The organism is Roseibium sp. AWQ4_290, assembly GCF_056160985.1.
On sequence record NZ_JBSWYG010000002.1, the window covers coordinates 167,762 to 225,432 of the forward strand.

The 57,671-nt window shown below is 58.8% G+C and carries 44 protein-coding genes (2 of these 44 running past the window's edge); 23 read left to right on the forward strand and 21 right to left on the reverse strand.

What is annotated here, in order from left to right:
• The 4 genes in view from ACXAH0_RS03040 to ACXAH0_RS03055 are tightly spaced (each overlapping or abutting the next) and all read left to right on the forward strand, a layout consistent with a single transcriptional unit that may run on beyond the window.
• On the forward strand, window positions 1-264 hold the final stretch of the coding sequence (locus ACXAH0_RS03040; protein ID WP_475188974.1) for a hydantoinase/oxoprolinase family protein. Its footprint begins 1,800 nt before the window's first position; 264 of the gene's 2,064 nt are visible here — the last part of the coding sequence; its start codon lies beyond the left edge, outside the window; it ends in the stop codon at window positions 262-264.
• A complete protein-coding gene (locus ACXAH0_RS03045) occupies window positions 264-884 on the forward strand; it encodes an isochorismatase family protein (RefSeq protein ID WP_475188976.1) in 621 nt (206 codons plus the stop codon). The genes ACXAH0_RS03040 and ACXAH0_RS03045 overlap by 1 nt, the downstream gene beginning before the upstream one ends.
• A complete protein-coding gene (locus tag ACXAH0_RS03050; RefSeq protein WP_475188979.1) occupies window positions 881-1,747 on the forward strand; it encodes an isocitrate lyase/PEP mutase family protein in 867 nt (288 codons plus the stop codon). Before ACXAH0_RS03045 ends, ACXAH0_RS03050 begins: the two co-directional genes overlap by 4 nt.
• Window positions 1,740-3,131 (forward strand): FAD-dependent oxidoreductase, encoded by a 1,392-nt coding sequence (locus ACXAH0_RS03055; RefSeq protein WP_475188984.1) that lies wholly within the window; start codon window positions 1,740-1,742, stop codon window positions 3,129-3,131. Before ACXAH0_RS03050 ends, ACXAH0_RS03055 begins: the two co-directional genes overlap by 8 nt.
• Before the next feature lie 31 nt (window positions 3,132-3,162).
• Here ACXAH0_RS03055 and ACXAH0_RS03060 read toward each other — a convergent pair whose 3' ends face one another.
• A complete protein-coding gene (locus ACXAH0_RS03060; RefSeq protein ID WP_475188988.1) occupies window positions 3,163-3,549 on the reverse strand; it encodes a hypothetical protein in 387 nt (128 codons plus the stop codon).
• Between the two features lie 179 nt (window positions 3,550-3,728).
• Here ACXAH0_RS03060 and ACXAH0_RS03065 point away from each other — a divergent pair, with 179 nt between their 5' ends.
• The 5 genes from ACXAH0_RS03065 to ACXAH0_RS03085 all read left to right on the forward strand — a co-directional run bounded on the left by ACXAH0_RS03065 (window position 3,729) and on the right by ACXAH0_RS03085 (window position 11,387).
• Window positions 3,729-4,217, forward strand: coding sequence for a TetR/AcrR family transcriptional regulator (locus tag ACXAH0_RS03065; RefSeq protein WP_475188993.1), 489 nt, complete (start codon window positions 3,729-3,731; stop codon window positions 4,215-4,217).
• Window positions 4,218-4,666: 449 nt separating this feature from the next.
• Complete coding sequence (locus ACXAH0_RS03070) at window positions 4,667-5,224, forward strand: helix-turn-helix domain-containing protein (protein ID WP_475188998.1); 558 nt, start codon at window positions 4,667-4,669, stop codon at window positions 5,222-5,224.
• A gap of 9 nt (window positions 5,225-5,233) precedes the next feature.
• Window positions 5,234-7,675: a GcvT family protein gene (locus tag ACXAH0_RS03075; protein WP_475189004.1), complete on the forward strand. Its 2,442-nt coding sequence runs from the start codon at window positions 5,234-5,236 to the stop codon at window positions 7,673-7,675.
• A gap of 20 nt (window positions 7,676-7,695) precedes the next feature.
• Window positions 7,696-10,140: a GcvT family protein gene (locus tag ACXAH0_RS03080; protein ID WP_475189009.1), complete on the forward strand. Its 2,445-nt coding sequence runs from the start codon at window positions 7,696-7,698 to the stop codon at window positions 10,138-10,140.
• A 956-nt stretch (window positions 10,141-11,096) separates the two neighbouring features.
• Window positions 11,097-11,387 (forward strand): hypothetical protein, encoded by a 291-nt coding sequence (locus ACXAH0_RS03085; RefSeq protein WP_475177883.1) that lies wholly within the window; start codon window positions 11,097-11,099, stop codon window positions 11,385-11,387.
• A gap of 262 nt (window positions 11,388-11,649) precedes the next feature.
• Here ACXAH0_RS03085 and ACXAH0_RS03090 read toward each other — a convergent pair whose 3' ends face one another.
• The 6 genes from ACXAH0_RS03090 to ACXAH0_RS03115 form a co-directional block, all read right to left on the reverse strand.
• Window positions 11,650-13,311 carry a permease gene (locus ACXAH0_RS03090; protein WP_475189014.1) on the reverse strand — a complete coding sequence of 554 codons (1,662 nt, stop codon included), beginning with the start codon at window positions 13,309-13,311 and terminating at the stop codon, window positions 11,650-11,652.
• Entirely contained in the window at window positions 13,308-14,177 is an 870-nt protein-coding gene (locus ACXAH0_RS03095; protein WP_475189017.1) for an ABC transporter ATP-binding protein, read from the reverse strand. The genes ACXAH0_RS03090 and ACXAH0_RS03095 overlap by 4 nt, the downstream gene beginning before the upstream one ends.
• A gap of 235 nt (window positions 14,178-14,412) precedes the next feature.
• Complete coding sequence (locus ACXAH0_RS03100) at window positions 14,413-15,867, reverse strand: hypothetical protein (protein ID WP_475189024.1); 1,455 nt, start codon at window positions 15,865-15,867, stop codon at window positions 14,413-14,415.
• Between the two features lie 6 nt (window positions 15,868-15,873).
• Window positions 15,874-18,024, reverse strand: a complete 2,151-nt coding sequence (locus ACXAH0_RS03105) for an ATP-binding protein (RefSeq protein WP_475189027.1) — start codon at window positions 18,022-18,024, stop codon at window positions 15,874-15,876.
• A 3-nt stretch (window positions 18,025-18,027) separates the two neighbouring features.
• Window positions 18,028-19,059 carry a DNA adenine methylase gene (locus ACXAH0_RS03110; protein ID WP_475189032.1) on the reverse strand — a complete coding sequence of 344 codons (1,032 nt, stop codon included), beginning with the start codon at window positions 19,057-19,059 and terminating at the stop codon, window positions 18,028-18,030.
• A 355-nt stretch (window positions 19,060-19,414) separates the two neighbouring features.
• Window positions 19,415-23,095 (reverse strand): vitamin B12-dependent ribonucleotide reductase, encoded by a 3,681-nt coding sequence (locus ACXAH0_RS03115; protein ID WP_475189038.1) that lies wholly within the window; start codon window positions 23,093-23,095, stop codon window positions 19,415-19,417.
• A 669-nt stretch (window positions 23,096-23,764) separates the two neighbouring features.
• Here ACXAH0_RS03115 and ACXAH0_RS03120 point away from each other — a divergent pair.
• On the forward strand, window positions 23,765-24,442 hold the full coding sequence (locus tag ACXAH0_RS03120) for a response regulator (RefSeq protein WP_475177859.1): 678 nt from the start codon (window positions 23,765-23,767) through the stop codon (window positions 24,440-24,442).
• Between the two features lie 137 nt (window positions 24,443-24,579).
• Complete coding sequence (locus ACXAH0_RS03125; RefSeq protein WP_475189043.1) at window positions 24,580-24,966, forward strand: NADH:ubiquinone oxidoreductase subunit NDUFA12; 387 nt, start codon at window positions 24,580-24,582, stop codon at window positions 24,964-24,966.
• Window positions 24,967-25,049: 83 nt separating this feature from the next.
• On the opposite strand, the gene ACXAH0_RS03130 is transcribed toward ACXAH0_RS03125, so the two are convergent.
• Window positions 25,050-25,640, reverse strand: a complete 591-nt coding sequence (locus tag ACXAH0_RS03130) for a TetR/AcrR family transcriptional regulator (protein ID WP_475177851.1) — start codon at window positions 25,638-25,640, stop codon at window positions 25,050-25,052.
• A gap of 106 nt (window positions 25,641-25,746) precedes the next feature.
• On the opposite strand from ACXAH0_RS03130, the gene ACXAH0_RS03135 reads away from it, so the two are divergent.
• Both ACXAH0_RS03135 and ACXAH0_RS03140 read left to right on the forward strand, forming a co-directional pair.
• Entirely contained in the window at window positions 25,747-26,064 is a 318-nt protein-coding gene (locus ACXAH0_RS03135) for a YciI family protein (RefSeq protein ID WP_475177845.1), read from the forward strand.
• Between the two features lie 77 nt (window positions 26,065-26,141).
• Window positions 26,142-26,588, forward strand: coding sequence for an MAPEG family protein (locus ACXAH0_RS03140; RefSeq protein WP_475189045.1), 447 nt, complete (start codon window positions 26,142-26,144; stop codon window positions 26,586-26,588).
• Between the two features lie 73 nt (window positions 26,589-26,661).
• Here ACXAH0_RS03140 and ACXAH0_RS03145 read toward each other — a convergent pair whose 3' ends face one another.
• From ACXAH0_RS03145 to ACXAH0_RS03175, 7 genes are all read right to left on the reverse strand, one after another.
• On the reverse strand, window positions 26,662-27,579 hold the full coding sequence (locus tag ACXAH0_RS03145; RefSeq protein ID WP_475189049.1) for a hypothetical protein: 918 nt from the start codon (window positions 27,577-27,579) through the stop codon (window positions 26,662-26,664).
• 310 nt (window positions 27,580-27,889) lie between these two features.
• Window positions 27,890-28,570, reverse strand: coding sequence for a leucyl/phenylalanyl-tRNA--protein transferase (gene aat, locus ACXAH0_RS03150; protein ID WP_475189051.1), 681 nt, complete (start codon window positions 28,568-28,570; stop codon window positions 27,890-27,892).
• A 52-nt stretch (window positions 28,571-28,622) separates the two neighbouring features.
• Window positions 28,623-29,969 (reverse strand): acetyl-CoA carboxylase biotin carboxylase subunit, encoded by a 1,347-nt coding sequence (gene accC, locus ACXAH0_RS03155; RefSeq protein ID WP_475177829.1) that lies wholly within the window; start codon window positions 29,967-29,969, stop codon window positions 28,623-28,625.
• A 14-nt stretch (window positions 29,970-29,983) separates the two neighbouring features.
• Window positions 29,984-30,454, reverse strand: coding sequence for an acetyl-CoA carboxylase biotin carboxyl carrier protein (accB, locus tag ACXAH0_RS03160; RefSeq protein ID WP_475177824.1), 471 nt, complete (start codon window positions 30,452-30,454; stop codon window positions 29,984-29,986).
• Window positions 30,455-30,840: 386 nt separating this feature from the next.
• Complete coding sequence (locus ACXAH0_RS03165) at window positions 30,841-31,350, reverse strand: hypothetical protein (protein WP_475177820.1); 510 nt, start codon at window positions 31,348-31,350, stop codon at window positions 30,841-30,843.
• 315 nt (window positions 31,351-31,665) lie between these two features.
• The gene (locus tag ACXAH0_RS03170; protein ID WP_475189054.1) at window positions 31,666-32,454 is read right to left on the reverse strand and encodes a DsbA family protein; all 789 of its coding nucleotides are present in this window, start codon (window positions 32,452-32,454) and stop codon (window positions 31,666-31,668) included.
• Window positions 32,455-32,527: 73 nt separating this feature from the next.
• A complete protein-coding gene (locus ACXAH0_RS03175) occupies window positions 32,528-33,949 on the reverse strand; it encodes a M48 family metalloprotease (RefSeq protein ID WP_475177812.1) in 1,422 nt (473 codons plus the stop codon).
• A 282-nt stretch (window positions 33,950-34,231) separates the two neighbouring features.
• Here ACXAH0_RS03175 and ACXAH0_RS03180 point away from each other — a divergent pair, with 282 nt between their 5' ends.
• Window positions 34,232-35,395 (forward strand): pyridoxal phosphate-dependent aminotransferase, encoded by a 1,164-nt coding sequence (locus tag ACXAH0_RS03180; RefSeq protein ID WP_475189057.1) that lies wholly within the window; start codon window positions 34,232-34,234, stop codon window positions 35,393-35,395.
• 120 nt (window positions 35,396-35,515) lie between these two features.
• Here the strand turns inward: ACXAH0_RS03180 and ACXAH0_RS03185 are convergent, their stop codons facing one another.
• On the reverse strand, window positions 35,516-38,386 hold the full coding sequence (locus ACXAH0_RS03185) for an Rne/Rng family ribonuclease (protein ID WP_475189061.1): 2,871 nt from the start codon (window positions 38,384-38,386) through the stop codon (window positions 35,516-35,518).
• Window positions 38,387-39,059: 673 nt separating this feature from the next.
• Here ACXAH0_RS03185 and ACXAH0_RS03190 point away from each other — a divergent pair.
• The 3 genes from ACXAH0_RS03190 (at window position 39,060) to prfB (ending at window position 44,303) form a co-directional block, all read left to right on the forward strand.
• The gene (locus ACXAH0_RS03190) at window positions 39,060-40,361 is read left to right on the forward strand and encodes an N-acetylmuramoyl-L-alanine amidase (RefSeq protein WP_475177802.1); all 1,302 of its coding nucleotides are present in this window, start codon (window positions 39,060-39,062) and stop codon (window positions 40,359-40,361) included.
• A gap of 187 nt (window positions 40,362-40,548) precedes the next feature.
• Window positions 40,549-42,993: a penicillin-binding protein 1A gene (locus ACXAH0_RS03195; protein WP_475189206.1), complete on the forward strand. Its 2,445-nt coding sequence runs from the start codon at window positions 40,549-40,551 to the stop codon at window positions 42,991-42,993.
• Window positions 42,994-43,171: 178 nt separating this feature from the next.
• Window positions 43,172-44,303 (forward strand): peptide chain release factor 2 gene (gene prfB / locus ACXAH0_RS03200; protein WP_475178300.1). Its coding sequence is split into 2 segments (ribosomal slippage): window positions 43,172-43,240 and window positions 43,242-44,303, totalling 1,131 coding nucleotides; the frame shifts between segments, so codons are not numbered across the junction.
• An 81-nt stretch (window positions 44,304-44,384) separates the two neighbouring features.
• Here the strand turns inward: prfB and ACXAH0_RS03205 are convergent.
• From ACXAH0_RS03205 to bcp, 3 genes are all read right to left on the reverse strand, one after another.
• A complete protein-coding gene (locus ACXAH0_RS03205) occupies window positions 44,385-45,737 on the reverse strand; it encodes a M23 family metallopeptidase (RefSeq protein ID WP_475189064.1) in 1,353 nt (450 codons plus the stop codon).
• 91 nt (window positions 45,738-45,828) lie between these two features.
• On the reverse strand, window positions 45,829-46,665 hold the full coding sequence (locus tag ACXAH0_RS03210; protein WP_475189066.1) for a ferritin-like domain-containing protein: 837 nt from the start codon (window positions 46,663-46,665) through the stop codon (window positions 45,829-45,831).
• A 31-nt stretch (window positions 46,666-46,696) separates the two neighbouring features.
• Window positions 46,697-47,164: a thioredoxin-dependent thiol peroxidase gene (gene bcp, locus ACXAH0_RS03215; protein ID WP_475177793.1), complete on the reverse strand. Its 468-nt coding sequence runs from the start codon at window positions 47,162-47,164 to the stop codon at window positions 46,697-46,699.
• A gap of 229 nt (window positions 47,165-47,393) precedes the next feature.
• On the opposite strand from bcp, the gene ACXAH0_RS03220 reads away from it, so the two are divergent.
• Window positions 47,394-50,669 carry an AsmA-like C-terminal domain-containing protein gene (locus ACXAH0_RS03220; RefSeq protein WP_475189069.1) on the forward strand — a complete coding sequence of 1,092 codons (3,276 nt, stop codon included), beginning with the start codon at window positions 47,394-47,396 and terminating at the stop codon, window positions 50,667-50,669.
• A 221-nt stretch (window positions 50,670-50,890) separates the two neighbouring features.
• Here the strand turns inward: ACXAH0_RS03220 and ACXAH0_RS03225 are convergent, their stop codons facing one another.
• Window positions 50,891-51,622 carry a LysE family translocator gene (locus ACXAH0_RS03225; RefSeq protein ID WP_475189071.1) on the reverse strand — a complete coding sequence of 244 codons (732 nt, stop codon included), beginning with the start codon at window positions 51,620-51,622 and terminating at the stop codon, window positions 50,891-50,893.
• Window positions 51,623-51,824: 202 nt separating this feature from the next.
• Window positions 51,825-53,078: a tyrosine--tRNA ligase gene (gene tyrS / locus ACXAH0_RS03230; protein ID WP_475189074.1), complete on the reverse strand. Its 1,254-nt coding sequence runs from the start codon at window positions 53,076-53,078 to the stop codon at window positions 51,825-51,827.
• A gap of 354 nt (window positions 53,079-53,432) precedes the next feature.
• On the opposite strand from tyrS, the gene ACXAH0_RS03235 reads away from it, so the two are divergent.
• The 5 genes from ACXAH0_RS03235 to ACXAH0_RS03255 all read left to right on the forward strand — a co-directional run.
• Window positions 53,433-53,705, forward strand: coding sequence for a tyrosyl-tRNA synthetase (locus ACXAH0_RS03235; RefSeq protein WP_475177772.1), 273 nt, complete (start codon window positions 53,433-53,435; stop codon window positions 53,703-53,705).
• Window positions 53,706-53,914: 209 nt separating this feature from the next.
• Window positions 53,915-54,739, forward strand: coding sequence for a phosphonate ABC transporter ATP-binding protein (phnC, locus tag ACXAH0_RS03240; RefSeq protein WP_475177767.1), 825 nt, complete (start codon window positions 53,915-53,917; stop codon window positions 54,737-54,739).
• A 22-nt stretch (window positions 54,740-54,761) separates the two neighbouring features.
• The gene (phnD, locus tag ACXAH0_RS03245; RefSeq protein WP_475189076.1) at window positions 54,762-55,769 is read left to right on the forward strand and encodes a phosphonate ABC transporter substrate-binding protein; all 1,008 of its coding nucleotides are present in this window, start codon (window positions 54,762-54,764) and stop codon (window positions 55,767-55,769) included.
• 72 nt (window positions 55,770-55,841) lie between these two features.
• Window positions 55,842-56,750 carry a phosphonate ABC transporter, permease protein PhnE gene (gene phnE, locus ACXAH0_RS03250; RefSeq protein WP_475189079.1) on the forward strand — a complete coding sequence of 303 codons (909 nt, stop codon included), beginning with the start codon at window positions 55,842-55,844 and terminating at the stop codon, window positions 56,748-56,750.
• 115 nt (window positions 56,751-56,865) lie between these two features.
• Window positions 56,866-57,671, forward strand: the 5' portion of a protein-coding gene (locus ACXAH0_RS03255) for a DmpA family aminopeptidase (RefSeq protein WP_475189082.1). Its footprint extends 232 nt past the window's final position; 806 of the gene's 1,038 nt are visible here — the first part of the coding sequence; the start codon lies at window positions 56,866-56,868; the stop codon falls past the right edge of the window.

The window sequence follows — 57,671 nt, forward strand, 5'->3', positions numbered from 1 at the left end:
GGGCGGCGGCCGAAATTCAGCCTGGAAACGCTTGCGCCTGACCAGCATGGGAGGGCAGAGCCCAAATCCCGCCGGAAGGTCCATTTTGACGGTGCCTGGCATGAGACGGCCATTTATGACCGGCTGAGCCTTCCCATTGGTACGGTCATAGACGGACCGGCCATTCTGGAACAGGCCGATACGACCGTTCTGATCGAACCGGAGCTGACCGCCCGTGTCGACCGGTTCGGAAATACGATCATTGAACGAAAGGGGCGCCCGTGATGACCGATCTGTCCTTTGTCGATCCGTCCCGGACGGCGCTTTTGACCATCGATCTGCAAAACGATTTTCTCCATGAAAAGGGGGCCTATGGCCGCGCGGGGCAGAGCTCTGGGGCGATAGCGGCTCTGCCGGAGCGGATCCGGCCGCTGCGCGATACGCTGAAGGCGCTTGGCGGGGTCTATATATCCGCCCAGTTCACTCTGGTGCCGGGGCCGGAAGGCGAGCCACTGATTGCCCCCCATTTGCAGAAGCTGCGGCCCTTTCTCGGAAAGGGGGATTTTGCGCCCGGCGCTGTCGGGCACGCTGTGGTCGACACCCTGGCACCTGCCGATTATGTGGTTGAAAAAGTGGCCTATTCCGCTTTCTACCAGACCCGGCTGGAATACATCATGCGTGCCATAGGCATTGACACATTGATTGTCGGCGGGATCGTCACCAATGGCGGCGTGGCCTCGACCTTGCGCGATGCTCACTTGCGCAACTTGGAAACCGTCATGCTGAGCGACGGCTGTGCGGCTTTCAAGCCTGACGTGCATGAGGCCACGCTTTTGTCGTTGGGAACGGTGACCCATCAGGCGACCTGCGCCGAGGTGCTGGCTTATCTGGAGGGCGCGGTATGACCCTTTTGCAACGGTTGAATCAGGACAAGATTCTTGTTGCCCCGGGCGTCTATGACGGCTTGACCGCGACTCTCGCCCAGGCGGCGGGATTTGAATCGCTCTATCTTTCCGGCGCGGCTGTTGCCTATACCAAGCTTGGACGCCCCGATATCGGCCTGACCAGCATCAGCGAAATGGTCCAGATCATGGAATTGATTTCCGACCGGGTCGATCTTCCGGTGATCATGGATGCTGACACCGGCTTCGGCAATGCCCTGAATGCCCAAAGGACCATGCGCCTTTATGAAAAAGCGGGGGCGTCTGCGCTTCAGGTGGAAGACCAGACCTTTCCCAAGCGCTGCGGCCATCTGAAGGACAAGACGCTGATCGCGCCGAAGGAAATGGCCGGGAAAATCGCGGCCATGGCCGATGCCCGCCGCTCTGAAGACACGCTGATCATCGCCCGCACCGATGCCATTGCGGTGGAAGGTTTTGACCAGGCGGCCGAACGGGCCGAGCTCTATCTGGAGGCGGGCGCCGATGTGCTGTTCATCGAAGCGCCGCGCTCGCGCGAGGAACTCTCTGCCGTTGCGCAGCGCTTTGCCGGGCGGGTGCCGCTTCTGGCCAATATGGTGGAAGGCGGTGAGACACCGATCAGTGGCGCGCAGGATCTGGAACAGCTCGGGTTTTCCGTGGTGATCTTTCCTGGCGGCATTGTGCGCGCGCTCGCCTGGGCGGCCAAGCACTATTATGCCAGCCTGCATCTTGCGGGCAGCAACCGGCCCTTTGCGGACCGGATGCTGGATTTCAACGGCCTGAATGCGGAGCTGGGCACGGACCAGCTGCTGGCTGAGGGCAAAACTTATGAGGACTGGGATGGCTGAGATCCGGTCCGCGGAGGGCGTTTCCTTTGACCTTGAGGTGGAAACCCTGATCATCGGGGCGGGGGCCTGCGGGCTGGTGGCCGCTCTTGCGGCGGACGAAGCCGGACAGGAGGTTCTGGTTCTGGAGGCAGATCCGGTGCCCCGCGGCTCCACCGCGCTGTCGGCCGGGCTGATCCCGGCGGCCGGAACCCGCCTGCAGCAGGCCGCCGGTATCAACGATTGTGCGGCGCTGTTCGCCGACGATATCCGCCGCAAATCGAAAGGGGAAAACCTGCCAGACCTGGAGACAGCGCTGGCGGGCGGGGCCGCTGGTGTGGTCGACTGGTTGGCCGAGCGCCATGATCTGCCCCTGTCCGTGGTGGATGACTTCGACTATCCCGGCCATTCCCGCCGCCGCATGCACGGCCTGCCGTCCAGATCCGGAGTCGAGCTGATCGATGCGCTGCGCGCGGCCTGCGAACAGCTGCAGCTCGACATTATTTGCGAGCGCCGGGTGAAAACGCTTTTCCTTGGCAAGGATGCCGGGCCGGAGCAATCGGGCCGTATCGCCGGGGTCGCAGCCGTTCGTCCGGATGGGGAAGAAGAGAAAATTGCCTGCCGCAAACTGATCCTGGCCTGCAACGGCTTTGGCGGCAACCGGCAGATGGTCCGCGCGCATATGCCGTCCATCAGCGAGGGGCTCTGGTTCGGCCATGACGGCAACCGGGGCGAGGCAGTCGGCTGGGGCCGTCTGCTGGGAGCCGGGCTGAAGCATCTCGGTGCCTATCAGGGCCACGGCAATGTTGCCCATCCCCATGGCATCCTGATCACCTGGGCGGTGATCACCGAGGGCGGCATTCAGGTTAATCTCAACGGGGAGCGGTTCTGGAACGAGGCCGAAGGCTATTCGGAAGCTGCCCGAAAGGTACTGGCTCAGCCGGAAGGGATTGCCTTTTCCGTCTTTGACAGCCGCATCGCGGCGGTTGCCCGCCAGTTCGAGGACTTCAAGGAGGCGGAAGCCGAAGGCGCGGTGCTGAGCGCAGACAGTCTGGACGAGCTGGCCTGCCTGATGGGCGTCCCGGCTGGCGCCCTTGAAACCACGCTGTCCGGTCTGCCGGAGGAGGGGCCTGACCGTTTTGGCCGCTGCTTTGCCGGTGCGCCCCTGTCACCGCCCTATTGCGTGGTGAAAGTCACCGGGGCGCTGTTCCACACTCAGGGCGGTCTGGTGACGGATGGCACCGGGCGCGTGAAACGGGCTGATGGCAGCCCCTTTGCCAATCTCTATGCCGGGGGTGGTGCCGCCTGCGGCGTCTCAGGCGCAGGCGACAGTGGGTATCTGTCCGGCAACGGCCTGCTCAGTGCGGTGGTTCTGGGCTTCCGGGCAGGTCAGGCGCCGGTGCCGTAAGATACAGGCGTGCCGCGCTTGCCCGCACGGCCTATCCCTGCGCCGGATCCCGGGGCATTTCGTAGCGCTCCTTGCCCAGTTCAAAAATGGCCAGTTTGGCAGCCATCACCAGGCAAAAACAATAGAACACCGTGCCTCCACCGGTGAGCCAGTAGATCACCGGCAGTTCCATAAGGTGAAAGGGCAGAAAGGCGCGGCTGAGGCCGGGCCGCGTGCGCCACCAGCCACGCACGGGCGGGGCCGCGTTGGCAACCAGACCACCGCACCAGTCAAAGGCAAGCGCTGCAAGCAGTGCGGTTTTCCAGGTGAAGTCCAGCTGCGTGAGTACGAGCGCTGCGGCTCCGAGGCCAATCCCGTAGGAGGTGAAAAGCTGGAGCAGGCTGGGGGATTTGCCCTGGATCGGATCCAGAAATGTCATGGGTTGGCTCCTTTGAATGTTGGCATGCCGGTCCAGCGGGCAGGAGCTGGGCCGTTCTTTGGGCTGGCCTGTCCGGCAGTCTTTTGTGCCAGGGTCGCGTCATTGTAGGAAAATGTAGCAACTGCTACAATCCTGTTATGACACCAAGAGAGGCAAAGCAAGCGGCGCTTGTGGCCAGGATGGCAGCTCATCTGGCCGAACAGGGTCTGGCTGCGTCCGGGCTGCGCGCGCTGGCGGTGGCGGCCGGGACAAGTGACCGGATGCTGCTCTATTATTTCAAGAACAAGGACGCCCTTCTGGAGGCGGTGTTTGACCATATCGCCGGTCAGATTGAGACAGCTCTTGGGCGCGCGTTTCCCGCAGTTGGCAGCTTGCCGCCGGAGGTTTTGCTGGAGCGCCTTTGGCACGAAAGCCGGGCCCCGCATTTGCGCCAGCCCCTGATCCTGCTTCTGGAACTGGCCGCTGCCGGGGCGAGATCCGGCGGCCCCCAGGCCCGTGCGGCGCTGAAAATGTCCGAGGATTTTCAAAGCTGGATTGCAGCGCGTCTTCTGCTGCAGCCGGGTCAGGACAGGCGGCAGATCGCCGGCAGGCTGCTGGCAACCCTGGACGGTATGGCGCTGCAAGACGCGCTGCGCCGGGCGGCTGAAGTCCCAGGATCAAAAGCCTGAAGCGCCCCGCATTGCATCAGATGTGCCTTTCGCGGCCTTAAATCAAAGAGTTCAACGGACAGAGACAAAACGGTTTGAAGCCATTGGATGGTAGCGTGCGCCAAAGGGCGGCGTTCTTCTTCTGAGGCCACCAGCTGTTGTTTTTGCGCCGTCTTTTATTTTGCGGGTCTTTCGACACTTGGAGTGTTCCCGGTCTTTTGCAAGCGATCAATCACATCATTTTGCCGCTCGGCAGAACTGTTGGAGTGTGAGGCTCTTCCCTCAGCCGAAATGAGCACCTGAAAACCGTGCTGCGTATGTTGGAGATATTTCTCGAAACAAGACAGGTTTTGGTACGTGAAAATTGCAGACAAATTTTCATTTGCGGCTGTGAAAATTTCTTGTTATTTTTCATTTGTCCGGCGTGCAGACAATCTCAGGTGCAGGTCACGAGGCTGAAAGGGGAGGGAATGTCTGGAAAACATCAAGTCGGACAAGATATTCGCGCCTTGCGCGTTTCCCGCAAGATGACCTTGGAGAATCTGGCGCGTGCGCTTGGGAAATCCGTCGGATGGGCCTCGCAGGTCGAACGCAACAAATCAAAGCCGTCAGTGGATGATCTTCACAAAATCGCTCGCGTACTGAAGGCGCCGGTTTCAATTTTCTTCGGTATTGCTGACGCTCCAGAGGAAGAACGGGGTGTGGTGGTTCGTGCAGCAGCACGCCGGGAAATTGGTGAACGCGACAACGGCTTGTTCGAAACGCTTATTTCTCCCGATCTCACGGATGACTTCGAAGTCATTCACTCCAGCTTTTTGCCTGGATCCTCACTCTCCAAGGCCAGGAAACGCGCGACAACGGAAGTCGTCTACCTCGTTTCCGGTAAACTGGATATCTGGATCGCGGAGAAAAAATTCACGGTCGATGCCGGCGACAGTTTCCGTATCAAAGGCTCGGAATACCGCTGGGCAAACCCTTATCACGACCCTGCGCTCGCAATCTGGGTCATCTCTCCCCCCGTTTATTGAGGTTTGACCATGGCACTTCCTTCCACAGCACGTGTTGTCATCATTGGCGGCGGTATCGTTGGAACCTCGGTGTTATATCATCTGGCAAAGTCGGGCTGGTCTGACTGTGTCCTGCTGGAGAAAAATGAACTGACTGCAGGATCGACATGGCACGCCGCAGGCAACACACCTAATTATGCGACCAACTACGGTGTGTTGAATATGCAGCGCTACAGTCTTGCGCTCTATCGCAATCTGGCGAGGGAAGTGGACTACCCGATCAACTACCATGTGACCGGTTCGGTTCGTCTCGCCCACTCAGAAGAACGTATGATGGAATTCGAGCGGGTGCGCGACATGGCAGGTCATTTGGATCTCACCATGGAAATGTGTACGCCGGAGCAGCTAAAGCAGCATTTCCCGTTCATGGAAACACACGACCTTGAAGGTGGTCTATGGGATCCTCTGGACGGCGACATCGATCCCTCACAGGTGACGCAGGCGATGGCCAAGGGGGCGCGCACCCATGGGGCGCAAATTGTCCGTTTCAACCCGGCGACGGGTGTGTCCCAGGACAATGGCGAATGGATTGTTCACACTGAAAATGGGGATATCCGCTGCGAATATGTGGTGAATGCTGCGGGATATTATGCGGACCGTGTCGCGAAGTGGTTTCTGCCCTTTGGTGGGCGCCAATTGCCTTTGACCGTGATGAGCCACCAATACTTCCTGACTGAGGCGGTTCCCGAGATCGAAGCCTGGACCAAGGAGAATGGCCGCAAGCTGCCATTGTTGCGCGACGTAGATACATCCTACTATCTTCGTCAGGATACCTACTCGCTGAATCTCGGGCCTTACGAGCGCAATTGTCAGGCCGCTTGGGTCAACGACGACGACCCCATGCCTGACGATTTCAGCTTCCAGCTGTATCCCGACGATCTTGACAGGCTGGAACTGTACATCCTGGATGCTATGGAACGGGTTCCGCTTCTGGGGTCGCGCGGGGTTCAACGCAATATCAATGGTCCCATTCCCTACGCACCGGACGGACTGCCAATGCTGGGTCCCATGGCGGGTGTTCCCAACGCTTTTGACGCCCATAGCTTTACCTTCGGTATTGCCCAAGGCGGTGGAGCTGGCAAAATCCTGTCCGAGTGGATAATGCATGGTTATACCGAATGGGATATGTGGTCCGTCGATCCGCGCCGCTATACGGGTTTTGCCGATGCTGACTACAGCCGGGCAAAGGCGAGCGAAACGTATGGCCACGAATACGCTATGCATTTCCCGCATAATGAATGGTCAGCCGGACGCAACAAGAAGCTCTCCCCAAACCATGAACGTTTGATCCGTGACGGTGCGCAAATGGGCGCCTATGGCGGCTGGGAACGTGCAAACTGGTTTGCAAGAGAAGGAGACGATACTTCTGAACGTGCGACGCAGACCTGGGATCGCAAGGGTCCCTGGGAGCCTCGGATCCGGGAAGAGGTTGAGGCGGTTCGGGACGGTGTCGGCGTCATCGATATTTGCGGTTTTTCGCGCTTTTCCGTGAGCGGTGCGGGAGCTGCGGACTGGTTGGCCGACAAGACCGCCGGCGCCTTGCCCAAGATCGGACGAATGGCCCTTCTATACTTCCCTGATGCGCGCGGCCGTGTGCTGAGCGAAATGTCATGCCTGCGCCATGGGGAAGACGCCTTTACCCTTGTCACTGCGGCTGCGGCACTTTGGCATGATCAGGAACTCCTGGCCAAAGATCTGCCGGACACGGTGACCTTGAAAGATGTTTCCGGGGAGACTGTTGCCCTCTTGGTCACAGGGCCAAAATCACGGGATCTCTTGGCGCAATTAAGCGATGCAGATTTGTCCCTCGGCTGGTTGACCCATCAAACTGCAACCCTTGCAGACAAACCCGTCATGCTGGCACGTGTGTCCTTTGCCGGTGAGCTCGGCTGGGAAGTTCACGTGGCGACCTCCGAGACCCGGGAAGTCTATGCGGCTATACGTGAGGCGGGAGCCAGACCCTTTGGCATGTACGCTCTCAATTCCATGCGGATCGAGAAAGGATACCTGACCTGGAAGGGGGACCTGTCATCTGGCTACAGCCTTTTGGAGACCGGTCTGGCGCGGTTTGTACGTTTGGACAAGCCAGAAGATTTCCCGGGCAAAGCAGAACTTGCAGCCGAAGCGGAAAACGGCCCGGCAAGACGTCTTGTGACCCTGATCGTGGAAACGGGGTCACAGGACGCACCCTATATGGCGGCTGTTTTCTCAAACGGCAGGAGAGCTGGCGAAATCACCTCGGCTGCCTATGGGTATAGGGTGAATGCCGCCATTGCCCTTGCCATGCTGGACGCGGAGGTGGCGGAAGCCGGCGGCTTTGTTGAGATCGACGTCTACGGGAAGCGCCTCAGCGCCAAAATTCAGGCAACATCTTCCCTCTGGGATCCAGAAAATGCGCGTATTCGCGCCTGAGGCTCAAGAAGGACATGGAAATGGCAATTCCACCAAAGAGTGCCCGCGTCGTCATTGTTGGCGGCGGCGTGATCGGATGTTCGGTCGCGTATCATCTGACGAAACTGGGCTGGAAAGATGTTGTTCTTTTGGAGCGCAAGCAGCTTTGCTGCGGCACCACCTGGCATGCGGCGGGCCTGATCGCTCAGCTGCGCGCAACCCAGAACATGACCCGGCTGGCCAGATACAGCCAGGAGCTCTACGGCAATCTTGAAGCGGAAACCGGTCTGTCCACCGGCTTTAAACGCGTAGGCTCCATCACGGCCGCCCTGACGAACGAGCGTCAGGAAGAACTGATGCGTCAGGCCTCAATGGCGCGTGCTTTCGGGGTTGACGTTGAGGCGGTTTCCCCAGGTGAAATCAAAGCCAAATATGAGCATCTCAACTGTGAGGATGTTGTCGGCGGCGTCTATCTTCCTCTCGATGGCCAAGGTGACCCGTCCAATATCGCGCTTGCATTGGCAAAAGGGGCAAAGCTGCGCGGCGCCAGAGTGCTGGAGCGCACAAAGGTCACGGGCTTTGTCAAAGACGGCCGCCGGATTGTCGGCGTTGAATGGGAAAACCAGGAGGGTGAAGGTACCCTTACGTGTGAGCACGTGGTGAATTGCGCTGGCATGTGGGCGCATGACGTCGGCAGGCAGATGGGCACCAATGTCCCGCTTCACGCCTGTGAACACTTCTATATCGTGTCCGAAAAAATTCCGGGTCTGACACAATTACCGGTGCTGCGCGTGCCGGATGAATGTGCCTATTACAAGGAAGATGCGGGCAGCATCATGCTCGGTGCATTCGAACCGGAAGCAAAGCCCTGGGCGATGAAGGGAATTCCGGAGGATTTCGAATTCGATCAGTTGCCTGAAGACTTTGACCATTTCGAGCCAATCCTGGAAAAGGCGGTGAACCGGCTTCCGCTATTGGCAGAAACGGGTATCCAGACGTTCTTCAACGGACCGGAAAGCTTTACGCCGGATGACGCTTACCATCTGGGACTTGCACCTGAGATGGACAATGTCTGGGTGGCCGCCGGTTTCAATTCCGTCGGCATCCAGTCTGCGGGTGGCGCTGGCATGGCCCTTGCGCATTGGATGGACAGCGGCGAGAAACCGTTCGACCTGGGTGATGTCGACATCATGCGCATGCAACCGTTTCAGGGCAACAAGACCTACCTTTTCGAAAGATCAAAGGAAACCCTGGGCCTGCTCTATGCAGACCACTTCCCCTATCGCCAGAAAGCGACGGCACGCGGCATCCGCCGGTCTCCCTTGCATGAGGCGCTCAAGGCTGAAGGCGCCGTCATGGGGGAAGTTGCAGGTTGGGAGCGTGCGAACTGGTTTGCAAATGCAGGTCAGTCGCCGGAATATGCATATTCCTGGAAGCGGCAGAACTGGTTTGAAAACTCCGCTTTGGAACACAGGGCGGTCCGGGAAAACATCGGGATCTACGATATGTCTTCCTTCGGCAAGATCCGTGTCGAAGGGCCCGATGCTGAAGCATTTTTGAACCGTGTTGCAGCCAGCAATTTGTCCGTACCGGTCGGCAAGATCGTTTACAGCCAGTTTTTGAACGCCGGTGGTGGTATTGAGGCGGATGTCACGGTCACTCGGCTGTCTGAAACCGCCTATATCGTGGTGACACCCGCGGCGACACGCCTTGCCGATCAGACCTGGATGCTGCGCCAGATCAAGGACGACCGGGTGGTCCTGACCGACATAACCGCAGCAGAAGCTGTGATATGCGTCATGGGCCCCAATTCCCGGCAATTGCTGCAAACAGTCTCGCCAAACAACTTCACCAATGATGTGAACCCCTTTGGAACCTGTCAGGAGATTGAAATCGGCATGGGGCTCGCCAGGGCTCATCGTGTGACGTATGTCGGAGAACTTGGGTGGGAGATCTACGTATCGTCAGACATGGCCGCCCATGTTTTTGAAGTTCTGTGGAATGCCGGCCGGGATTTGGAGGCCAAGCTGTGCGGGCTGCACATGATGGACAGCTGCCGGATTGAGAAGGGCTTTCGTCATTTCGGCCACGATATTTCAAGCGAAGACCATATTTTGGAGGCTGGTCTCGGGTTTGCCGTCAAGAAATCAGATATCCACTATATCGGCCGGGACGCGGTCTTGCGCAAACGCGAGCAAGGTTTGCAAAAACGAATGGTGCAGTTCCTGTTGAGCGATCCAGAACCACTCTTGTATCACGCCGAACCCATCATCCGGGACGGCTCAATCGTGGGTTATTTGAGCTCAGGGAACTATGGCCATACGCTCGGCGCTGCTGTCGGAATGGGCTATGTGCCGTGTGTGGGCGAAACGGCAGACGATCTTCTGGCTTCGCGTTTTGACATCGAGATCGCCGGCCAGCGGGTATCGGCCAAGCCGTCTCTCGCTCCCCTGTATGACCCGAATTCGGCACGGGTGAAGATCTGAAGCGAAGTTTGCCATCCTGTTAAATGGACGCACACTTTCTGGCTGCTCTGTGGCGGTACTCAAAAGATCGGATTGAGACTGATTTTTCAGATGGCTTCGTGTGGAAGTGGCCGCGTTGGCTTTCAAGCTGCGGACAGGGTCGTTTGCACAGTTGAAGTCGTCGAGATTGGCTTCGGCCTCCCGGCTCAGCATTGACATCGTGCGTTTGACCGATGCCGTGACACTGCAAGCATTGGTGCTGCGAGGAATTGGGCAGATGGCGGATTTTGAATAGAGGGAGAAAGGTCATCGCCTGGAGGCGGGAGCGTGTGGCGGCGGAATGCAATGTCCATCGTCAGCGGATCGCTTCTTTCGTTCTGGCACTGCCTTGCCGCACCCTGTTCCATCCTGAAACCTTCCATTCGGGAAAAGAGATCGCTTCATCCGCAAAATGAACACTTTGCGAAAGTTGATTGCAGTCCTTGAACCGTTTTTGAACGCTGCCGGCACCGGCAGAGCGCGTCTATATACCAAGCGCGGTTGAACTTGGGCTAATTGATGCCCCAATTCCGTTCAACGGCTAGGGGCATCGCGCGACCCGGTCTGGTTGACCGGGTAAGTGGAGCATCTTGCCGCCGCCTGTCCCGGACACGGAAAAGTGGACAGGCACTGCCAGAGAAACCGCCTTCAACGGTCTATCTTTCAGAACAGATAACCTGGCTGATCATAAAACAAATGATCAGTCCGCCAACTGCAGACAGGCCAGAGACTGAAAAACCTAACAGGATGTCCACAAACTTAAAGGTCTGCCGCAGAATGGGCTTGAATCTGGGTCAGTAATTTTGACGTGGCCGTTTTCAACTTGTGTTGGTGTTTCAAGCCAACTCCAAAACACGCGATTTGACATGTTTCGTACCGAGTTTCAGTTTGTTAAATTTGCTCCCGTCCGTTTGGCTGTCCGCTCTGTGGCCTCCTGCATGTATGCTCTGTTACGCCCAGACCGTCTTGATTGGCAGGGCCCGTGGCAGATACGGGCCGACAATGACCGCCTTGCGCTGCGTATGGAGCGGCCTGACAGCCGCACCACTCCGGTTCACCTGACCACCTGCACCTTCAACGGGTATCAGGTTGTTGCCATGGGGCTGCCGGTGGACGGCGCAAGGGCGGGATTGGCCAGCTACGTCTATGGTTTTGTTCCCGATCCCATGGGCGCCGATCAGCTGAGTGAGGTCAGTGCAAGTGTCCAGCATACCAAATTCAATGGATAGAGACCCATCTGAGCGGTTTTGGAGGTTTTGCGGCTCGGCAAAGATCGCAGCGCGACAGGATCGCGGGCAAGATCTGCAACAAGACCGGCAGGTCCTCATCCGCGAGTGGCACAGCAGCGGAAACCGGATCGCTTTTTCAACAGGGGCGTTTTGGGGCGGTTTAAAACCGAACAATGCTCATGCTGAAAGGGCTCCAAAAGCGATCAGATCGGTTTCTTCTAAACGAGAATGGGGTGAGCTGCCCGCAAAGGCTGCGGTTCCGTCACAGGCTGGCCCCGCTGTGTGTTCTGGACTGCGCTCCGCCTAGATCTGCGCTTTGCTCTGGGCCGGCAGGCTGCCCTCTTGCATCCTTGGGACTGGCACGAGAAGGCAGGGAGACTGGTGGCGTCTGGCGTTTGGGGCGGAGGCTCCAGGCGATCCCGAGCACGCTGAACAGCAGCAGGGCGGGCAGAAGCGCAAGCGGGTTGCCCGCCGCAATCAGGGCGGTGCCGGCCGCGCAGGCCAGGGAGGCGGCGGCCTCCGCGAGGGTCGAGGCCTTGGAGGCGACCTGCCGTCGCCGGAAGGTGGTGCGTTTGGCCTGCGCCCGGAACCAGAGCTGAACCAGGATCGCGCTTGCGGCCGCCATCATGGCGCCGGTGAAGGTGACGCCTGCGCCCCAGAGCGAGAGGAATGCCAGAGCGAGGGTGATCGGCAGCAACAGCGCGGCGACAAGCAACAAGACCGCTGCGACCTTCGCCCAGAGGCGGATAAAGGCCGTGACCGGTGCGGTTGCAATCAGATCGGGGGCATCCTCGCCGGAAATGGTCAACCAGGCCAGCCCGCCGGCAAGCTGGCCGACGGCCATGACGATCACCGGGGCGATGATCACGGAAACCTCCGTGTTTTTGCCAAAACTGACCCAGAGCATAAGGGCGGGCGGGATGAGATAAAGAACCTGCATCAAGGTCTGGGACACCAGCCAGGGATCGCGGGCGATGAGAGTCAGCTCTTTGTGAACCAGGGCGCCGAGCGGCGTATAGCCGCGAAAGGCCCGCCTGGAGCGGCGCCTGCGCGCGGCCTGTTCCGTGACCCCGAGGGCCTTCACGACAATGCAGCGGAACTGGACCGCACCGCGCCAGGCGGCCAGCGCGAAAAAGGCCGCAGAGACCACAAAGACCAGAGCCACGGCAGGCAGCTGCCCGGCCACCGCGTGGGCGGGGAACCACCAGAGCGAGGCCGCATCTGGCGCATGGGCGGCCAGAAAGGCGGGATCAAAAAGCGTGAACCGGGACAGGGAGCCGAAGGACAGGACCGCAACCACCTGCATCCCGATCAGGAAGGCGGCCCCGACGATGGCGGCCAGAATTTGCGCGCACAGGCGCGTGCGCTGCGGGCCAACCGTGCGGAACAGCGCAAGCGTGATCAGCACCCCGGCACCGGTCGCTGTCAGCGCGGCGGCCAGCAGCACCACATATCCCGCAAGCCAGTGCGCCCCGTGAAGCCCCACCGCTATGTTGAGAAAGGGCGAAATGACCAGTGCCGACATGCCCCAGCTTGTCAGCGCCATCAGGACGATGCGTACCAGAAACAAATCGCGGGACGGGGCGGGGGAGGACAGGATCAGGTCAAGGTCATCGCGGGCATAAAAGGCGCGCGTGACCGACTCCATTGCCTGGGACAGCATCATGGTGAGGCTGAGCAGGACGGTGACGGAGAGCATGGCCAGTTCGGTCTGGGTCAGCGTGAAGGCGGCAGTCAGCCGGGGGGCAAGCACCGCATAGGCGATGAGATGCATCACCGCATAAAACACCCCCATGCCCAGAAGCGCGCGCCGAAGGCTCGTGTTGCGCCAGCCGGAAAACATCCAGGCCCAGTCGCGCCAGGCGAGCCGGACTTCATGGTTTGCAAACCGTCTGAGGGCGGACGGGGCCGTGCTTGCGCTCATGCGACTTTCCCGCAGGCGGAGGCGTCCGTGTCCCGCCCGGGAGCTTTTGGATGGGGAATGCCAGAATCGAGAATGCCAGAATCGGGAGCGCCTGAATCGGGAGAGCCTGGTTCGGCGCCACCGACAATCTCCAGGAAAATGTCCTCAAGCGACTGGCCGCCGGCTTTTGCCTGGCCGCGCAGCTCCTCAAGCGTGCCTTCGGCGACCAGCTGTCCGCGCGCGATAATGCCGATCCGATCCGCCATGCGCTCCGCGACCTCCAGAATATGGGTGGTCATGATGATGGACACCCCCTGGTCCACAATGCCGGTCAGCACTGTCTTGACCTGCCGGGCGGACCCGGCATCCAGCCCGGTGAGCGGCTCATCCAAAATGATCAGGCGCGGCTCATGGATCAGGGCTCCGGCCAGCGCCACTTTCTGGCGCATGCCTTTGGAAAAGCCGCCGCAGCGCTCATGGGCATGGGGAGCAAGGCCGAAGGAGTCCAGCAGCGCGTCGGCCTTGAACCGTGCAAGGTCCGGCTCCATGCTCCAAAGACCGGCCACGAATTCCAGATATTCAAGCGGCGTCAGCTTGTCATAGACCATGGGGTCGTCCGGAACCCAGGCGAGCACCTGCTTGGCGGCAACAGGGTCCGCGAAGGCGTCGATGCCGCAGATCGCAACCGCTCCCGCATCGGCCTCAAGCAGTCCGGCCACCATCCGCAGCGTTGTCGTCTTGCCCGCCCCGTTCGGCCCCAGCAGGGCATAAAACTCACCGCCCCGCACGCTCAGGGACAGGCCATACACCGCAGGCGCGCTGAAGCGCTTGTGAAGACCGGAAATGTCAAGGGCAGGGGCATTGGACGGGGATCTGGAGGACGGCATCGGTTTCTCGCCTGACAACATTTTCAGCCAGTTTACCGAGGGGACCTTTCACGAGGGTAAAGTCTTGGAGGGGGCAAAAAAGCGCGACAGGTCCAGTTAGAGCCATAGGCGAAGTACAGAAACGTCGACGGTTGAGACTCCATTTAATCGCATCCTCGCACTGATTTAAATAAACTCAGGGGTAGGCATAAGATAAAAATTTATCGGAAGTCAGTAAGGAGCTCGGATGTGCTCCTCATCTGACTTTCAGAGCGTCCCGAACAAAATTGTCCAGCGATCGGCCGCCCGGGGAATGGGCAATGGATGCATACCTGTGGGCCAGATGAACTGGAATCAGAGCATCTGAATACAGGTCCGTCTGCATCATCTCGATAAGCGAGAGCATCTGCGAAATGTCATCACCATAGTGATGGAGTTTGACCTTCTCGTCCCGAAAGGGCTTTCCTTCAATTGGGTCTTTGGACCCGAAAGGATACGCTAAAGTGACGTCAAATACCTTTCCTTTGGTCGTCCGTACGATGAAGTGTTGACCGTAGTACGTCTCATCCCCGAAATTATCTGTCGTAGATATCCTATTAGGCTCAATGAAGGTCTTTCGATAGTCATCATCGATTGGAAGAAAGACCGCGTCTTCTCTCTTGGAGTTATCGTCATTATAGTTCAGGATTTCGCGAATGAGATTTGCGTGTTCCATGACTTTTCCAGTCTTTGATACGCCGATCACCAATGGGCCACGCGTACCTTCCTTCCGACAATCCGCCCGGATCTCGTCAAGGAGGGACAGTATGCTCCTATGAAACCTTGCAGCTTCCCCGAAAATAGCTAATGGTCCATCTACAATTACGTTCATGTTTTGCGTGATCGTCGGATCCATACGATGGGAGCAACGCAACACGTGGGCGACCATGATGTGCTCCAAAACAGACATAAGTCGGTTGAAGCACTCCGTGTTGCTCCCCTCTTCCGCGAAGACATCCTGGATTCGCAACGCGTCGGTCACGTAGATTCGACTGTTGGGCGCGATGTCCACGTAGCCGGGGGTCAGAGGAACGAAAACTTCCTCTGAAAGCGGCTCCCCGTCCACCGGGCTTTTCCTCTCCTTGGCCAAGAGAATGCCGCGACGTCCGTCTCTTTCAACGACTGATTTCTTCTTCTTCGTATTGCTCCGTTCGAGCAGGTCAACGAGGGTGTCATACAGCGAAATCCCACCGACCTTGAACTTCTCAGAATGGAAGATCCTCGAGAAAACCATATCGCGGAACAGAGACTTGGTCTTTGGGATGTCATCCGACGTAATGCCTGCGCCGGGGAGCGCAAAACTCATCAGGTTCGCGGCCCGCTTCAGTTCTGCGATTTCGATCGGATCAACAAAAATATCGTTGCGGTCCCGGAGGCGAACGTACTGTTCCACGTTGATGATTACGTTCGAGAACTTTAGAAGACCGACCCGAACAGTAGGCAGGTTTTCCACCGCAATGGCTTCGTAGAGAGAGGCGTCGGATGCGTAGATTAGGCCCTCTACGAGTTCCTTCGCCATACCTGTCGCATCGACGAGTCGGGAGCGAATTTCATCGCGCTTCGCCGAGAGATCCTGGCCAATTTTAACGGAAGACAAAAACTCTTGCATTACGGGGTCATTCAAGACATCGAAGCCGCCGCTCGCTGTGGACCTCTCGTTAAGATAAGGCATCCTCTGTCAGTCCTGTGGGAGGGGTCGAAACCAGCTGGATTCCGATAGCTTCGCCTTCTCATAGGAGGCAATGACATCGGTGGGCCGGAAAAGCAGAATTTGCGTCGGAGTCGTGAAGTTTGCGCTCAACGTTTTGATGCGGGCGAAACCCACATCCTGACATCGCTTCAAGCTCTCCGCGAAATCCCCGAAGTCGTAATACTTGGCAAGAGTCCGGATCTCATTGTCGTTGTTCAGATGTGTGACGAAGAAGTTTTCAGTATTTGAAAGGATATTCGCGTGGATCGAGGAGGGTTCCTGTGTCGCGTAGACCATGGCGATCCCATATTTTGCGCCTTCCTTGGCAATCCGAGGCCAAGTCGTGTTAAGATCTGCATCCTTTCCGATAAGGTTGTGTGCTTCCTCAACATAAAGGACGATTTTGGGAGGTGTTTTTCCGGAGGTGAATATTTCCGACGAATTGTCGAAAATCCGACGAGCTATCCTCTCCGCCATGGTTTCCCGGATTCGGGGTGGTCCCACAGATAGATCAACGATGACGATCCGACCGCGCTTAAGAAGATCATAGATGTCGTCCGCAACGTTGGCGGAGCCTTTTGGCGAATGGAATTCGCGGGCGGCGTTCCGGATCGAGCCACCGGCTCGTATGAGAGCGTCGTTTTTACTGGACTTGCCGACGAGGACCGATAGGAGCGCGTATTCCTCGGAACTTAGCCACTTATCGTTCTTCTTTCGGATGCCGTGAAGGGTATCCGGGCCGCCGCAGTTCTTCTCGATTTCCCGGATGGACTGCCAGAAGGCGACCGCGGTGTCGGCATCGACGGCATATCCTTTTCCAGTGCTCTGGAGATTGAAAAATGCGGCGCTAGCCTTGGCACGGTCATCGACGTTCTTGGCTCCCGGGAAGGTGTCAGGAATTGGCGTATGATGATCGTAGAGGAAAGACAAGACATCCTTATTGACGTCGAATTGGATCCTCATGGATGCATCGTGTTCAAAGCCCGCACTTTTGAGGATGCATTGGTAGATGGCGACCTTGCGTCGCCACCGCGTGGTCGCTTGGAAGTCCGAGAGGTCCGGTTTCTCCAAGCTGAGAGAGACCAACGTCTTGAGGTCTTCGCTCATGGAACCCGCTTCTTCCTTCAGGTTGTTCGCGATGAACTGAAGGCCCATGTCCAGGGATTCGTAGAAGTTAACACGCACATCCCTGAAACCCGCTCCAGGAGGATTCACACGATATCTGACGGTGTTGTCGCCAAATACGTCCGCGATTGAACTCCCTTCATCCTGATTGTTAGCGTTGGAATACTCCCCGTTGATATCAAGAATTATTTGGCCAACAGCCAAATCCGACTCAAAGGCTGAAAGCTCTACCGCCGATACGAGTGTCTTTGTGGTATTGGATTTACCCGTCCTGGTCATGCCGAAAATTGCTGTTCGACGAGCCAAGAAATCGCCCGGGAAAATGCGAACCGGAACTTCTGGCTGTCCGCTCTGAGTCCCCATCTGGCTCGCGGAGGTGAAACGGACAGTGCCTATCTGGAACGGTGAGGGCGGTTCCTTCATGCCCAGCATTGAGGCGTCGTTTTCCGCCTTCTTCAACCGGATCGGATCGATGAAGTTAACAATCTTTTCAAGAGCCTTTGAACCCGGCTTGTAAACTTTCATATGACGCGCGGCGAAGAAGTCTTCCACATCGGCCCCAAAGTGGAATTTACCCGCTTCGTCAAGATAGAAAGTTCCAAGAACCTTGCACTTGATTCCACTCCACTGGAGCATCCCGAACGATATCGGTTCATTCATCCGAAACCCGGGATCGACACTATCGGGATTGTCTTGGAAGTGCTCCATCACCGCTCGTAGTGAATCCCTGTCCGTGGACAACTCAGTTCGTCCGACGATCCTCAAGAGCACCACTCTTCGGTCCATAGCTTTCGCTGTGGCAAAGCCGTCCGAAGACACGCTTGCCGCAAGCAAATAGCTGTTCATGGGGATACCACCTGCACCTTCCCGCCACTTATCGTTGGTCATCACGACCATCTCTTCGTAGGAGGAGTGGATTGTGAACCCGACGCCTACTGAACCGCTATGTGCATCCAGTAGGGCGCTAAGAGGGTTCGTGGCTGCCGACATCCGGCTAATTGCTTTCTCTAGCATTGGTTATCCCACTTGAATTGCGTTCGGTTCGCTGATTGTTCGCATGGTAACCTTCCAATTCTGCCGGCGGCGAGGAAGTTGGATGATTTCAGCCGAATCCATGAGTTCACCGCACCGCCGCAAATCGGCGATAATGTTTGAAACGATCACTTCGGTAGCAACAAGACGTTCGCGTTCATCGATGCGCGCTGTGTATTGCAGGTTCACGCGCGCGAAGCCTTCATGGTCGCCGTAGTGCAAACGTGCATCTGGATGATTGTCATAAGAAAGGATCCAATGCCCCGGAAGGTCGTCTATTTCGGCTTGAAGACGCGAATGATCGTGCTCATCGAAACTCTTCCTGTATAGCTTGTCCGCCTTGGCGAAGAACGGCGGGTCAAGATACCATGCCAACGATAGTGGATCTTCTTGGAATAACCTCGTCCGCCGTACATCTCTAATCGTTTTCAAATAGCTTTCATTCCGAACGAAGCGTACGCGCCCGCGCAGCCTGCTAAGTTCGATAATTCGTTCCGCAAGCCTCGACTTGTTAAATCGGCAATCGATAGGATATTTACTCGTCTGAGCCATCCCGCCGATAGGACCAGCCTTACTGTGCAGCGACCCTGAAAAGCTGGTTCGGTTTAAGAAAAAGCACTTGAATGCGGCATCAAGTTCTGTCTCAGGGGTTAAATCCTTCTGGCGCTTCCATTCATCCAACGTAATTGAACAATCATATACTTTGTCGGCCAGCGCAGAGGCATTGCTGGAGAAGACAGTATTCCAGAACGAGGCCACCAAAACGTCGGCATCCGACAGCGCAATTTGGTCTACGAGATCGGCCTCCAAAAGGGATATGGAAACGGCTGCTCCACCTGCGAATGGCTCAATAAACAATTTTGTCCGATGATTGGTTCGCAAAAGGAGATCGGCGATAAACGGCGCAAGCTTTCGCTTGCCTCCCGGATATCGCAGGGGAGAGATGTCCGATCTGGTGCACCATCTGACGATTGTCGGCTTCTCAACCTTTTGGCTCGACGATGCTCTAATATTCATTCTGACAACTCACTCGATTCGCGTTGAATAACTATAACGTGTTGACAGTTTGCAACAACCACAACTGGCGAATGCCGCATAGGCATATCTGGCGGATCGGCGAGTGGTCTGAATGGCGGGATCCAACTCCTTCATGTCCGATCTTTGAATTCCAAACTGGATTTCTGCGAGGGGCAAGGGTAATCGCTGCTTTCGATTTCATGAAACAGCCGTTTTGACATTCGTAATTCGTTCACTTTTTGTTCTTAACTGCTTCTCCGGACGCTCAAGAGCGTCCGGATATTTTGTTTTGAGCCACTTATTGGCCTAAATTGGCCATCCTATGCGACTCGGGACAACAACAGAACACCAGCTCTTAACTACACCCGCTTGTCGAGCCGCAAGTGTCGCATTTCAGGCAGGTGCCGTTGCGGACCATGGTGAAGTTGCCGCATTCAGAGCAGCTTTCGCCTTCATAGCCCTTCATGCGGGCCTGGGCGATCTGCTGGGCGGCACTGGCCGTTTGGGGCGCAGCGGCCGGGGCGATCTCCACGGCGGCAGCGGTTTCGGCCCCGCGGGCAAAGGCGGTTGCGACCGCCGTCACCTGGGCCGAGGGGCTGCTGGCAGTCTGGACGGAAATCGCCTCGGTGGTTTCCCCCGCCGGGTCGGAGCCGGAGACCAGGCGGAAGCGCTCGGTCTGGCCGCGCACCAGGCCGTGGGAGACCACCTGTCCGCTCTTGGCCGCGCCTTCGCTTGCGGCCGGGCTCGATCCGTTTGAGCCGAAGACTTCCGGTGGCACATGGGCCAGATCGTGGCGGCCAAGATAGGAGACGGCGAGCTCGCGGAACACATAGTCGAGGATCGAGGTCGCGTTCTTGATCGCGTCATTGCCCTGAACCATGCCGGCCGGCTCGAATTTGGTGAAGGTGAAGGCGTCGACATATTCCTCCAGCGGCACCCCGTATTGCAGGCCGAGGGAGACGGAAATGGCGAAGTTGTTGATGAAGGCGCGCAGGGCCGAACCTTCCTTGTTCATATCCAGGAAGATCTCGCCAAGGCGGCCGTCATCATATTCGCCGGTGCGCAGGAACACCGTATGGCCGCCGATCTTGGCCTTCTGGGTGTAGCCCTTGCGGCGGGCGGGCAGCTTTTCCTGCTCGCGCACCACCCGTTCCACGATCCGCTCCACAATCCGTTCCGCCACCACTTCGGCGCGGGCGGCCTGGGGCTTGGCGGCGATCTCTTCCACAGCGTCTTCCGCTTCGTCCTCATCCTCCGACAAAAGCTGGGAATTGAGCGGCTGGGACAGTTTGGAGCCGTCCCGGTAGAGCGCATTGGCCTTCAGGGCGAGTTTCCAGGACAGCATGTAGGCTTCCATGCAATCCTCGACCGTCGCGTCATTGGGCATGTTGATCGTCTTGGAAATCGCGCCGGAGATGAACGGCTGGGCCGCCGCCATCATGCGGATATGGCTTTCCACGGACAGGAAGCGTTTGCCGATGCGCCCGCACGGATTGGCGCAGTCAAACACCGGATAGTGCTCTTCCTTCAGGAAGGGCGCGCCTTCCAGGGTCATGGCGCCGCACACATGGGTGTTGGCGGCTTCCATGTCGGCTTTGGTGAAGCCAAGGAAAGTCAGGAGGTCGAATTCCGGATCGTCCAGCTGCTCGTCGGTGACCCCGAGCGCCTTCATCTGCTCATCCCCAAGGGTCCAGCGGTTGAACACGAACTTGATGTCAAAGGCCGATTTCAGGCCGTCCTTCAGCTTGGCCAGGGTCTCGGCAGTAAAGCCTTTGGCGGTGAGGCTCGCCGGATTGATGCCGGGGGCCTGATCCAGGGAGCCATGGCCAACCGCATAGGCCTCGATTTCGCCGATCTCGGCTTCCGAATAGCCGAGCTTGCGCAGGGCTTCGGGCACGGCCCGGTTGATGATCTTGAAATAGCCGCCCCCGGCCAGTTTCTTGAACTTCACCAGGGCAAAGTCGGGCTCAATGCCGGTCGTGTCGCAATCCATGACCAGGCCAATGGTGCCGGTCGGGGCAATCACCGTCGATTGGGCGTTGCGGAAGCCGTTCTGTTCGCCGAGTTCGAGCGCCCTGTCCCAGGCCTTTTTCGCCCGTTCCACCAGAAGGGGCTCGGGGCAGGAGGCATGGTCGAGGGCAACAGGATTGGTGTTCAGACCTTCATAGCCTTCCGTTTCGCCATGGGCGGCGCGGCGGTGGTTGCGGATGACGCGCAGCATGTGCCTGGCGTTTTTCTTGTATCCTGGAAAGGCCCCCAGTTCTCCGGCCATTTCCGCAGAGGTGGCATAGGCCACACCGGTCATAACGGCGGTCAGCGCGCCGCAGAGCGCGCGGCCTTCTTGCGAATCGTAGGGGATGCCGGAGGTCATCAGGAGGCCGCCAATATTGGCATAGCCGAGGCCGAGCGTGCGGAACTTGTAGGAGAGTTCGGCAATTTCCCTGGACGGGAACTGGGCCATCAGCACCGAGATTTCAAGAACCACGGTCCACAGGCGCACGCCGTGTTCATAATTGTCGATGGCGAAGGAACCGTCTTCGTTGCGGAACTGCATCAGGTTCAGCGAGGCAAGGTTGCAGGCCGTGTCATCCAGGAACATGTATTCCGAGCACGGGTTGGACGCGCGGATTTCGCCATCGCCGATGCAGGTATGCCAGTCATTGATGGTGGTATGGTATTGCAGGCCCGGATCGGCAGAGGCCCAGGCGGCATAGCCGATCTGTTCCCAAAGCTCCTTGGCCTTGACGGTTTTCAAGGTGCCGCCGGTGCGCCGGGCGGTCAGATCCCAGGTGCCGTCTTCGGTGACCGCCTTCAGGAAGCCATCGGTGACCCTGACAGAATTGTTGGAATTCTGGCCGGCGACCGTCAGATAGGCTTCCGAATCCCAGTCGGTGTTGTAGGTCGGGAATTCGATCTTGGTGAAGCCCTGGCGGGCGAACTGGATGACACGCTGGATGTAGTTTTCCGGCACCATCATCTTCTTGGCGGCGCGGATTTCCCGTTTCAAGGCCGGGTTCTTGGCCGGGTCGAAACAATCGCCATTGTCCGCCTCGCAATTGATGCAGGCGCGCATGATGGCGCTGAGGTGCTTCTGGCAGATCTTGGAGCCGGTGACGAGGGCGGCCACCTTCTGCTCTTCCTTGACCTTCCAGTTGATATATTCCTCGATATCCGGGTGATCGACATCGACCACCACCATCTTGGCCGCGCGGCGGGTGGTGCCGCCGGACTTAATGGCACCGGCCGCCCGGTCGCCGATTTTCAGGAAGCTCATCAGGCCGGAGGACTTGCCGCCGCCGGAGAGTTTTTCGCCTTCTGAGCGAACATGGGAGAAGTTGGAGCCGGTGCCGGAGCCGTATTTGAACAGGCGCGCTTCGCGCACCCACAGATCCATGATGCCGCCGTCATTGACCAGATCATCCTGAACCGACTGGATGAAGCAGGCATGGGGCTGGGGATGCTCGTAGGCGGTCTTGGACTTGGTCAGCTTGCCGGACTGGAAGTCGACATAGAAATGGCCCTGGCTCGGCCCGTCAATGCCATAGGCCCAGTGCAGGCCCGTGTTGAACCATTGCGGGGAGTTCGGGGCAACCTTCTGGGTGGCGAGCATGTAGCGCAGCTCGTCGTAAAAGGCCTGGGCATCCGATTCCTGATCGAAATAGCCGCCTTTCCAGCCCCAATAGGTCCAGGTGCCGGCCAGCCGGTCGAAGACCTGACGGCCATCGGTTTCCGAACCATAGCGGGTGTCTTCGTCAAGTGCTTCAAGAGCGGCCTCGTCGGCCTCATGGCGCCACAGCCAGGAGGGAACCGAGTTTTCTTCCACCGCCTTCAGCCGGGCCGGAACTCCGGCCTTGCGGAAATATTTCTGGGCGAGAATGTCGGAGGCGACCTGAGAAAACTGGGCAGGGACCTGAATGTCCTCCAGCCGGAACACAATGGACCCGTCCGGGTTGCGGATCTCACTTGTGGCAGTCCGAAATTCGATGCCGGCGTAGGGCGATTGCCCTTCCTTGGTGTAGCGCCGCTCAATCCGCATTCTCTCAGTCCCCTTCGTATCCCCGCCGGCTCTTTCTGGAGCCGGTGCAATTCCGATATGTGCCCGGTGTGGCGAAATCGCCTGCCTCGTCACTGGACACGGCCGGCCAAGAGCCGGTGTTGATCCTGTATGTAGCGTTTCCTGCGGTTGGGTCTACTATATATAGTGTCCATCAACAGGTTTGTCACGATATGCACACCGACAAGAGCGCACAAAAAGCCGTCTTCCGGTTTTGGAGGAAAACGCGGAAACGGATACGCTGATACTTACGTGGTCTGGATGACTGGGGCGCCGTCAGGAGCCCCTGTTACGCACATCGCAATAGTAGGGAAAATAAAGTAAACGAAATCTTAAGGTCAAGCGGCGAGTGACAACAGCTTGTGCCCATCCTGTGGGCAAACGCAAAATATTGTGGGTGCATGTGGATTGCGGGGAGCGCCGTGGAGAGCGGGGCCTGGCCCGGAAATCCGCGCTTGTTTTTCTTCGCCGGGGGTGGGCCAGTGCCGGTTCGAGCCGGTCACGTGTGAATATAGCCCAAGTTTTATGAAAATTTGACGAAAATGGCATCTGCCAGCTTCAACCCGGTTTAAGCGGCGGGTGCTTAAATGGCCCAAATCGGGTGACAGAGGGCCGCATTTTATGAAGCACCACGCAGCGTTTGGGCTGTCAATGGAAGACATAGACGCGGTTGTCGTGGAAGACAGTAAACCCATGCAGACTATCCTGCGGTCGATCCTGCTCAGTTTCAAGGTGGCCCGGGTGCGGGTGTTTGATTCGGCTGATGAGGCTCTGGAGGCGAGTCTCGCCGAGCCGCCCAACGTGATTCTGACCGACTGGCGGATGGAGCCGACCTCCGGCTATCAGTTTTTGCGCCTTGTGCGCCACCGCCACATGGAGCCGCTCTGCTACGTGCCGATTCTGTTCATCACAGCCCATGGCACGCGGCCGCTGGTGGACAAGGCGCTCAGGGCAGGGGCTCATCATGTGCTGGTCAAGCCGCTGTCCCCCTCCACCTTGTTCAAACGGCTGAAGTGGCTGTTGACCGATGACCGGCCGATCATTCTGGAACAATCGGGCTTTTACAACATCTATGGCATTCAGCGGTCCATGGATGAACAGGCGGAAAAGCTGCAGTCTCTTGCCGGAGCACGCCTTTATCACCGGGTTGCCGTCCAGAAACGGGCGAAGGTGGAAGAGGTGGTTGAAGAGGCCTTCGACAACAAGCCAAAGAAAGACCCTGTGTTTGCCGGCGTGAAAAAGGGCGGCGTGGAAAAAGCGCCATCGGCCGCCGCCAAACACATTCGCAATGCGGGCTATGTGAAATCGAAAGACCTCAAGATTCATTGAGGTTGGTGCCGGGTCTTAAGGCACCCGGCAGCACTGGACAGATGGGCCTCTTGGCGCCATAACTTAGCGGGAACCGCCGCGCGGCCTGTGCTGCGCCGGGGCTTTGTCTTTGGCAATCAGGGGACCTGTGACAGGCCATGAAAACGCTGCTGCTGGAAATTTTCACCTGGTGGAACAGCCAGACGATGGGCACCCGGTTCTTCACCTGGCGCAAGGGCGTATTTGTCGGTGAGGATGCGGCCGGTAACAAATATTATAAAGAGCGCAGCGGCAAGAGACGCTGGGTGATTTATAACGGTCTTGCGGAGGCCTCCACCATTCCACCAGGCTGGCACGGCTGGATGCATCACCGGGTCGACACGCCGCCGACGGAAGAAACCTATCACGCCAAGTTGTGGCAGAAGGGCCATGAGGCCAACAAGACCGGTACGCCGGAGGCGTACCGCCCCAGCGGTTCCATCCTGACCCCGGAAAAACGCCCCGAAGTGACCGGCGATTATGAGGCCTGGACCCCGGGGAACTGAGCCGCGGGAGCCGCGTCTGAGGGAGTGGTTCAGTTCGCCTCAATGTCAGAGCGTGCAACCATCAGGCCCCGGCGATCTGCCCGTCATCTTGCTGCGATCACATCCCGCGCGGTTGTGTGTGCGGCCAGTCTGACCTCCGTGGCTAGGGCTGAGTCTGGCAAGGTCCGCGCGAGGATCATTCCGCCAACGCAAAGCGCTGCAAGGGAAAGCGCCTTTGTGCGGGTGGCGGTGTTTTCTTCTGCCAGATTGTTCTCAAACAGCCAGACCATCGCCGTCAGCAGTTGCTGATAAGAGTTCTGAACCTGCGGGCTGCCACGGGCCACATCAGAAGGCAGGGCAATCATCGGGCATTGCCCATCCAAGTCGCCCAGATGATCCGCAGACAGGTAGCTGTCGACCATGTGTTCGACCATCTCCGGGCACAACGTACTGGGATCGATCCCGGCATCCTCCCGCCATTTTGCGCCCCGTCCCATAAGAAAACAGGAAACGGCTTCCGCAAAGAGCTCCTCCTTGCTGGCAAAGTGATTGTAGAATCCGCCCCGTGTGAACCCTGCTTCCTTCATGATGGCGTCAATCGACACATCCTGAAACCCGTGACGATTGAAGAGAATCCGCGCCGCTTCAACGATTTTCGCGCGTGATTTTTGCTTGTGGCTTTCCGAATAGGGCATCGCATCTCTCCTTCAACGCAAAGGCATACCGCAAACACAAAATATGTTCTTGAACATAATAAGACATCTGGAACCATGGCGGACAGGTTCAAAAAGGAGACGGTCCATGCCCAGATTTATCTTCGCCTATCATGGCGCGCCCAATGTTCAGACCAGGGAAAACTGCCAGGCCCATATGCAGGACTGGTTGGCCTGGCGTGGCCGGCTTGGAGCAGCCGTTGTCGATCCGGGATACCCGGTCGGCCCGTCTAAATCCGTCAGCGCAACCGGTGTTCAAGACTATGACGGGCCGGCCGCTTTGCAGGGCGTGACCATTGTTGAGGCCAGCACGATGGAGGAGGCGCTCGCCATGGCCGCGTCCTGCCCGCATGTCACCAGCGGTGGCACGCTGGAAGTCGCCGAGGCGGTCGATATGCCCATGTAAGTGGCCGTTCCGGCAAATTTGGGGCTCACCTTCGAGGGGGGCGCCAACCCAATCTGAAATATTAAAAAGGTTTTCCGATGCCCTCTCTCTTGGACGTTGTTCCCGGTCTTGCCGCCTATAAGCCATCGATGCTGATTCTGGGCATTCTTGTTCTGACCCAGCTTGTGCAGTCGTTTCTGACGGCGCCGCTGGCCTATGCCAGCGGAGAACAGGTGCCGGGCATGCCGCTCCGGCATGATTTTTCCAAGTTCAGTTTCCGGAGCGTGCGGACCTATCAGAACACCACCGAGAACACACCGGCCTTTGCATTGGCTGTTCTGGTGGCCATCGTTCTGGGCGTTCCGGCGTCACTGACCAACGGGCTTTCATGGCTTTATCTTTCTTTCCGGCTCGCGTTCTGGGCCGTCTATTATGCAGGCATTGGCAAGCAGGCCGGAGGACCGCGCACGCTGGCTTATGTGGGCGGGCTCCTCACCAACATTGTGCTGGGAGGGGCTGCGGTTCTCGCCGGGCTTTTTGCCTGATTTTCCTCGAATACAGAAGCGGCCGCAGTCTCCGTGCGGCCCCTGGCAGGGAGACGGCGCTGAAAGGCTGGCGTTACGGCCCTTTGACTGGGGCTTTTGCCTTGGCGGCAGTCTCATCGGCGCCGAACAGGGTGCTGGCTGAGGAAATCATCCTGTTCAGAATCAATATGACCAGAGACGTGCTGTAGCCCAGCACAAAGGGCATGATCAGCAGCATCGACTGGTTGGTGAAGGCCAAATCCGATTGGGTTGGCACGGTGGTCCGGTTCAGGGCCGATGTGCTAAGGCTCTTGGCAAAGCTCAGGAATTCGTGAAAGCCAAAGGGCAGGGTGAAGAACAGGGCGAACAGAGCCCCAAGCACAATCCGCTGGATGATGAAGCGGCTGTCGGAAATGTCGAAGGTAATGTCGCTGCTGACCGAGATGGCATTGAAGCCGATAAAGGCGGCCGCTCCGATGGCCCCGAGGGACATCAGCCAGAGCAGAAAAAACAGCACCATCAGCGCCCCGTTGATCCCCGGGCTGAACAACGGCTGCTCGGCCATGACCACAGACAGGATCATGGACCCGATCGAGACAGCCACCAGCCAGACGGCGATCCGGGGCAGGAAATTCGGCATCTGGGAGGCGAGAAACCGTTTGCGGTCCGCATCGGTCAGCTGGGCAAAGAGGATCTGGGTCTTCTTCTCAATTGCCTGCCATTCCTCGGCCGTGGGCGCCCGGCCGGTCTGGCCGGGGGAGGCGGCTTTCAGCGGGTTCAGCAGCCCAAGGGAAAACTCTTCCGGAAGGGTCTTGGCTTCCCGGATCAGGAAGGAATGCAGACTGCGCAGCGTTTCCAGATCCTTGTTGAATTTGGTGTCGACAATGGTCTTGTCCGGATCGCTTGGCCGCACCGGCTGGGTGATATAGTCCCGCACCGACCGTGTCGCCTTTTTCAATTCGGATGTCAGATTGTTTTGAGACATGTGTGCGGCGGCAGGGCCGCAGTCCACAGGCTCTCCCGGCTGCGCTGTGGCGGGCGGCCGTGCGGGTCCGTTGCTGTTTCCGGCGTCCTTAACCTCTCCAACCATGCGGTTCCCCAACGCCTATAGACGAGCCCGGGAAAGGACCCGTCAAGGGTCCTGCCTTTAGGGAATGCTAGCAGGGATCGCCTTTGGTAACAACTGCAACCCGGTCCGCACATTGTGATGGGTGTGAGGCTGTTGGTGTGTATAGCGCTCCCGAGCTGTTGCCTTTGCCTGCCTTTAAAGCCAGGAATTCAGCGCACAGGACTCGGATTGAACTGGAAAAACGCAGCATTTCCTAGGCGCTTTTCCAGCTGTCCAGTACCGTCAGGATTTCCTGTCCGCTGGACTGGGGGGAGAGTGCATAGAAGTCGGTTTCCAGTTTCAGGGCCTCCGAGAGACGCTGATTGTAGTCGGCCTGGGAGATTTCGCAGGTGCCGAAGCGGCTCAGGTGATCGGTCACGAACTGGGTGTCGAGCAGGGAATAGCCGCCGACGATCAGCCGGGCGACCAGATGGGCCAGGCACACTTTGGATGCATCCGTGCGGAAGGTGAACATGCTTTCGCCGAAGAATGCGCCGTTGAGGCTGACCCCATAAAGGCCGCCGACAATCTGTCCGTCCTGCCAGGCTTCAATCGTGTGGCAATAACCCATGTCGAAGAGTTCACCGTAGAGGCGGCGGATCTCCCGGTTGATCCAGGTCTTTTGGCGGCCGGGCATGGGTTCGGCGCAGCCGTCAATGATGCCGTTAAAATCCGTGCTGACCCGGATGTCAAACGTGTCTGTGCGGATGGTACGCCGCAGGCGGCGCGGAAGGTGGAACGCGTCAAGAGGAAGAATGCCCCGCTGCTCCGGTTCCAGCCAGAACAGGCCGGGATCATCAGCGGATTCGGCCATGGGAAACAGGCCGCAGGCATAGGCCTTGAGCAGAACCTGCGGCGTGATTTCCATGACAATGTCGTCTTTGTAGCCAGCCATAAGGCCTCACTTCCCAGGGGCGCGGGGCAGGCCCCGCGCGCATCAAACCCGGTCAGCTGGACTTGTCAGCCAGATATTTCTCCAGCCAGTGGATGTCATACTGACCGTTTGCGATGTCCTGATTGTCCACCAAATCGCGGAAAAGAGGAATAGTGGACTTGATCTCGTCAACCACAAATTCATCAAGGCACCGGCGCAGGCGCATCATGCACTCTACCCGGTTGCGCCCGTGAACGATGAGCTTGCCGATCAGGCTGTCGTAATAGGGCGGGATCTTGTAGCCCTGATAAACACCGGAGTCGACGCGCACGCCCAAACCACCGGGCGGATGGTAATAGGTGATCGTGCCGGGAGACGGGGTGAAGGTCACCGGGTCTTCCGCATTGATGCGGCATTCGATGGCATGGCCCTCGAAGCTGATATCGGCCTGAGTGGTCTCCAGATCGCCGCCAGCGGCGATGCGGATCTGTTCGTTGACCAGATCAATACCGGTGATCATTTCGGTCACCGGATGCTCCACCTGCAGGCGGGTGTTCATTTCGATGAAATAGAACTCGCCATTCTCATAGAGGAACTCGACCGTGCCGACGCCGCGGTATTTCAGCTTGCGCATCGCGGAGGCAACAATTTCGCCGATTTCATCACGCTGTTGTGCGTTGAGGCACGGCGAGGGGGCTTCTTCCAGAACTTTTTGGTGGCGTCGCTGCAGCGAACAGTCGCGTTCGCCCAGATGGATGGCATTGCCCTTGCCGTCGCCCAGAACCTGGATTTCGATATGGCGCGGCTTGCCGAGATATTTCTCCATATAGAGAGCATCATCACCGAAGGCGGCTTTGGCCTCGGAGCGTGCCGTGGAGAGGGCCGTGTCCAGATCAGCCTCGGTCAGGGCCACTTTCATGCCGCGTCCGCCACCCCCTGCAGCGGCCTTGACGAGCACCGGAAAGCCGATGCCGCGGGCAATCGCGTGGGCATCGTCTCCGGTCTTGACCTCGCCATCAGAGCCGGGAACGACCGGAATACCAAGATCCCGGGCCGTTTGCTTGGCCTGGATCTTGTCGCCCATGATGCGGATATGCTCGGCCGTCGGACCGATGAATTCGATGTTGTGGGCTTCCAGAATTTCGGCAAAGCGGGCGTTTTCCGACAGGAAGCCGTAGCCGGGATGCACTGCATCTGCGCCAGTGATCTCACAGGCAGCCAGCAGTTGCGGGATGTTCAGATAGCTGTCCCGGGCGGCCGGTGGGCCGATACACACGCTTTCGTCGGCCAGACGCACATGCATGGCATTGGCATCTGCGGTGGAATGGACCGCCACCGTTGGAATGCCCAGCTCTTTACAGGCGCGCAGGATACGCAGCGCGATCTCGCCCCTGTTGGCGATGAGGATCTTGGAGAACATGGCCTGGCGGCTCCTTATTCGACGACAATAAGCGGTTCGCCGAATTCCACCGGCTGGGCGTCGTCCACGAGGATCTGCTTGACGGTGCCGGATTTGGTGGACGGAATGTTGTTCATGGTCTTCATGGCTTCCACGATGAGGATCGTCTGGCCTTCAGACACCTTGTCACCCACCTGGACAAAAGCGGCTGCGCCCGGTTCGGGGGCCAGATACGCGGTGCCCACCATCGGGGAGGTAACGGTTGTTCCGGAGGCCGGTGCTGGCGCTGCAGCCGGTTCGGCGGCAGCCGCAACGGGCTGTGGTGCAACAGGGGCTGCGGCCGGAGCCGGGGCCATATTGACCGGAGCGGTGATCGACACCTGCCGCGCGACGCGGATACGGGTGTCGCCCTTTTCCAGTTCGATTTCCGTCAGATTGGTTTCGTCCAGCAGGATCGCGAGATCGCGGATCAGGGCCGTTTCTGTGTTCTTTTTTTCTTCAGACATTCTACTCGGCTCTCGTCAACTGCCGCAGGTCCGTCCAGTCCAGTTGTTGTAAGGGCTGGCCGGTGATCCTTCTCGGGAAGGGCCGGCTCTGGTCGGTCCGTCGGCTGAAATCCCTTCGTCTGTCCCGCAAGAGGCCAGCTGTCAGGATTGAAGCATGATTACTGTTCGGCTCTGAGTACCAAGAGCCAATGCAGTGGTTCTTATAGGGATACATTCCGGCAAGGAAAAGCCCAGACTGCCGGAAATCGCCCCGAGTGGATCAGTTCGCACTGTTTCCGCCTGTCCGGGCCATCGGAACGGCCCGGCATTGCGTGTGGTGCGCTTTGAGGGTCTAAGGCCGTAACCGGGTGGGAAAAACCTCATGCGCAGCGATGTCTGGCAATCGTCTAGAGAACGGTCACCTTGACACGGAAGTTCCGGATCTGGGCATCGCCCGGATAGGTTCCGATCAGCTCATGCGGTCCGTCTTCCTGGATCTGGAACAGCTTGAGTGTGCAGCCGCCGATTTTTTTGGAGCCCGGCAGCCGGGTGGTTGTGAACTCCGCCAGATAGGAGGCATCCATGTTAAACTCCGTGTCCAGGACAAGGCCGCACGTGCCGTCAAATGCGGCACCGCCCTGCGAGATCGTGAAGCCGAGGGCAAGAGCTTTGCCTGCCGGGACCTGGAACGTCTTGTCCTTGATCGTGTTGGCGCTGCCAAAGAGTTCTCCCTTCCAGGAGCCGTCAAGGGATTTGAAGTTATAATACAGGTTCTGCACGTCCATGGACAAAAGAGAGGAGGACGAGTTGGGGCTGACTACGTGAAGGGAGGCGACCGGCCCGCTTTCGGGCGCCGTGATCGGCGTTGCGCATGCGGCCAAAAGGAGTGCCAGGAGAACGGCGCTGAATTTCTGCATCTTGTGACGGACCTACCTTCGTTGTTAAAAAGCAGATGCAAGTAGGTCAGGATTGTGAAAAATAGCAATATCTCCACATTGAGAAATGCGCGCAGGCAGGGTCTTGGGGCGTGGATGTGGCCCAAAAGACGCAAAATGCTTCTGGGAGGCTCGCTGGATGGCTTCTCTGCCAGGCTCCGCCGTTTTCAAACGGCGGAGCCTTGACACTGTCCTGAATCCAGGGTTTCAGCACAGGAGAAAACGCTGGCTGAGCTGGATGAAACGGGGCCTGTTCGAAAACAAGGCAGTGTGGTGTGCTTGACTGCCGGGCTTGGATCAGCAGGCCGTCTGACCGCAATTGTGCAGGGCCTTCAGCTTCTTGCTGAGCTGCTCATAGCCGACAGCGCCCATGACCACGTCATTGCCCACCACATAGGAGGGCGTGCCGGTCAGGCCAAGACGGTTTGCCAGAGAATAGACTTCCTCGATGGTCTGGCTGGCTTCGTCGGTTGCCATTGCCGCCTTTAGATCGTCGTCTGACAGGCCGGCCCCTCTTGCGGCAGCAAGCGCGCTGGCCATATTGGCCTGGCCCCGGCTGAGCAGCAGCGCCTCATGAAACGCGCCATATTTTTCCGGGGCAACCGAATTGACCGCGATGGCCACCTGGGCTGCTTCCACCGAGCCTTGGCCGAGAACCGGGAATTCCTTCAGCACGATGCGCAGGTCCGGATCTTCTTCCATCAGCTTGACCATGTCGCCATGGGCCCGTTTGCAATAGCCGCAGTTGTAGTCGAAGAACTCCACCAGGGTGACAGAGCCTTCCGGATTTCCGAGCACAACCTGGCGGGTGGAGTTGAACAGAATGTCGGCACTGTCTGTCAGAGCCTGGAGACGTGCGGCTTCTTCAGCTGCCTGTTCCCGCCGCTCCAGTTCTTTCAAAGCGTCGGCAATCACTTCCGGATTTTCCAGAAGATAGTCGCGGACGATCTTTTCCACGTCCCCTTTGGACAGGTCCTGGGCGGACACGGAGCCCGCCATGAGGGCCAGAATGAGCGCGGCCGCAGACAGAAGGCGCAAAACGGCGCCCGGAACGAGGCGGACGGGGGAAGGGCTGAGATGGGGCATTCAAATCTCCTTGGGAGGCGGCCTTTGGCTCAAGGCGCCTCCATGCGCGTGGCGTGTCCTTAGAGGCCGTAGCCTAGCGGCGATTCATCAGTTTAGGAGGTTTGTACGCTACAATGTCGTCCGCTTGAACCCATGCAGGGGATCCGTGCTTCAAACTTTTTTGAGCGCGGGCCGCATAGCGGCGGGCCGCTTCGTAGTCGCCCCGCACCATCAGGCCCTTTGCGGTGGCCAGATCCGCCTCGGCCCGTTCGCCCTGGCGGCCATGGGCAATGGCAAGCTGGCTGTAGGCCACACCGGAATTCTTGTCCAGGTGAATGGCGCGTTTCAAAACCCGCTCGGCCTCCGGCAGATAGGACGGGGTGTTGGCCCCCACCAGCGCATAGCCCAGCCAGACCAGGAATTGCGGCTCTTCCGGCTTGAAGGACAGGGCCTTGCGGAAGGGGGCGATGGCGCCCTTCGGGTCCCCGCCTTCGATCAGGGCCTGGCCCTTCAACTCATAATAATATGGGTTGTTGGGCTGGGAGCGGATCAGGGCATCGATTTCCTTGACCGCCCCCTTGCCCCGGCTTTTCATGGCGGCAATGGCCCGGGCATATTGGGCTGGCGGGCTTTTGTCGCTGCGCGGATAGGCGCGCAAGGTCGCTGAGGGATGGCTGGTGAAGGCAAACAGCTTCGCGCGCGCCATGTCATGCCGGTATTGCAGCACGTAATCTTCCGGTGCGTTGAAATATTTCGATTTCTGTGCAGCGTTCAAAAGACTGGTGTAGCGGTCCTGGGCCATCGGGTGGCTCTGGGCATAAGGATCTGCGAACTTCTTCGAGAACATCTGCTGTTCCGACATGCGCTTGAAGGTCTTCAGCATGCCGCGCGCGCTCTGGCCGGTGGCGTCGAGATATTTCAGGGCGGCCCGGTCGGCGGAGGCTTCCTCGCCGCGCTGATAGGCCAGCAGAGACCTCTGGCCGAGAGACCCGGCCCCGACAGCCGCTGCCGCTCCGCCCGAGGCTGCCTGGCCGGAGCCGGACGCCGCCCCTGCAGCGGCAGCGCCCGCCCCCAGGATGGTGCCGAGCACGGCAATGATCTGGGCATTGGCAGCGGCCGAGCGCAGCCGCACCAGATGGCGGCCTGCAATATGCCCGGTTTCATGGGCAATCACGCCGATCACTTCGCTCGGCGCTTCGGCTTCCATGATCACGCCGATATTGATGAACATGCGCCGGGAATCCGGCACGAACGCGTTGAACCTCTTGTCATTGACCAGGATGATCTGCGGCTCGGAATGGGCAATGCCCGCCGCCTTGAAGATCGGCTTTGCGTAATCTCTCATGAGAGATTCGATTTCCGCATCCCGGATCAGGGGAAGTCTGCCGCGTTGCGCTGCGACCGGAGCCGTGAAGGCGGGCAGGGCGATGGCGGCTGCGCACAGTACGGAAAGCGCAGCGCGCGCGCGCATCAACTGCAATTTGGGAAAACGGATGACGGGCACGAGACGCGGCAAGCTTGAATTCCTGACCTTTTGGACACCGATCACGAAAAATGAGTGTCTGCGAAATTATGAAGCTGTGACCAGGCGGTCAAGAATAGCTGCATGACAAATTTGAAAGATGACGCAGCGGCGATAGCTGTGTGACTGGGCCTGCCTCGTGTGTCCCTGTTGCACCGGGGCCGAAAATCCGCGATAGGGTCGCCTGACCTGTTATCCCTAACGTATGTGATAGTGGCCGGCCGGACGGGTCTTTCCCAACTGTGATCGGCATTTTGCTGCAAGCGCGGAAGTTTCATGACTGAAAATCTGTTCAAACCCTCAAGAAGAAGTGATGTGGCGCCGTTCATTGCCATGGATGTGCTTGCTGAGGCGGCCCGGCTGGAGGCTGAGGGCCGGTCCATCATTCACATGGAGGTGGGGCAACCCTGCGCGCCCGCGCCCAAAGCGGCGCTTGCGGCCGCGCAAACGGCTTTGACCCACGGGCGGCTTGGATACACGGAGGCCATGGGCATCCGGCCGTTGCGCACGGCCTTGGCCGATCTCTATCAGCGGGACTACGGGGTCAGCGTTTCCCCTGACCAGATCATGGTAACCACCGGGTCGTCGGCCGGGTTCAATCTGGCCTTTCTGGCCGCCTTTGACCCCGGCGACCGGATCGTTCTGACCGCGCCGGGCTATCCCGCTTACCGCAACATTCTCAAAGCCCTTGGTCTTGTCCCGGTGGAGGTCGAGGTTGGCGAAGACACACGCTGGTGCCTGACACCGGAGCATTTGCGGATGGCGCAGCAGGAGGGGCCGGTCAAAGGCGTTCTGGTTGCCAGTCCCGCCAATCCGACCGGCACGATGATGAGCGCGCAGGCGCTCAGTGATCTGATCCGGTTCTGTGAGGCTGAGACCATCCTGTTCCTCTCGGACGAGATCTATCACGGCCTGCACTATGCCGGTGAGCAGAAGACTGCTCTGGAGACGAGCCGCAATGTGATCGTCATCAACAGCTTCTCAAAATATTACTGCATGACCGGCTGGCGGATCGGCTGGATGGTGCTGCCCGAACATCTGGTCCGTCCTGCGGAGCGGCTCGCCCAGAGCCTTTATATTTCCGCGCCTGAAGTCTCCCAGATTGCAGCAACCGCCGCGCTTGGCGCGCAGGAAGAGCTGGAAACGGTCAAAGCAGGCTATGCGGCCAGCAGGGCCCTGCTGCTTGAGGGGTTGCCCAAGGCCGGTCTGGACCGGCTGCTGCCGGTGGATGGCGCGTTTTACATCTATGCCGATATCAGCCGGCACAGCCGGGACAGTCTGGCCTTTGCCAGGCAGATGCTGGAGGGAGCCGGGATCGCTGCTACACCGGGGGTCGATTTTGATCCGGTGCACGGATCTGACTTCATCCGCTTTTCTTTTGCTGGCGCACAAGCGGACATGAAAACGGCACTCTCCCGGCTTGGAGAATTTCTTGCCTGACGGTTTGGAGCGCGGGCTTTGGGCAGAAAGGCTGGCGGGAAAACCCAGCGTGATTGAAGACTTAAAAAAAAGGCGGCCTGTGGCCGCCTTTTGTGTGATTGATTGATCTGAGCAAGCGTCTCAGAAGAAGGACCGGCCGCGTTGCCACCAGCCGACGCGCTTTTCCTTGCCATCCTTGTCATCGCCCGAGGTTTCACTCGTCACGACAGGTTCGGCCGGAGCGCTCGGGGTGACCGCAGCCTCACCTTCTTCCGTAGCGGTTTCTGTCGGAACCGGCTGTTCAGATGTCGGGGTGTCAACCACGATGTCTTCCTGGGGCTCTTCAGTCGCCTCAACGGTGTCCGGTGCGTGTTCAGCGGAGGGCTCAACAGCGGTGCTGTCCGCAACGTCTTCCTGAGCCACAGCGTCCTGAGTATCCGCATCGCCGCTGTCTGCCGCGGCCTCTGTGTCTGCTTCAGGCGCCGCGCTCACCAATTCTGCAGCGGTGTCCCCGGTGTCTTCAGCGTCCGCTTCCTGCGCAGAGCTTTCTTCGCTTGCGTCCTCGGAGGAAACAGCTCCTGCTTCTGCGCCCTCTGCTGCCTCATCGGCTTGCAGCTCGCTGCCATCCCCGTTCCGGCGTCCGCGGCGGCCGCCCCGGCGCCCGCGGCGGCGCTTGCGGCGCGGCTCATCACTACCATCGTCTTCAGAGGCCTGACGGTCTTCGGAAGACCCTTCGTCGCCATCTGCACTGTTGCCCTCGGAGGCAGCCTGTGCGCCATCCTCGGTCTCCGAACCGGTGTCCAGTGCCCCGTCAGCACCGCCCCTGCGGCGCTTGCGGCGGCGTCTGCGGCGGCGGTCACCGCCATCCTCGTCCCTGGCCTCGTCCTGGGCTTCGTCTTCGATCACCGGCTGTTCGGTGTCTTCATCGATGATCTCGATGGTGTCCGGCTGGACGATGGGTGAAGGCACCGGAATGCGGTCCCGGTCGACCGGGGCGCCCCGCTCCAGCACATAGAGCTGGCCGTTGACCATTTCATCCGCGCTGACTTCGATCTCAACGGCAAAGCGGGTCTCCAGATCAAACAGATTGGAGCGCTTGTGGTTGAGAATATAAAGCGCGACCTGGGTGGTCGTGCGGATGATCAGATTGTGGCTCGCGCCTTTCAGAAGATTGTCTTCGATGGAGCGCAGCACATGCAGGGCAACGGATTCCACGGAACGGATCATGCCGGTGCCCTGGCAATGCGGGCAGGGGGTCGTGGAGCTTTCCAGAACCCCTGTGCGGATGCGCTGGCGCGACATTTCCAGCAGGCCGAAATGGGAGATCCGGCCAACCTGAATACGGGCCCGGTCGTTCTTCAGACAGTCCTTCAGCTTGCGCTCGACGGCCCGGTTGTTCTTCGACTCTTCCATGTCGATAAAGTCGATGACGACCAGACCAGCCAGATCGCGCAGGCGCAGCTGGCGGGTGACCTCTTCGGCCGCCTCCAGGTTCGTCTGAAGCGCGGTGTCTTCGATATTGTGCTCGCGGGTTGATTTGCCCGAGTTCACATCAATGGAAACCAGCGCTTCCGTCTGGTTGATGACGATATAACCGCCGGATTTCAGCGTGACTTGCGGCGAGAACATCGCATCCAGCTGCGGTTCGACCCCGTAGCGGATGAACAGCGGCGAGGGATCCCGGTAAGGCTGCACATTCTTGGCATGGCTCGGCATGAGCATGCGCATGAAGTCTTTGGCCTCGCGGTAGCCTTCATCGCCGGAGACAAGAACCTCGTTGATGTCCTTATTGTAGAGATCGCGAATGGATCTCTTTACCAGACTGCCTTCCTCATAAACGAGGCTGGGGGCGCTGGACTTCAGCGTGAGCTCGCGCACATTTTCCCAAAGCCGCATAAGATACTCGAAATCACGCTTGACTTCGGCTTTTGTGCGGCTGGCTCCTGCAGTGCGCAGGATCACGCCCATGCCCTCCGGCACATCCAGTTCGGAGGCGATCTTTTTCAGGCGCTTGCGGTCGGTCGGCTGGGTGATCTTGCGGGAAATGCCACCGCCCCGGGCGGTGTTCGGCATCAGCACGGAATAGCGCCCGGCCAGAGACAGATACGTGGTCAGAGCCGCGCCCTTGTTGCCGCGTTCTTCCTTGACGACCTGGACAAGAATGATCTGGCGGCGTTTGATGACTTCCTGGATTTTGTAATGCTTGCGCGGCGGAACAACGCGTTCCGGCACCTCTTCCATGGCGTCTTCGGCGCCAACGGATTCAACGCTGTCCTCGTCATTGTCCGCATCTTCCTCGTCATCAGAGGATCTGCTGCGGCGCCGACGGCGGCTGCGGGCCCGGGAAGGACGCTCGTCCTCTTCATCCGATACGTCGTTTTCAGCTTCGTCCGCTTCGCCGCCGGTATCGTCGTCTTCTTCATCGTCAGAAGAGATGTCGTCATCTTCGGAGATTTCAGACGGCGCGTCGTCGTCCTGATCCTCAGGCTGGGAACCATCAGCTTCAGTTTCGTCAACAGGGGCTTTGGCCGCCAGCTCGCCGGTTTCGGCAGCGCCGTCTTGTGCATCTGCGTCAGAGCCGGTTGCAGTCTCGGCGGCCTGATCCGAATCAGCCTCGTCCTCTTCAACCTTGTCACTGGCGACAGTCTCAGCCGAATCGTTGCGGGCGGCACGTGATCTGCGGCGGCGCTTCGGCTTTTCCTCCGCTTCGTCGTCCTTCTGGCGTTCGGCGGCTTCGGCGGCCAGAAGCGCTTCCCGGTCGGCGACGGGGATCTGATAATAGTCCGGATGGATTTCGCTGAAGGCGAGGAAGCCGTGGCGGTTGCCGCCATATTCCACGAAGGCGGCCTGAAGAGAAGGTTCGACCCGGGTTACTTTCGCCAGATAGATGTTACCGCGCAGCTGCTTCCGGTTCGCAGCCTCAAAGTCAAATTCTTCAACCCGATTGCCACGTACGACGACGACCCGGGTCTCTTCCGGGTGGCCCGCGTCGATCAGCATTTTGTTTGCCATTCTTGAAAGTCTCCACGGCAGCGTTGCTTGGCGCGTGTCGTAAACGCGCACCGCCCGAAAGGAGAGGAGCTGCCGTATTTGTTTTGCTATGTTTGAAAAGGGCGTCTGCGCCCGGCGCGGTCGTGTGATCAACACAAGCGGCCGCTTGAGCGGAGCCTTGCTGGTTGTTGATCACTATTTGCATCGCGCGGGTCCTTCGGGGCAACGCAGGCCCTTGAGTTAAGTCGTTGTACAATTCCGGGGTCACAGGGAGGGGCTCGCCGCTGCATCTGCTTCCGGTCCGGACCGGTTCGCCTTTGCCTTCCGCCTGAGCGCCCCGTGGATAACTCTGTTTTTTAACAGACCGGCCGAAACGGGGCGGTGCGGTTCCAAAGAAGGTCCGATACAGTCTCCGGACGCATTCTGGCGCTCTTGATAAAGGAGGATAGAACGGCCTCTGTCCCATCGCTCAAGCGCCCGGGAATGCCATGACGCTGTGGATAGTCTCCTGACTTCGTCACCCGGGAAGGTATCGGTCTTGAACCGAAATCCGTAAGGTACTTTTACGATCCGCAGATCCGCTTTGCAAGCAATGTGAAACGTATAAGACATTTTCCTCAGGTCCAAGATGTCTTAGGACAGGCAGTCAGGGGCGTAAAACCTGCAAAATGCGGGTGCAGCAACCGGTGAGATTGTGAAGAAAGACGGGACAAAACCTCAGGCCGGATGCCTGATCGATTCAAAAGACCTCCTCAGGGCCGTCTTCGCTGCCCTGGTCCTTGGCCTTTGTTTTGCTTTTTCTGCTGTCTCTGCCGGAGCGGCCGGTAAAAGTGGTGACACACCGGAAGTGATCGGCGTCCGGGTCGCTGGGGACGAGGACAGGACGCGATTCGTTTTGGATATGGACCGGCAGATCACACCGGTTGTCTCAGGCCTCACCGATCCCGAGCGGTTGATCCTGGATCTTCCGGAAGTCACGTTTTCTCTGCCCGAAGGTGCGGTCAAGCCGGGGCGGGGACTGGTCCAGGACTGGCGCTACGGGCTGTTTGCGGCCGGAAAGTCGCGAATAGTCATGGACCTGACCGGACCGGTGCGGGTCGACAAGACGTTCTTTCTGCCGCCGGTGGACGACCAGCCCGCCCGGTTTGTGATGGATCTGGTGAAAGCGTCGCCTGATGAATTCAAAACCTTTGTGCAGAAATCGCGCAAATTGGCAACTGGCGGAAAGGCGGCCAAGGCCAAGAGTTCCAAATCTGACCGGTTGACCGCCTCGCGCCACAACACCAAGCCTGTGATCGTGCTGGATCCCGGCCATGGAGGCATCGACAATGGTGCAACCGGGGTCGGCGGCACATTGGAAAAAGCGGTGGTTCTTGAATTTTCCAAGCTGTTGCGGGCCAAGCTGGAGGAAACGGGCCTTTATGAAGTGCATCTGACGCGGGACGACGATACGTTCATTCCACTTGGGCGGCGGGTTGAGATCGGACACGAGCTTGCAGCGGATCTGTTCATCTCCATTCACGCCGATTCGGTGCGCCGGGGGCAGAAATTTGCGCGCGGCTCGACCGTCTACACCTTGTCGGACAAGGCATCGGACCAGTTGTCCGCCGAACTGGCCGAACGGGAAAACATGTCGGATGTTATCGCCGGTGTGGATCTGGCTGAGGAGCCGACCGATGTGACTGACATCCTGCTGGATCTGGCGCGCCGGGAAACGCGCACCTTTTCAAGCTATTTTGCCAAGACCCTGGTGGACGAGCTGAAAAGCGCGGTCCGATTGATCAACAACCCGCACCGGTCCGCAGGGTTCCGTGTCCTGAAAGCGCCGGATGTGCCCTCGGTTCTGGTGGAATTGGGCTATCTGTCCAACGAATATGATGAAAAGCTGCTGGTAACGGATGAATGGCAGGAGCGCATGGCCAAGGCCATGACCGAGGCAATTTACGGTTTTTTCCGGCCTAGACTGGCGCGTCAGGGGCTGGCGCCGTCCCAGTAGCAGGGACGGAAACAACACCAGAGTTGAAGATCCTGACTGGAAATTGCCTCAGCATCGCCATATTGGTGCACGAGGTAGCTGACAGGATATTGGGATAAACGGTGCCGGAGGGTGCCGTCTTAAGCTTTCCGTGTTAGAAACCGGAAACGGCAAGGACGGGAAAAGACGAGCCCGCAGCATGAAATTTTTGGTGAAGTTCTTCGGCTATCTCTTCGGGATTGGTGCGGCCCTTGGTCTGCTGGTGGCAGCAGGCCTGTGGATGTACCTGATGCATCTCGATCAGGACCTGCCTGACTATACGGCTCTCAAAAACTACGAGCCGCCCGTAATGACGCGCGTGCATGCGTCCGACGGCAGCCTGATGGCAGAATATGCCACGGAACGGCGCATGTTCCTGCCGATTCAGGCCATTCCGGACCGGGTGAAACAGGCCTTTGTTGCCGCCGAGGACAAGAACTTCTACACCCATATCGGCGTTGATCCTGAAGGTATCGCCCGTGCGGCGGTCCGCTTTATCCAGAATTACGGGTCCGGCCGCCGTCCGGAAGGGGCGTCCACGATCACGCAGCAGGTCGCCAAGAACTTCCTTCTGACCAATGACCTGTCGATTGTGCGCAAGATCAAGGAAGCGATTCTCGCGCTCCGGATTGAGCAGGCCTATACGAAAGACGAGATTCTCGAACTTTATGTCAACGAGATCTATCTTGGCCTTGGTGCGCATGGCATTGCTGCGGCCGCGCTGATCTATTTCGACAAATCCGTGAACGAGTTGACCCTTGAAGAGGCGGCCTATCTGGCAGCCTTGCCGAAGGCGCCGAACAACTATCATCCGTTCCGGCACAAGAAACGGGCAGTTGCCCGGCGCAACTACGTGATCGACCGCATGGTGGCCGATGGCTATGTCACGCCCGAAGAGGGCGCGGAAGCCAAAGCCAAGCCGCTTGTGGTCAAACCGCGCAAATCCGGCACACGCCTGTTCGCTGCCGAGTATTTTACTGAGGAAGTGCGCCGCGAAGTCGCGTCCATTTATGGGGACAAGCGTCTTTATGAAGGTGGTCTGTCCGTCCGTTCGACCCTTGATCCTAAAATGCAGAAGATCGCGCGCAAGGCGCTGATGGATGGTCTGATCAAATTCGACCATCAGCGCGGCAGCTGGAACGGGCCGATTGACCGGATTTCGCTTGGCGCCGACTGGGGCGTGGACCTTGCCAAGATCGAAGCGCTCAGCGATCTGCCCGAGTGGCATCTGGCGGTCGTGCTGGAAAGCGGCACCGACGAGGCAACGGTTGGCATTCAGCCGAAAAAACTCGTCAGCGGCAAACTGTCTGACGAGCGCACCACGGGCAAACTTTCTCTCGACACCATGAAATGGGCGCGGGTTGACAGGCGCACTCCGAAGGCGGTGTCGGATGTGCTGGCCCCTGGCGATGTGGTTTATGTGCAGGAAAGCCCGGTGGTGCCCGGCACCTATGAACTGCGTCAGATTCCGAAAGTGTCCGGTGCGCTGGTGGCCATGGACCCCTATACGGGCCGTGTTCTGGCCATGGTCGGTGGTTTCAGCTTTGCGCAGAGCGAATTCAACCGGGCGACGCAGGCCTACCGCCAGCCGGGATCTTCCTTCAAGCCGTTCCTCTATGCGGCCGCGCTTGACAATGGCTACACCCCGTCATCGGTGATCATGGATGCGCCCCTGGAAATCAGCCAGGGACCGGGTCTGGGCACGTGGCGGCCGCAAAACTATGGCGGCAAGTTCTATGGCCCGTCGACCCTGCGCACCGGTATCGAGCTGTCACGGAACGTTATGACCGTGCGTCTGGCGCAGGATATGGGCATGCCGCTGGTCGCCGAATATGCCAAGCGCTTCGGCATTTATGATAACATGCTGCCGGTGCTCTCCATGTCGCTGGGGGCAGGGGAAACGACCGTTCTGCGCATGACAACGGCCTATGCGACCATCGCCAATGGGGGCAAGAAGGTCCGCCCGACCCTGATCGACCGTATTCAGGACCGCTATGGCCGCACCATTTACAAACATGACAGCCGGATCTGTGATGGCTGCACCCAGGATGTCTGGGAAGGCCAGGACGAGCCGACTCTGATCGACAACCGCGAACAGGTGCTTGATCCGATGACCGCCTATCAGATCACCTCCATGATGGAAGGGGTGGTTCAGCGGGGCACGGCAACCTCAGTGCGCGCGGTCGGCCGGCCAGTCGCTGGCAAGACCGGCACCACCAATGACGAGAAGGATGCCTGGTTCATGGGCTTCACGCCCGATCTCGCCGTTGGGGTTTTTGTCGGCTATGACACGCCCAAACCCATGGGGCGCGGGGCAACCGGCGGTCAGGTGGCTGCGCCGATCTTCACAGAATTCGTCAAGGAAGCCCTGGCCGGCAAGCCGCCGGTGGAATTCCGCGTGCCACGCGGGTTGCAGCTGATTGCCATCAACCGCAGAACGGGGCTCCGGGCCGCGCCGGGCTCCCCCGGGGCCATTCTGGAGGCCTTCAAACCCGGTATGGCGCCCAATGACAGCTATGCGGTGATCGACTTTCAGGACTCCATGGGAGTGTCGCATGTTGTGTCCCCGGAAGCCCAGGAAGCGGTGACAGACGGTACCGGCGGGCTTTACTGAGCCCCCTTATTAGCCCCTTGGACCCGGCCCCTCGGGCCGCCAAGGGCCTGAGGTTGCCGGGCAGGCTATTTACCTGGTTTACACCGCCAACCGGCCCGGCTAAATTCCCGCTCCAATTTACGGCCCGGTGCTTCTTGAGGAAGCCGGGCCGCTTCACTTGAAACAAGCGAGGTATCCGATGCGCGCCGAGATGGAAGCCATCGTCGATGAAATCAAGCAGGCCATAAGCCTGCTGAGGAGGCATCTTTGACTGGGATCAGGCTTTGGTCCGTTTGGACGAACTGAACGCGCTTTCCGAAGATCCCGAACTTTGGAACGATCCCTCCAAGGCCCAGAAGCTGATGCGCGAGCGCCAGCAGCTCGATGACGGCATTTCCGGCGTCAAGGAATTGGAACAGGATCTTGCGGATAATATAGAGCTGATCGAACTGGGCGAGATGGAAGATGATGCCTCGGTGATCGGCGAGGCGGAAGAGGCGCTGCGCGGCCTGAAGGACAAGGTCAACACGTTGCAGCTCAATTCGCTTCTGTCCGGGGAAGCAGATGGCAACGACACCTATCTGGAAATCAATTCCGGGGCTGGTGGTACGGAAAGCCAGGACTGGGCGTCCATGTTGCTGCGCATGTACCGCCGTTGGGCCGAACAGCATGGCTTTAAGGTCGAGTTGCTGGAATATAATGACGGCGAAGAAGCAGGCATCAAGTCGGCGACCCTCCTGATCAAGGGCGAAAATGCCTATGGCTGGCTGAAAACCGAATCCGGCGTGCACCGCCTTGTGCGCATTTCGCCTTATGACAGCAACGCCCGGCGGCATACGAGTTTCTCAAGCGCCTGGGTCTATCCGGTGATCGATGATTCCATCGAGATCGATGTCAATGAAAGCGACTGCCGGATCGATACCTACCGGGCCTCCGGCGCCGGTGGGCAGCACGTCAACACGACCGATTCTGCCGTCCGCATCACGCACCAGCCGACGGGTATTGTTGTTCAGTGCCAGTCCGAACGTTCTCAGCACAAGAACCGTGCAACCGCCTGGGGCATGCTGAAGGCACGGCTCTATGAGGCCGAGCTGAAAAAGCGGGAAGAGGCAGCCAACGCTGAAGCCGCGTCCAAGACCGATATTGGCTGGGGCCACCAGATCCGCTCCTACGTGTTGCAGCCCTATCAGCTTGTGAAGGATCTGCGCACGGGGGTGGAAAGCACGTCTCCGGGCGATGTTCTGGATGGGGATCTCGACAAGTTCATGGAAGCAGCCTTGGCTCAGCGGGTCTTTGGCGGCGATGAGGTTGAGGTAAGTGATATCGATTGATAATGATTTTATTTCATGGGCTTCTATGGACTTCTGAAATCAATTTATCAAAAAAGAGAGCGGGGCCGGACGGCCCCGTTTTCACAAAGACATCTCGGACAGTTTCTCGCCTGCTTTCAGGAAATTCGCCGGATCAACCGGCTTTTCGCCGCGGCGGATTTCATAGTGAAGATGCGGGCCGGTGGAACGGCCGGTTGAGCCGACATTGCCAATCAGGTCCCCGGCCAGAACATGGTCGCCTTCCTTCACCTGAAATTTGCTCAGGTGGGCATAGCGGGTGATGAAGCCGTTGGCATGACGGATCTCGATCAAACGGCCATAGCCTCCGTGCCAGCGGGCACTTTTGACGGTGCCGGGTGCCGTCGCATAGATGCGGGCGCCATAAGGAGCCTTGAAATCGATCCCCGTGTGCATGGCCAGACGTTTAAGGAACGGATCTACCCTTGGGCCGAACGTGCTGGAAACGGAACTGTTGCGTACAGGGCGTTTGACCGGCAGCCGGAGGGCCGTGAATTTTACCCTGCGAAATGTCTTCAGGGCTTTGTCGGCGCGCTCCAGGCGATTGGGAAAGGTATTCGGGGTTATTGGGGCAAAGGGCCCGCCAATGGCGCTGTCTTTGCGCAACGCCGCGTTCACAGCTGGGCTTATGCTGGCTGTGACGGCCAGAATGTCTTCAATACGGGTTTCCGTGGCAAGGGCAATGGCGTCGACAGCGGCGGTGCTTTCCGCGTCCATCTCGGAAATATTGACCTTCAGGGCGTCAAGCGCAGCCTGTTTTTCAGAGTTTTTTTTTGAGCCCTTTCCAGTTGCCGTCGTCTTGGCTGAGGAACTGCCTGATGTCTGCTGTAAAATGGCAAGTGGATCAGGGGTGCCCGAAGAGCTTTCCCTGAGACCCAGAGCCTTTACCGGCTCAGCTATCAGCTCGCTTTCCCCGCCAATGGCCGAACTGTCGTCCCGGGCGGCGGTCGTGAGTCCGCGCGCATCCAGGGACGGCTTGGGAGGCGGCAAGGGGTTGCCGGAACTCAGGTAAATGCCCGCATGCTCGGCGCGGGCCACCAGATCTGCCACGATTGCGTGGCGCTGGTTCAGATCCTGTTGCCGCCGCAGCACATCCATGACCTGGATCTCGACCGTTTCCCGGTCGACCATCTGGCGGCTGGTCAATTTTTCGATCTCGGTTCTTAGCCGGTCGATATGATCCTGATACTCATGAACCAGCTCCGTGCGCTGTGCCGAGGCATCGGCCATCACGTCAGACCGGACGAGGGAATACCCGATCGACCCTGTCACGGCCAGAGTGGCGCTCACACAGGCCAGGGCCCCGCAAATCAGATGCACCGGACGCAGATGATAGGTGGTCCGGGCCGGAGACGGTTTTTCTGCCGCTGGTCTGCCCGCTTGATAAGGTTGCGTCTGTTTCTGCCGCTGGATCATCTTCACTCAGTCACTGGCTGCATTCTGCAAAAAGAACTGAGGATGATTAGAGTTTGGTAAGGTTAATAAATCGTCTGCAACCGCATTAAAATTATCCCGCGAGTGGTGCAAGAGGCTTGTAAAATCCGGAGGTTAGACCTGCCTCGGAACGGGCGCGGTCATTAAATGGTGGTTTCAGAGCGCCTCTGAAGTGCTTGCGCACGAAACCGTGGAAGGCCGGTTCCGGTCTGATTCCCTGCCGGTCACACAAAAAGCGGAACCATTTGGCGCCAAAGGCAACGTGGTTTTTCTCATCCCTGTAAATGATATCCAGGCACTTGGCGGTGTCTTCATCCCCGATCGCCCGGGCCTTTTCAATCATGGGCGGGGTGATGTCGAGCCCCCGGGCTTCGAGGACCAGCGGGATGATGGCAAGGCGGGCGGCAAGATCATGGCCGGTGTCCTGCGCGGCCTGCCAGAGCCCGTCATGGGCCGGCATGTCCCCATAGGCGGCCTCAAGCTTTGCGAGCCGGTCTTCCAGCATGGAAAAATGTTTGGCTTCTTCCAGCCCGACCCGCACCCAGTCGTCATAATAGGACCGGGGCAGGCGGATATGGGGAAAGCGGCCGATCAGATCCCAGGTCAGGTCGACCGCGTTCAGCTCGATATGTGCCAAAGAATGGATCAGGGCAAGGCGGCCGGCCTTGCCCGTCAGGCTGCGTTTGGGCATGTCACGGGGCGCAAGCAGCTCCGGTTTTGCGGGCCGTCCCGGACGGTCCGGCATGGCGCCGTCTGTTGCCTGTGTTCCCAAAGCGATCTCCCGCTGAAACCAGGCTTTGGAGACTGTATAGGCCAAACGGACCTTTTCGGACGTGTCGGCGGCAGCAACAATGGCGCGGGCGCCCGCCACCAGGGTTGTGGGCGCGAGATCAGGTGACGACTGGCTCATGGAGGATATTCAGGGCGAGAGGGAGGTGGGATCAGAGGGCGCGGGCGGCGTCAAGAACGGCCTCGGCATGGCCGGGCACCTTCACCTTCCGCCAGATCTTGGCAATGGTGCCATCCTTGTTGACCAGAAAGGTCGAACGCTCCACACCCATATATTTTTTGCCATACATGGATTTTTCGACCCAGACGCCATAGGCCTCAGCCGTTTTGGTGTCCGTATCGGCGCCAAGGCGGATGGTCAGATTGTGCTTGGCAACAAAATTGTCGTGTTTTTTGGCCGAATCCGGGGAAATTCCGATGATAGTGACGCCGAGTTGGCGGAACTCTTCCATCAGTTCGGAGAACGCAATCGCTTCCTTGGTGCAGCCGGGGGTGTTGTCCTTTGGATAGAAATAGACAACAGCCGGTCTGCCTTTCAGGGCGCTCAGGCTCACATTTCCGCCACCTTCGCTCTCCAGATCGAAATCCGGGGCAGGGCTGCCCTCTGCCAATTCGCTCATCTTGCCATCCTTCTGTCAAAGTTTGTGCGTTTTTGCCGGGACCGGCCTCAACTGGGGAGGAGCGGTCGCTTTTGTGACCGCTTTTGACGTATCATAGGACACGCGGCGACTCGTTCAATGCGTGAACACCAAGTACTTGAAAAAGTGCACATCCGAAGCGCCTGACAGACACCGTGTCAGACGGAACTATGGAGCCGATTTGTTTCGACGGTCTGGCAGCAGCAAAAAGTTGAAGAAGCCGCGCAAGGCTTTGCTTCGGCGCAAGAGCGTCTGGCTGGTTACAGCCACGCTGCTGCTCTGCTGCTTTGCCGGTCTTTATAGTCTGTTTTCCTCCGGACCTGTGCGGATTCCGTTTCTGGGAAGTCTGATCGCATCTCAGGGAACCCGAGGACCTGTCACGCTGGCAGTAGATGAGGCACGGGTCGATTTTACTGAACCCGGCGGCATTCAAATCAGTCTTGAGAATGCGGATCTTGAGATTGGCGGGCCGGCCCCTGTCACCATCTCGCTGCCGCAGCTGCTGGTGCAACTGGACCGGGATGCGCTTTTTTCCGGAAAGATCAGGTTTACGACTCTGGTTCTTGATCAGCCGCAAGTCCAGGTAACCTTAAAGGGCGGGCCAGCGAAAGTCCCCAAAATCGGACCGCTTCTGGAAGCGGTGGACCGGACCAGCGATGTGGTGGATGATCAGTTCGCCCGGCGGGGACTGAAATATGTCAGCATCCGCAACGGGTCTTTCGAGCTGAAAGGCGCCATGCCGCGCAGGTTCCCCGGCATCAATGCCAACATCCTAAGAAGCGACAACCGGGTGATCCGCGCCAGCGCCCGTGTGGCCGGGACCGTTTCGACCTGGCGCTTGCAACTGGTCCGAAGCGCACCGCAAGGCAGCGCGCAAAAGAATATCGGTGTGGTGGTCAATGGCATTACCCTGGCCGAGCTTCTGGGGCCGGACGCGTTGAAGAAACAGGGCAAGGGGCTTGGCCTGCCTGCATCTGCGAAATTGGAAGCGAAACTGGATGGCGAGGGCCATTTCATTTCGGCCAATGCGGTGGCGCGCGTGCGCGACGGCTGGTTTCAATTGGGCCGAACCATTGTTGCTTTTGATGACGCTGCGCTTTCTGTGTTGTTCAGGGCCGGACGGGACGCCATTGAGATCACCCGGTCACATGTCATACGCGGCAAAAGCCGGATTTTCTTCACCGGCCGGGTTGCTCCGGACACGGAGGAGGTCGGCCATTGGAAGATCTCACTGGATTCTGAATTTCCGCAATTCGGGTCGGCCGATATTCCAGAGCCCCCGCAAATGCTGGATGGTGTCAAGGTTGAGGCGCGGTTCGATCCCGTTGAACGGCTTCTGTCTGTCGACCGGTTCGTCATGAAAGCGGGCAAGGCGGTTGCCCAGGGCGTTGCAAGCCTGCAAATTTCGTCTGACGGTCCCTATCTTGCGCTGGCTGCGGAAGGGGAGAATATTCCCGTCGCGCTAGCCAAGCAGGTCTGGCCGATCACGCTGGTGCCGCCTGCGCGCCGATGGATCATCGACAACATCAAGGCGGGTTTCATCAACAAGGTGTCTTATACCGGAGCGATCCGGCCACCAGCCTTCAATCACCGGGACCCGGATGCGGGCTGGTCGGGAAACGACATGCGCATGGACATGACGTTTGAAGGCGGGGCGGTGACACCCTTTGGCAATTTGCCGGAAGTCAGGGGTCTTGCAGGCACCTTGACCGTGAAGGATGAGATCCTGACCGTGGCCGCCAGGGATGGCGTTGCGACCGCCTCAACGGGGGGCGAGGTCACGGTTCCAAAAGGCGTGTTTGAGATTTTTCACCTGCCGCTTCGAGATGGGAAGACCGCGAAGGTCTCCGCCCTGATCAGCGGGACGGCCAATGAACTGGCTGCCGTTGCCGATAGCGATCCGCTGGATGTGCTGGAGCGGGCAGGCTTGAAACGCGGTGGGGCCACCGGGACCGGCAGCATGGATGTCACGGCAGAATTCCCGCTGGCCCCCGGCATTGCGGTTGAGGATATCGATTGGTCTGTTGCTGGCGAACTCAACGGTTTCACCGATTCCAACCCGATCATGGGCCACACGATTGAAAAGGCTGATGTGAAGATTTCTGCCAATCCCGACCAGGTGGCGATCACCGGAAAGGGCATTCTGGACGGGCTTCAGGCGGATATCGACCTGATCGAACCTTTGGGGAACTCCGGAGTTGCGGGCAAACAGGATGTGGTCGTGTCCGTCACAGCCGATCAGCTGAAAGAAAAGGGTATTGACCTGACGGCCTTCGTCAAGGGGCCTCTGGTGCTGAGCGTCAGCGGCGGCGGGGACGGTCAGCAATTCTCCGTGGACATGAAGCAGAGCGAACTGCGTCTGGAGGCGCTCGGCTGGCTGAAGGCCAAAGGTGTTCCGGCGAAGGCTGTTTTCAAGCTGATTGAGACGAATAAAGGTCAGATGGTGCGCGACTTCCGGCTGACGTCGGAAGGCACGGATGTTGCCGGAAGCTTGCGGTTGTCTGAAAGCGGCGAGCTGGTGGACGCTTCTTTCAGCACATTCCGTTTGCGGGCGGGCGATGATGCTGAAGTGGAACTGCAGCGCACCGGCAGCGGGCGGTACGATATCGTTTTTACCGGCACCTCTTTTGACGGGCGAGGCCTGATCCAGAGCCTGCGCAGTCCGGGGGGCAGCAAGGGCGAGGGCGATTTTTCCGATGGTGCGCGCATCGCGGCGGATATCGACCGGGTCACCGGCTTCAACAATCAGACCATTCAAGGGTTCTCCGGGCGGGTGGAAACCGGACGCAAGGGCTTGCGCACAGCTGATGTCAGCGGGCAGGTCAACGGCCGGTCCAGCTTTGAGTTCAAGGTGACGGAAGAGGGCGACAGCCAGCTGGCCAGCGGCCGGTTTGCCGATACCGGGGCGACGCTAAAATTCCTTGACCTCTATGAGCGCATGGAGGGCGGGAGCGGCGTCTTGAGTGTCGCCATGGCTGATGAGGACAGCTGGGCCGGGGATTTCAAGGTGCGTTCGCTGCGCATCACCGAAGATCCGGCCATCCAGCGCATCCGGCAGCGGGAAAAAGACAACCTGAATCCGGATAGCAGCATCCAGTCCGCGCGCAGCCCGGACGGGTCCGCCAGTTTTGACACAATGGATATCAATTTTTCCCGGGAAGGCGATGTGCTGACGATCATTCGCGGCGCCCTTCAGGGCAATGTGCTGGGCGGCACGGTCAGCGGAACTGTGGACCTCAACAGCCAGACTCTGGCCTTGAGCGGCACCTTTGTGCCGATTTATGCGCTCAATAACTTCTTCACCAAGATCCCGCTTCTGGGCTTTGCGCTTGGCGGCAATTCGGGTGAAGGGCTGATCGGGGTGACTTACCGCCTGTCCGGCGCGGTCTCCGATCCGGTGCTGACGGTCAATCCGATCTCGGCCATTGCACCGGGGATTTTCCGGCGCATGTTTGAATTTCAGCCGAACGCCAAAAACCGGGGCTGACCCCCAGCCCCTAACCTAAATGTGGCCGCGTAGCAAAAAATTGAGCCGAACCCCTTGGTCCAGCGGGGCTTTCGGGGTTCGGACATGTTTCAGAAATCTGAAACAGTTAAGAAACTGCCGTTAGCTGCACGGGAACCGGGCATTCGCCGCGATGTGAACAAACGGCAGCAAAGCGGACTTTTTTGTCGTTCGCCGCGACTGTTCCAATGTCGGCTCTTACGCTAGTTGGATGGGATCGAGCGGTATCCCTTAATCACCATGCCAATGCCTACCCCAGTAAGGCCCAAGCCACTCAAAATTTCTGGATTTAGCCAACGGGACGTCGTGCGTTTCACGGTCGCTGTGGCGAGCAGCGCGTAAGTCAAAATGGATATTGCGTCCAAGACAATAAAGATGATGCCGTACACAGCACCTTGAAAAAGCACGTTGTGATTGGAGGAAATGAAGGCCGGGAATAGCGCTACGAAGAACACTATTGCTTTTGGATTTGTAACGCAGGCAAAGAATCCCGCCCAAAACGTAGTTCGGTCAGATGGCCGCGCGACATTTTCCGCTGATTTGCCAATGTTCTTGAACGCGTTTAGAGCCATCCAAAGAATAAACATTCCACCCGCGATTTGCAGGAATGGCAGAACCATTTCTGACATCGCTACCAGCGCAGTTAATCCGGCAACGGCAACTATAACATGAACCATTGTTCCAAGGGCATCACCTGCAACAGCAACATAGGCTGCTCTTGGCCCATGTCGGATGGCTTGTGCAGTGGCAAACGCCACTGATGGCCCCGGAACTGCCAAGAACACCAGAGTTGTCGTCAAAAAGGCTGCAAAGAGAACTGAGTCCATCTGAATGTACCAACTGCAATTATTTGAATAATATTGAGTCTGCCAGACAGCGAGTGTGATGTCGAGTTCGTGCAAACGGACGTTCGTGCGATATGCAGCATTCGTCAATATGGGCTCAAAGCTGACCTTAACCGCAGACTGATCGCACGTCCCGTTGGGCCGGAAGCGGCTACGAGCCTAGCTGGCGCGAATGTCTGCCTCGCTAAACGCCGGAGCCGATTTACTTGCAACCACACTTAGGTTAGGGGCCGACCCCGGCTATCTCTCTTCTACATTAAGGTTTTTTGCAGTTGCCCGGTTTGTGTCAGGCTTATTCCGGTCTCAGCAAGACATGCTTTTTCTTGCCAAGGGACAGCTTGACCACGCCGTCGCTGCCGATATCGGCAAGGGTAAGCAGGCGTTTGTCATTCTGTTCGCCCTTGTCGTTGATCCGCACAGCACCGCCCTTGATGTTGCGGCGGACATCCCCGTTGGATGCACACAGGCCAGCGGTTACAAAGGCGGACAAGACACCAAGACCAACTTCCAGATCCGCCCGGGCAACCGTGACGGTCGGCAGGCCTTCTGCGGACTGACCTTCCTCAAAGGCCTTGCGGGCGGTTTCAGCCGCCTCGTCTGCCTTGGCGCGGCCATGGATCATGGCGGTGGCTTCGGTTGCCAGGATCTTCTTGGCGTCGTTGATTTCAGAGCCTTCAAGGGCGGCAAGGCGGGCGATCTCGTCCATGGGCAGAACGGTGAAGAGTTTCAGGAACCGCTCGATATCGGCGTCTTCCGTGTTGCGCCAGAACTGCCAGTAGTCATAGGCGGAGAGCTGATCCTCGTTCAGCCAGACGGCCCCGGCTGCGGTCTTGCCCATCTTGGCCCCGGACGCGGTGGTCAGAAGGGGTGAGGTCAGGGCATAGGCGTCCTTTTCCTCCAGGCGGCGCACCAGATCGGTACCGGACAGGATGTTGCCCCACTGGTCGGAGCCGCCCATCTGCAGCCGGCAGCCCGTGCGCCGGTAGAGTTCCAGATAGTCATAGCCCTGCAGCAGCATGTAGTTGAATTCCAGGAAGGACAGGTGCTGTTCCCGCTCCAGGCGCAGACGGACCGCATCGCGCTGGATCATCTGGTTGACGGAAAAGTGGCGGCCGATATCCCTCAGGAAGTCCACATAGTTGAGCTGCATGAGCCAGTCTGCATTGTCGACCATAAGAGCATCGCCCGGACCGTCGCCGAAGGTCAGCAGCTTTTCGAACACTTTAAAGATGCCCGCCTTATTCTCCTCAATGGCTTCTTCGCTGAGGATCTTGCGGCTTTCATCCTTGCCGGTCGGATCGCCGACCCTTGTGGTGCCACCGCCCATGAGCGCAATCGGCCGGTGTCCGGTCTTCTGGAACCAGTGCAGCATCATGATCTGGACAAGTGAGCCTGCATGAAGGCTCGGGGCGGTGCAGTCAAAACCGATATAGGCGGTCACGGTTTCCTTCTCGCAAAGCGCATCCAGTCCTTTGGGGTCGGAAATCTGATGAATGAACCCGCGCTCCGAGAGAATGTTCAGGAAATCCGATTTGAACTCACGCATAATGTCTGCCCGTGCCTGTTGTCTTGTGTCTTGCCTGCCCGGCCTGTCTGCGGACGTGCTCTCCAGCCTCTTTTAAAGGCGATCTTCCCATGGAAGGCCGCCCGCAACCCGGGAGCATCGGCTGATCTAGCCTGTGGCCAGGGCGTTGTAAATTGCCGATGCTGCGAAAAGTGGCAGGGGAGCTGCCGCCAGAGCAGTTTGCTTGGGGGCCGGAGGGGGGCTGGCGGGAACCGCCCCGGCTTTTCCCCCCTAATCTGACCAAGCGTGATTGCAATCACAGCCCGCGTTGCCGCTGCGGCGTAGGGTTCTCTCATCAGCAAGGAACTGCTGACACCCACTTTGAGAGGACCAGTCATGTTTCGTAAATTTGCTATCGCCGCCGTGACCGTGGCCACCGTTGCAACCGCCGCCGTCAGCCTCGCACCGGCCGAGGCCCATGCCAAGAACCGCGCTGGTGCAGTTGCCGCCGGTGCCATTATCGGCCTTGCCGCCGGTGCCATCATTGCCTCCCAGGCCCGTCAGCCGCGCTATTACCAGCCGGTCCGCTGCCACAACAAACCGGTGCGCCGCTGGGATCCCTACTACCGTCAGTATGTGGTCGTTGGCTACCGTCGGGTCTGTTACTAAGATCAAGCGGAAGTCCAAGTCTCCCGAACGAAGGCCCTCCCAAGCGAGGGCCTTTCGTTTTGATTAGGAAAATTGACGAGGAATTGGGCCTCAAAGACCCCTCTTTTGCAAGTTTTTCGGCTGCGATGTCGGGTTTCGTCATTCTGACACATATCCTTCATCTCTCCAGATCCCGAATTTGTTACCAAGCTGCCCAGTTGGAGGCAGCCATGAACGCAATTTCCGTCAGCAAGCTTTCAAAGACCTTTGGCGCTGGAAACCGTGCGCTGGACGATGTCTGTCTGGAGGTTGCCGAAGGCGAATTCGTCGCCCTTATCGGAGCGTCCGGCTCCGGCAAATCCACGCTTATCCGCCACGTCTCCGGCCTGATTGCAGGCGACCGGGAGCCCGGCTGCTGCACGGTCACCGTGTCTGGTGCCAAGGTTCAGGATGCGGGCAAAGTCTCCGGCAATATTGCATCGACGCGCACCTCTGTCGGCGTCGTGTTCCAGCAGTTCAATCTTGTTCCGCGTCTCAGTGTTCTCACGAATGTCCTTGCCGGGTTTTTGGGCAAGGTGCCCACCTGGCGGGGAATGCTCGGCTTGTTTACCGCGGCTGAAAAGCAGCAGGCCATGCGCGCCCTGCACCGGGTAGGGATTGCCCACGCGGCGCGCCAGCGCGCCGTGACACTGTCCGGCGGTCAGCAGCAGCGCGCCGCGATTGCACGCACGCTGGTCCAGGGCGCAAAGATCATCCTGGCCGACGAGCCGATTGCCTCTCTGGATCCGGCGTCCGCAAAGCGGGTCATGGGTATTCTGGCGCGCATCAACGAAGAAGACGGGACAACCATTCTCGTTTCCCTGCATCAGGTCGAATATGCTCGCAGATACTGCAAGCGCACCATCGCGATGCGGGCGGGCAAGATCGTCTATGACGGCCCCAGCCATGCGCTGACGACACAATTTCTCCGTGAGATTTACGGCGAGGCGAGCGAGGAACTTGTTCTGCCCGATGCCGACGACTTCGGGACCACGCCACTGTCGGCAACGGCCTGATACACCCCGTGGGAGACACGACATGAAACTGATTGCGCGTATCGCTGCGTCTGCAGCCCTTCTGGCGAGCCTTGCCGCTCCGGCTCTGGCCGACCGTGAAAACCCGAAAGAACTCCACTTTGGCATTCTGTCGACTGAATCCAGCTCGGCCCAGCGGGAAAAGTGGGGTCCCTTCCTGAAGGCGATGGAAGATTCCATCGGCATGCCGGTGAAGCCGTTTTTTGCCGCCGACTATGCCGGTGTCATCGAAGGCATGCGCTTCGACAAGGTCGACGTTGTCTGGTACGGCAACAAATCCGCTATGGTCGCAGTCGACCGCGCGGGCGCTGAAATCTTCGCGCAGACCACCGAAGCGACCGGTGACCGGGGCTACTGGTCCGTCATGGTGACGCACAAGGATTCCGGTCTGACCTATGAAGATGTCATGAAATGCGGCAAGGATCTGAATTTCGGCATCGGGGATCCGAATTCCACCTCCGGCTTTCTGGTTCCGTCCACCTTCATCTTCGCCAAGGAAGGCGTAAACCCGAAGGACTGTTTCAAGACCGTACGCAATGCCAATCACGAAACCAATTTGATTTCGGTGGCCACGAAACAGGTGGATGCGGCCGTTGCGTCCTCCACCGGCATGTATTCGCGCCTGAAGAACGCCAAGCCGGAACTGTTTGCCGAGCTGAAGGAAATCTGGCGGTCGCCGCTGATCGCCTCCGACCCGATGGCCTGGCGTCCGGAGCTGGACGAAAAGATCAAGGCGCAGATCATGTATTTCTTCATGACCTATGGCCGTCAGGGAACGGATGAAGAAGTGGCGAAAGCCCGCGAAAATCTGGCCATGATCGACATGGGCCCGTTCATTCCCTCTTCCAATGCGCAGCTGTGGCCTTTCTACGAGATGGACCAGATCCGTCAGCGCATGTCCATCGAAGGTGATGACACCTATACCGACGACGAGCGCACCAAAAAGGTCATGGAAATCAACACCAGGATCGAAGAAATCCGCGCCGCTGCCACCGCCCGTCCGCGCAAGTAAGACTGTTTGACACCCGGCCGGCGCGAGGGGGTTCCCTCGCGCCGGTGGGGTCCTCCAACGGAAGCCAAGCCCATGTCCTCTACTGCCGATCTGGTTCCCAAAGCCGAGCCTGAGTTGCGTGTGCCGGGCCGCGACACCCAGGAAAAGATCTTCGATCTTCTGATCTGGGGCGGCCTGATCGTTATGCTTGTCTGGAGCTTCAAGCCAGCGGACATGCACCGGCTGGGCGAGATTCTGACCGGCGGTGGCAACATGGCCTTGCTGCTGGAAGATTTTCTGGAGCCCAATTTCCGCTACTGGCACAGTTATTTTGATCTGATGCTCGAGACAGTCCAGATGGCTGTCTGGGGCTCGTTCCTGTCCGTGCTTCTTGCCATTCCATTCGGCCTGTTGTCGTCGTCCAACATCGCTCCGGTCTGGATCGTGTTTCCGGTCAGGCGGCTTATGGATGCCTTCCGTGCAATCAATGAGCTGGTGTTTGCGCTGATTTTTGTTGCCGCTGTCGGTCTTGGGCCGCTTGCCGGTGTGCTGGCGCTCACGATCCACACGACAGGAACCTTGGCAAAACTTTTTTCCGAGGCGGTCGAGGCGATTGATCCCCGGCCCGTGGAAGGCATCAAGGCGACCGGCGCTCCGGTCATTCAGGAGGTTGTCTATGGGGTCGTTCCGCAGGTTCTGCCACTCTGGATTTCCTATTCGCTCTACCGGTTTGAAGCCAATGTCCGCTCCGCAACGGTTCTCGGCATTGTCGGGGCCGGCGGCATCGGAATGTCCCTGTCCGAGGCGCTGCGGGGGTTCGACTATTCGGCTGGGGCGGCGATCCTGCTGATCATTCTGGCCACTGTTTCAATCCTCGACATTTTCGGGTCCTTGTTGCGCAAGGTGGTGATTGACGGCACGGATCACGGGCGCTTTGCTGGCTACTTTCTGTGTCTTGTGCTGGGCGTCATCGCGCTGGAGCTGCTTTTGGCCGGCACGTGAGGTCTGGCGGGCTTGCTCTTGGTGCCACGCTTTCCGGTCCGGCTTTCAAGCTTGTGTGCATCTGAGCAATAGACTTTCATGAGGCCCGTTCGAATCTCTTTCAACGGGTTATCTCATGCCGACAGCACCACAGTCTCCCGCCCGCGCCCATGACCTTTTATGTGGTGATCTTCAACCGGGCCCGCGCAACGCGCTGAGCGATGTTGCCGGGGTTACTGTTGGTCACAGGACGGTGGTGGAGGGGGCTCTCAGAACCGGGGTTACGGCCATTCTGCCCCATTCCGGCAATCTCTTTTTGGAAAAAGTGCCCGCCGCCGTGGATGTCATCAACGGCTTTGGCAAAAGTGCCGGACTGGTTCAGGTGGAGGAGCTCGGCACGCTGGAAACGCCGATCCTGCTGACAAATACGTTTGGGGTCGGAACCGGCATCAATGCGCTTGTGCGCCGGGAGCTGGCCATAAACCCGGAAATCGACCGCTCGGGGGGCACCGTCAATCCGGTGGTGATGGAATGCAATGACGGCTATTTGAGCGATATTTGCGCGCTCGCCCTGACAGAAGACGATGCCAATGCCGCGCTTGAGGCTGCGGGCCCCGATTTTGAGCAGGGCAGTGTAGGGGCCGGAACCGGCATGAGCGCCTTCGGCTTCAAGGGCGGCATTGGCTCGGCCTCGCGGGTGTTAAAGCTGGACGGGCGCGCTTTCACGCTTGGCACGTTGGTGCAGGCCAATTTTGGCCGGCCCGGAGACCTGATCCTTCCCGATGGACGCAAACCCCATCCCAAATCGCCAGGCCAGACGGAGGAGCGTGGCTCCGTGATTGTCGTGATGGCAACGGATGTGCCTTTGGAAAGCCGGCAGCTGAAACGTGTCGCCCGGCGGGCGGCTGCGGGGCTGGGGCGCCTCGGCGCGTTTTATGGCCA

What these genes read in the sequence shown, in the direction of transcription:
- ACXAH0_RS03135 (WP_475177845.1), top strand. Translation starts at nt 25,747, where the DNA reads ATGCCCAGATTTATCTTCGCCTATCATGGCGCGCCCAATGTTCAGACC.
- ACXAH0_RS03080 (WP_475189009.1), top strand. Translation starts at nt 7,696, where the DNA reads ATGGCAATTCCACCAAAGAGTGCCCGCGTCGTCATTGTTGGCGGCGGC.
- ACXAH0_RS03045 (WP_475188976.1), top strand. Translation starts at nt 264, where the DNA reads ATGACCGATCTGTCCTTTGTCGATCCGTCCCGGACGGCGCTTTTGACC.
- ACXAH0_RS03165 (WP_475177820.1), bottom strand. Translation starts at nt 31,350, where the DNA reads ATGCAGAAATTCAGCGCCGTTCTCCTGGCACTCCTTTTGGCCGCATGC.
- ACXAH0_RS03235 (WP_475177772.1), top strand. Translation starts at nt 53,433, where the DNA reads ATGTTTCGTAAATTTGCTATCGCCGCCGTGACCGTGGCCACCGTTGCA.
- ACXAH0_RS03125 (WP_475189043.1), top strand. Translation starts at nt 24,580, where the DNA reads ATGAAAACGCTGCTGCTGGAAATTTTCACCTGGTGGAACAGCCAGACG.
- ACXAH0_RS03140 (WP_475189045.1), top strand. Translation starts at nt 26,142, where the DNA reads ATGCCCTCTCTCTTGGACGTTGTTCCCGGTCTTGCCGCCTATAAGCCA.
- ACXAH0_RS03095 (WP_475189017.1), bottom strand. Translation starts at nt 14,177, where the DNA reads ATGCCGTCCTCCAGATCCCCGTCCAATGCCCCTGCCCTTGACATTTCC.
- ACXAH0_RS03170 (WP_475189054.1), bottom strand. Translation starts at nt 32,454, where the DNA reads ATGCCCCATCTCAGCCCTTCCCCCGTCCGCCTCGTTCCGGGCGCCGTT.
- ACXAH0_RS03100 (WP_475189024.1), bottom strand. Translation starts at nt 15,867, where the DNA reads ATGCCTTATCTTAACGAGAGGTCCACAGCGAGCGGCGGCTTCGATGTC.
- ACXAH0_RS03090 (WP_475189014.1), bottom strand. Translation starts at nt 13,311, where the DNA reads ATGAGCGCAAGCACGGCCCCGTCCGCCCTCAGACGGTTTGCAAACCAT.
- ACXAH0_RS03060 (WP_475188988.1), bottom strand. Translation starts at nt 3,549, where the DNA reads ATGACATTTCTGGATCCGATCCAGGGCAAATCCCCCAGCCTGCTCCAG.
- ACXAH0_RS03110 (WP_475189032.1), bottom strand. Translation starts at nt 19,059, where the DNA reads ATGAATATTAGAGCATCGTCGAGCCAAAAGGTTGAGAAGCCGACAATC.
- ACXAH0_RS03115 (WP_475189038.1), bottom strand. Translation starts at nt 23,095, where the DNA reads ATGCGGATTGAGCGGCGCTACACCAAGGAAGGGCAATCGCCCTACGCC.
- ACXAH0_RS03070 (WP_475188998.1), top strand. Translation starts at nt 4,667, where the DNA reads ATGTCTGGAAAACATCAAGTCGGACAAGATATTCGCGCCTTGCGCGTT.
- accC (WP_475177829.1), bottom strand. Translation starts at nt 29,969, where the DNA reads ATGTTCTCCAAGATCCTCATCGCCAACAGGGGCGAGATCGCGCTGCGT.
- aat (WP_475189051.1), bottom strand. Translation starts at nt 28,570, where the DNA reads ATGGCTGGCTACAAAGACGACATTGTCATGGAAATCACGCCGCAGGTT.
- ACXAH0_RS03085 (WP_475177883.1), top strand. Translation starts at nt 11,097, where the DNA reads ATGTATGCTCTGTTACGCCCAGACCGTCTTGATTGGCAGGGCCCGTGG.
- tyrS (WP_475189074.1), bottom strand. Translation starts at nt 53,078, where the DNA reads ATGCGTGAGTTCAAATCGGATTTCCTGAACATTCTCTCGGAGCGCGGG.
- phnC (WP_475177767.1), top strand. Translation starts at nt 53,915, where the DNA reads ATGAACGCAATTTCCGTCAGCAAGCTTTCAAAGACCTTTGGCGCTGGA.
- ACXAH0_RS03055 (WP_475188984.1), top strand. Translation starts at nt 1,740, where the DNA reads ATGGCTGAGATCCGGTCCGCGGAGGGCGTTTCCTTTGACCTTGAGGTG.
- ACXAH0_RS03130 (WP_475177851.1), bottom strand. Translation starts at nt 25,640, where the DNA reads ATGCCCTATTCGGAAAGCCACAAGCAAAAATCACGCGCGAAAATCGTT.
- phnE (WP_475189079.1), top strand. Translation starts at nt 55,842, where the DNA reads ATGTCCTCTACTGCCGATCTGGTTCCCAAAGCCGAGCCTGAGTTGCGT.
- ACXAH0_RS03180 (WP_475189057.1), top strand. Translation starts at nt 34,232, where the DNA reads ATGACTGAAAATCTGTTCAAACCCTCAAGAAGAAGTGATGTGGCGCCG.
- ACXAH0_RS03065 (WP_475188993.1), top strand. Translation starts at nt 3,729, where the DNA reads ATGGCAGCTCATCTGGCCGAACAGGGTCTGGCTGCGTCCGGGCTGCGC.
- accB (WP_475177824.1), bottom strand. Translation starts at nt 30,454, where the DNA reads ATGTCTGAAGAAAAAAAGAACACAGAAACGGCCCTGATCCGCGATCTC.
- ACXAH0_RS03050 (WP_475188979.1), top strand. Translation starts at nt 881, where the DNA reads ATGACCCTTTTGCAACGGTTGAATCAGGACAAGATTCTTGTTGCCCCG.
- ACXAH0_RS03075 (WP_475189004.1), top strand. Translation starts at nt 5,234, where the DNA reads ATGGCACTTCCTTCCACAGCACGTGTTGTCATCATTGGCGGCGGTATC.
- phnD (WP_475189076.1), top strand. Translation starts at nt 54,762, where the DNA reads ATGAAACTGATTGCGCGTATCGCTGCGTCTGCAGCCCTTCTGGCGAGC.
- ACXAH0_RS03105 (WP_475189027.1), bottom strand. Translation starts at nt 18,024, where the DNA reads ATGCTAGAGAAAGCAATTAGCCGGATGTCGGCAGCCACGAACCCTCTT.
- ACXAH0_RS03210 (WP_475189066.1), bottom strand. Translation starts at nt 46,665, where the DNA reads ATGAGCCAGTCGTCACCTGATCTCGCGCCCACAACCCTGGTGGCGGGC.
- bcp (WP_475177793.1), bottom strand. Translation starts at nt 47,164, where the DNA reads ATGAGCGAATTGGCAGAGGGCAGCCCTGCCCCGGATTTCGATCTGGAG.
- ACXAH0_RS03205 (WP_475189064.1), bottom strand. Translation starts at nt 45,737, where the DNA reads ATGATCCAGCGGCAGAAACAGACGCAACCTTATCAAGCGGGCAGACCA.
- ACXAH0_RS03185 (WP_475189061.1), bottom strand. Translation starts at nt 38,386, where the DNA reads ATGGCAAACAAAATGCTGATCGACGCGGGCCACCCGGAAGAGACCCGG.
- ACXAH0_RS03120 (WP_475177859.1), top strand. Translation starts at nt 23,765, where the DNA reads ATGGAAGACATAGACGCGGTTGTCGTGGAAGACAGTAAACCCATGCAG.